This is a genomic window from Mucilaginibacter gilvus (assembly GCF_004054195.1).
GTDB lineage: Bacteria > Bacteroidota > Bacteroidia > Sphingobacteriales > Sphingobacteriaceae > Mucilaginibacter > Mucilaginibacter gilvus.
This window is the reverse complement of record NZ_SBIW01000030.1, coordinates 57,672-115,342: the sequence shown is the minus strand read 5'-3', so window position 1 is coordinate 115,342 and position 57,671 is coordinate 57,672. Positions and strand designations below refer to the sequence as shown.

Sequence of the window (57,671 nt, the reverse complement as noted above, 5' to 3'; positions counted from 1 at the left end):
GAAGAGGCGCAGCGCGAAATTCTTAATATCCTCACCAAAGCAAACGCCAAAACGGTTATCAAATCCAAATCGATGGTGACGGAAGAAATTCACCTGAATGCTTTTTTGGAGAGTAATAACATCGAATCGGTAGAGAGCGATTTGGGTGAATACATTGTACAATTGCTGGGCCAGCGGCCATACCATATTGTTACGCCGGCCATGCACCTGTCTAAGGAAGATATAGCCAAACTCTTTCACGAACGTTTTGGCACACCAGCCGATGCCACGCCAGAGCAACTTACCCAAAAAGCCCGCGAATTGCTTCGCGAAAAATACCTGAAAGCCGATGTAGGTATCACTGGGGCCAATTTTTTGATAGCCGATACCGGGAGCATAGCCATCAGCGAGAACGAAGGAAACGCCAGGTTAACCACCACCTTCCCCAAAATACAGATCAGCATTGTTGGGATAGAGAAAATTATCCCGTCAATTGCCGACCTCGACCTGTTTTGGCCCATGCTATCTACCCATGGCACGGGGCAAAATCTTACAGTATACAATACTATTTTAAGCGGCCCGCGCCAGCCCGGCGAAACCGATGGACCCGAAGAAATGTATGTAATATTACTGGATAACGGCCGCACCAACCTTTTGGCGCAAAAAGAACAGCGCCAGGGCCTGTACTGCATCCGCTGCGGGGCATGTTTAAATGTTTGCCCGGTTTATAAAAATATTGGCGGCCACACTTACGAAACCGCTTACACCGGCCCCATCGGTTCGGTTATTACGCCGCACATGCGTGGGATGGAAGATTTTAAGCATTTGAGTTATGCATCAAGTTTATGCGGGGCCTGCACCAGCGTTTGCCCGGTAAAAATTGATATCCATAAAATGCTGCTGCTTAACCGCCGCGACGCGGTGAATGAGGGCCTCGTTCCTAAGAAAGAGAAATGGGGATGGGCGCTCTGGAAAAAGGGAATGCTTAAACGCGGCCTTACCGATTTTTTTGGCGGCAATATGAAGAACACCCTCCTTCGCTTTTTCTTTAAAAATTCCTGGGGGCACTTTAAAGATATGCCCGAGGTTGCTGAAAAGTCTTTCAGCAAGCAATGGGCGGAACGGAGCCAAACTCCAAAACACGAAGAAGATTAATGCGTAAAGTTATACTGAACGTTGCGGTAAGCCTGGATGGACTTATTGAAGGCCCCAATGGGGAATACGACTGGTGCTTTGACGACGAAGATTACGGCCTCACCCCTTTTTTTCTTAGCATCGACGCTATATTTATCGGACGCAAAAGTTATGATATGATTCGTGCGCAACCCAATATGTTCCCCGGTAAAAAAATGTATGTTTTCTCGGATACACTGGTGCCTCGCGAAGATGAAGACGTAGAGGTTATCGGCACTGCAAACTTTGAGCACGCTGTTGAAGGCATTATAAACGAGGCTGGCAAAAGCATTTGGCTGTTCGGCGGTGCCAGCCTGGTTTCGGCATTTTTAGATAAACGATGGATAACCGAACTGCACTTATCTGTGCATCCCATTATTTTAGGTGCCGGCAAACCCTTGTTTGAAAGTATAACAGAGAAGGTAGATTTGCAATTTATTAGCCAGCAGGTTTATAATAGTGGCCTTATCCAACTCCACTACGCCCTGAAACCAAAATTTGATATGGAAATGCTGAAGCTATTGTAAAGGACCATCAATCCACTTACCTCTCACTACTCACCACTCATTACTCACCACTCCCTACTCACCAAATTAGTGCTTATCCCCGAAACCAAATTCTTTATACGTATTTGGCAATTCGTCCTGGTTACTAAAAGCGAAGGAATAAGTGGCAAACCAGGTCTCAAAATCGGCATCGTTAGTTTTCGACGCTTCGATATGCACGCAGCGCAGCATGTAGATCCCGTCGCGGCTCGGGCTGAAATATATTTGCCCGGTAGCGTCGGTAGCCAGCAATTGCGGGTGTACATTGCCCGATGCGGTTTTAATATACAATAACACATTGCTGTTTTTTAAAGGCTTACCCATAAAATAAACAACCGCGGTAATATCGTCGCCATAGCTTTTTTTGTATGGGTTTTGTTTCAGCACAATCTCCAGGTCGTTACCTAAAATTTTGCTGAACGCGTTGCCGCCACCGCCATCAACGTTAACCAGCGTTTTTAAATAGTAACGATATTTCTCTACCAGGTTTAGGCGACTGTCGTCCTTAATTTTTTCGGCCAAATTATCGTAGCCTTGTTTGGTAAGGTAAGCCACAAAATCCTCGTGCGGTAACTCGATGATGTCATCCTTGGTGTTCATTTCAACCATTACCATTCCGCTGCCGTTTACGGTGTACTTTAATACCGGGGTGGCGCTATCTTTAGCCACCTTAAGCAGGTCGGTTAATTTGGAGCCTTCGTATATGCTAAATTTGGCTGTCTTTTTGGAGTTGAACCTGTCCTCGCCGTCCTTCGTCAGGTTTTCGCCCGTGAGGAGGTGTACATTCAGCTGATCTCCTTTATGCAGGTAAAAGCTCTCCGGCAGTAAAAAACTATCAGGAGCAAAGGCGGTTAGACCAATTATGGCGAACAAAAAAAATAAAATGGCGTAAAAGTGCTTCATAGCAAAAAGATGGATTGCGTAAACATACAAAGTTTTAAAAACTTCTTAGCTTTACAGGAATGATTTTCGACCGTAAACATATCGATAATGACGGTTTAATAACGTTCTACAAGAAATTATTATTGCCGAGGCTGGTTGAAGAAAAAATGCTGATCCTGTTAAGGCAGGGGAGAATCGGCAAATGGTTTTCTGGTATTGGGCAAGAAGCAATTGCTATAGGCAGTACCCTGGCTATGGAAGCCGATGAGTACATCTTACCCATGCATCGTAACCTGGGCGTTTTTACCGCCCGTAATATCCCCATCTCCCGTTTAATGGCGCAATGGCAGGGCAAGCTCTCCGGCTTTACCCGCGGGCGCGACCGCTCTTTCCATTTTGGCACGCAGGATTATAAGATCATCGGGATGATATCGCACCTGGGCCCGCAAATGGCACTGGCCGATGGTATTGCACTGGCCGATAAATTAAGCGCCCGCAAAAAAGTAACCTTGGTATATACCGGTGAAGGCGCCACCAGCGAAGGCGATTTCCACGAGGCTATTAATATAGCCGCCGTTTGGGATCTACCGGTAATTTTCCTGATAGAAAACAACGGCTACGGCCTTTCTACCCCGGTTAATGAGCAGTATCGCTGCGAATCGTTATCAGACAGGGCCATTGGTTACGGTATTGAAGGGCGCAAGGTTGATGGCAACAATATCCTCGAAGTATACCATACCATTAACGAGCTGGCAAAAGACATGCGCCAGCGCCCCCGCCCGGTTCTGTTAGAGTGTATGACCTTCAGGATGCGCGGGCACGAGGAAGCATCAGGCACCAAATATGTTCCGCAGGAACTGTTCGCCGAATGGCAGAAGAAAGACCCGCTGGATAATTTTGAAAAATATTTACTGGATGAACAGGTGCTTCGCCCGGAATGGGTGCCTTATTTACGAAATGAATTTACCAAGCTGATAGATGCCGAGATAGAAAAGGTTTTCAGCGAGCCGGATATTATTCCGCATATCCAAACCGAGGTAGATAGCATGTACCGGTTGTACAGTGTGCCTAAACAACCTCCGTACGAAGTTTTATCAAACAAGCGCTACATAGATGCCATAAGCGATGGATTGAAGCAGGCTATGCGCAAACACAGTAACCTGGTGATCATGGGCCAGGACATTGCCGAGTACGGCGGTGCTTTTAAAATAACACAGGGCTTTGTGGAAGAATTTGGCAAGGAACGCGTCCGCAACACGCCGATATGCGAATCGGGTATTGTAGGTACGGCTATGGGACTGGCCTTAAACGGCTATAAGGCCGTTGTAGAAATGCAGTTTGCCGATTTTGTAACCTGCGGCTTTAACCAGATCATAAACAACCTGGCCAAAACCTATTACCGCTGGGGCCAGGCAATTGATGTGGTGATACGTATGCCGGCAGGCGGCGGTACGGGTGCCGGACCGTTTCATTCGCAAACCAATGAGGCCTGGTTTACCAAAACACCGGGACTTAAAGTGGTTTACCCGGCTTTCCCCGACGATGCCAAAGGTTTGCTGATGGCAGCCGTTGACGACCCCAACCCCGTAATGTTTTTTGAGCACAAAGCTTTGTACCGTAGTATCAGCGGCAACGTGCCCGATGATGATTATTATGTAGAAATAGGAAAGGCTAACATCGTTCGCCCGGGCACCAAGGCCAGTATAATAACTTATGGAATGGGGGTACACTGGGCTATAGAATACGCTGAAAAGCACCCCGAACACTCCATAGAGATCCTCGACCTGCGCAGTTTACAACCCTGGGATAAAGACGCTGTTAAAAAAACGGTGACTAAAACATCCAAGGTGATGATACTGCATGAAGATACGCTAACCAGTGGTTTCGGCGGAGAACTGGCAGCCTACATTGGCGAACATTGCTTTAAATACCTCGATGCCCCTGTAATGCGCTGCGCCAGTTTAGATACCGCTATTCCTATGAACAAAGCGCTGGAAGACCAGTTCCTGGCCAAAGCAAGGCTGGAAGAATGTATGGATGTGTTGTTGAAATTTTAGGAAATAATTTTTTTACCATCACGTCATTGCGAGGTACGAAGCAATCTACCGATATGCAATGCCGATATGCAATGCCGATATGCAAAGTTTGGAGATTTCTTCGTACCTCGCAATGACGCGTGGGGAACCGATGAACTCTTTACCCCTCCAACAATTCCACCTCCGCTACCGGGCTAAACAAATAAACCCTTCTACTGCTCACCTCTACGCATTTATAGCGCTTGCGCAATTTCTCTTCCTTACGGAAAACCCGGCCGTCTTTTAGTTTGAACAGGGATTTTATAGGCAGCTTTTCTACCGTATGTACCGATTCTTTCACCGGATCGTATTTGCGGAGGGAGCGAAACAGGGTAAGGTCCGAACAACTGGAGGCTGCCGGGTTATTTAAATAGTTAGTAATCGCCTGTTTAATATCCGGCGGAAAAACATCCTTCTCGAAGAAAGGCTGCATCATTTTCTTAAAGTTCGCCTTCCATTCGCTGCCATGGGGTTTTGCTTTTTGCTTATGCTCGTTCCAGGTATGCAGGTGGGCAAACTCGTGTACGGTGGTTACCAGGAACGCATATGGGTTCAGATCGAAATTAACGGAGATGCGATGGCCTTTACCATCGTAGGGAGCGCGGTAGTCGCCAAATTTGGTGCCGCGATTACGCGAAATTTTAAACTCGCATTTAAAGTAATCTATCCAGCGGCCAATTAAGGGTGCCGCCTCCGGCGGAAGATATCTTTCTAAAACTTTTACTTTATCCAATTTTTACCTCTAACCCAAAGATAGAGTTAAAAGCAGAAAGTTAAAAGTTGAAAAGACCAAGCCAACGCAACCAATTACTTTAAACCTTATACTTTTTACTTTACACTTACTTAAGCAAATGATATACAAGGAACGCTGCTCCATAAGCCAGCGCGGTCATATAGGCAAATTGCGCCGCGGGCCAGCGCCAGTCTTTAGTTTCGCGGTAAACAACGGCCACGGTACTGGCGCACTGCATGGCGAATGCGTAGAACATCATTAGTGAGAAGGCCACTGCCAGTGTAAATACCGGGCTGCCGTCGGGATTTTTAGCGTTACGCATTTTTTGTTGCACCGAATCTATGCGGTCGGCATCGCCATCTACGCTGTAAATGGTGGCCATGGTACCTACAAATACCTCGCGGGCGGCAAAGGATGTTATTAACGCGATGCCAATTTTCCAATCGAAACCCAGCGGCCTTATCGCTGGCTCTATAGCATGGCCTAAAACGCCCGCGTAGGAGTTTTCCAGTTTTTCGGTAGAGATCACGCGGGCAAGGCTATCAGGCTTCATGCTTCGCGCGTATTGCGGCGCATTATATTTTTGTTCGATGTTCTTAAACCTGTCGCCAGGGCCGTAAGAAGACAGCACCCAAAGAATAATGGATACTGCGATGATCACCTTCCCCGCCTCCAACACAAAGGTCTTAGCCCGTTCGTACATCGAGAATAAAACATTATTCCACCTTGGCATCCGGTACACGGGCAACTCCATAATAAAGTAACCGCGTTCGCGGGATTTTAAAATGAACTTCATCACCCACGCCACTATCACTGCCGATATTAGGCTGAGCACATACATGCCGGTAAGCGCCAGTCCCTGTAGGTTAAAGATCCACCAAATGTTCCGGCTGGGCACCACCAGGGCAATGAGCAATGTATAAACAGGCAGGCGGGCCGAACAAGCCACCAATGGGGTAACCATAATAGTGATCATTCGGTCCTTCCAGTTCTCGATGGTGCGGGTACTCATGATTGATGGTACCGCGCAGGCAAAACCACCTATCAACGGTACAACCGATTTTCCGTTAAGCCCCACCTTACGCATGATCTTGTCCATCATAAACGTAACGCGGGCCATATAGCCGGTATCTTCCAGTATGGATATAAATGCGAACAGTATAGCTATCTGCGGGATGAAAACCAGCACGCCGCTGAGGCCGGCAACTACGCCATCTATCAGCAGGTCGGTTAAAGGTCCGGCTGGTAAAATATCCCTTAAGCCCCCTTGTATCAGCACAAAAAGTTCTTCGATAAGCGACATAGGATACGCCGACCACGCAAATATCGACTGAAACATAAACAGCAAGATCCCCATGAAAATAACAAACCCAAAAACGCGATGGGTGAGGATCTTATCTATCTTGTTACTATGGCTTTCGTCTTGGGCGGTTACCGGCGTTTTTACCGTATCGTATAAAACATCGTTAATGTAATTGTACCGGGCAATGGTTTCGGTGGCCTGCGCCTTCTGCGAATGGAAAGAATGCTCCTTTTCCAGCTCTTCTATCCTATCACTTTGGGCGGGCGTTAAAAATTTTAAAGTTTCGTGCTGGTGCGCCAGTTGCAGGGCAAAGTATGGGTTTTCCGTATCTATTTCGCCGCAAATGGCATCGATCAATTCCGGCGCAATAGCCTTCACATCAATACTGCTCTCCTGCAGCGCGAACTTATTTGCAAACGAAATGGCCGCCTTTAAATTGGCAATGCCCTCCAGCTTTCTCGCCGAAATGGGGATTACGGGTACGCCTAACTTTTTTGCAAGCTGGTCTATATCTATAATAACCCCACCTTTTTTGGCAAGGTCTATCATGTTGAGGGCAATGATTACCGGGATTTTCAGATCGGCAACCTGGGTATAGAGTAAAAGGTTTCGTTTGAGATTGGTAGCATCGAGTATAACAACTACCAGGTCGGGTGTTAGGTCGCCATTCTTTTCGGCCAGTACCGAAAACACGATAGATTCATCTCGGCTTTTAGGGTATAAACTATACGTTCCGGGAAGGTCTACTATTTCGGCGCTGCGGCCATCGGGTAGCTGGGAATAGCCAAGCTTTTTATCAACCGTAACACCCGGAAAATTTCCTATTTTTTGGTTTAAGCCGGTTAACGCGTTAAAAAGTGTCGATTTACCGGTATTGGGATTGCCTACAAGCGCTACTCTGATATCAGCTTTCAATGCCTACAAGGTACTACTGCAAAATAATGGTTGATGCTTCAAATTTGCGCAGGCTTAACTGGTAGCCGGATACATGAATGGCGATAGGATCGCCAAGCGGCGCTATGCGCGATACCCTAACCTCTTCGCCGGGCAGGCAACCCATTTCCATCAGCTTAACAGACATTTCCAGGTCAGTAAATTCTTTTACTATTCCGATTTCTCCTATTTCAAGCTGTGAAAGTGTCATTTGCATTTATTTATGACACAAATATATGGTTATTTATACTAAATCCAAATAAGATTAGCGTGATTTTTTATGAAAATGTTGCCGCATTGTAAACTTTAACGGGCGTTTTCTTCATTCCGAAATGCGGGCAGTTGCAATCCTTTTTAAAAAGGCCGCAAGAAGAAAGAATAACGGCGCCAACAACCGCTATAACAACACACCTAAATACTTTCATGATTCAACGCGTTAGATGTAACCAAAACACCAAATATCCCCATACACGCTCCAACAGTATCGGCAAATAAATCGGCCATATCGCCGCTGCGCCAGGTAAAAATGTACATTTGCAGCACTTCTATCAGCGCCCCATAGCTAATTAAAACAATGGTGTTCTTAATAGCTATTTCACTGCGAACTTGGCGCGTTTTAAATTTCCGGATGCTACCGTAGCAGTATAACACAGCAAGCACAAAAAACAATCCGCAGTGCGTTAACTTATCAAACCCAGGGAAGAACAGGCGCGACGAACCAACGCTACCCATAGGTATACTGCATATCACCAAAATAAATAAGGCCCACAAAATAGCGGGCCGGTATGGTTTAATGCGTGCTCCCATTAGGCGCCAATAACGCTTTTATAATCGTCTGCAGTTAATAGGGTTTCGGCATCAGCGACATTTGTTAAACTTATCTTTACCATCCAGCCATCGCCATACGGGTCGGTATTTACCAGTTCTGGTTGGCTATCCAGCAAGGGATTTATTTCTAAAATTTTCCCATCGAGCGGCATAAACAGGTCCGATACCGTTTTTACGGCTTCAACTGTACCAAAAACTTCTTCTTTGGCAACATCCTGGCCTACGGTGTTGATATCTACATAAACAATATCACCCAATTCACCTTGTGCAAACTCGGTGATACCAATTGTAGCTATGTCGCCTTCAACGCGTATCCACTCGTGATCTTTTGTATATTTTAATTCGGCAGGGAAATTCATGTCTGTTTAATTTATGTGTTCAAAAATAATAAAACTTTAAGGTATAACAATGCCCGGCATAATTTTAAACAAGGCAATGAAGTTTCATTTAAAACCAAACACAGCAAACTATGTTAACTATAAAAACAAAAAAATAACCTACAAGATGAAAAAGATTAGTTTAGCAGCAATGATAGCGCTTGCAGCACTATCGTTCCAGGCATGTAACAACGCCGCAAAAGACAGCAAAGAAACAGCCGACAGCGTAAACGCTGTTAAAGACACCACTACCAACGGCAGCACTGGTATTGCAGTTGCTGAAATGGATGCCAAATTTGCAACTGATGCAGCAAGTGCCGGTATGGCAGAAGTTGCGGCAGGCAAAATGGCTGCTGAAAAAGCAACGAACCCGCAGGTAAAAGAATTTGCCAGCATGATGGTAATGGATCACACTAAAGCCAATGAGGAATTAATGGCAATAGCCAAAACAAAAAATATTACACTGCCTACTGCACCTGATGAAGATCACCAGAAAATGGCAGCCGATTTGGGAAAAAAGTCGGGCAAAGAGTTTGATAAAGCTTACGTAGATGCCATGGTAGACGGGCACAAAAAAGTAGCCTCGATGCTGGAAGATGCCTCAAAAAACTGCAAGGACATGGAGCTAATGGCTTTTGCCACCAAAACCCTGCCTACTGTACAGGCTCACTTAGCCAAGATAGAAGCGATACAAAAGGCTATGAAATAAGCTTTGCTTAATCTTTTGAAAGGGACAGGCCATTGGCCCGTCCCTTTTTTTGTGCTGTTGGTTTTGCATAAGGCAGCTCAATTGAATACTTTAGGAGATAAAATTCTCCTGAATGAAAAAGCACCTTCCTTTCCTCTTATTGTTTCTTTTTTGCTGCTCGTTTGTAAAAGCCCAAAGCATCCAGTCCAAAACACAGGGACTTACCAAATACAGCGGTTATTTTAATTTTTATTGGGACGAGAAAGCGGGCAAGATCTATTTGGAGATAGATAAACTGAACCAGGAATTTTTGTACGTAAACTCGCTGCCCGCGGGTGTAGGCTCCAACGACCTTGGGCTCGACCGCGGCCAGATAGGTGATAGCCGCATTGTAAAATTCATTAAAATTGGGCCGAAAGTTTTGCTGATACAGCCTAACTACAACTTCAGGGCGGTGAGTAATAATGCCGATGAGCGAAAATCGGTAGCGGAAGCCTTTGCGCAATCGGCCATTTGGGGTACTACGACTATTGCCGATGATGGCGATAAAGTTTTGATAGACCTTACACCTTTCCTGCTGCGCGATAACCATCACCTGGCAGAAAAGCTGAACAGCAACGACCAGGGCAGTTTTAGTACCGATGAAAGCCGAAGCGCCGTGTTTTTGCCCAATACAAAAAGCTTCCCGGATAACACGGAGTTCGAGGCGATCATCACCTTAGCGGGCAAAGCCAGCGGGGCCGAGCTCAGCTCCGTTACGCCGGATGCAAATGCAGTAACCGTACGGATGCACCAATCGTTCATCAAACTGCCCGACGAGAAGTACAAGCCCCGCAAATTTGATACCCGCTCGGGATATTTCGGCATTGAGTATATGGATTTCGCTACCCCTATTGGCGACCCAATCGTAAAAAGATTGTTAAGCAGGCATCGTTTAGAAAAGAAAGACCCATCGGCCGCCATGAGCGAACCAGTTAAACCTATTGTTTACTATGTAGACCGCGGCGCACCAGAGCCTGTTCGCAGTGCCCTGATAGAAGGTGCCGGCTGGTGGAACCAGGCCTTTGAAGCGGCGGGCTATAAAAATGCTTTTATTGTAAAATTACTGCCCGAGGATGCCGACCCGATGGACGTACGTTATAATATTATCCAATGGATCCACCGATCTACGCGGGGCTGGTCGTACGGCGCCTCTATCAACGACCCGCGTACCGGAGAAATTATTAAAGGGCAGGTATCTTTAGGTTCGCTGCGCGACAGGCAGGATTTTTTGATAGCCGAAGGATTGATACAACCCTACGAAGACGGTAAGCCCGTAAGCGATAAAATGTTGCAACTGGCTTTAGCACGGCTGCGCCAACTGGCGGCACATGAGGTTGGGCATACGCTGGGCCTGCAGCACAATTTTACCGCAAGTGTGAACGACAGAGCATCGGTGATGGATTATCCGCCACCGGTAGTTAGCCTGAATACCGATGGCACCATTGATATAAGCAAAGCCTACAAAACCGAGATAGGCGGTTATGATAAACGCGCCATCTTTTACGGCTACCAGGATTTTGCAAAGGGAACTAACGAGGATGAAGCCCTAAAAGGCATCATCTCCGAAACCATTAAACAAGGGTACTTATACATTTCTGACGAGGATGCCCGCCCCGCCGGCAGCGCGCATCCGCAGGCACATCTTTGGGATAGCGGTAACAATGCCGCCGATGAACTGAACAGGTTGATGATCTTGCGCAAACAGGTACTGGATAACTTCTCTGCAAAGGCCATCCGCCAGGATGCACCTATGGCTACGCTGGAAGAAGTGTTGGTGCCTATGTACCTCATCCACCGTTACCAAACCGAGGCGGCATCAAAAATGCTGGGCGGCTTATATTATAGCTTCGCGCTTAAAAACGACGGGCAAACCATCACCAAATTTGTGCCCCCCGCAGAGCAGTGGAAAGCTTTTGATGCCCTGATGGGAACAATAACACCGGAAGCCCTGGCATTGCCCGAAAAATTAATAGCGATGATCCCCCCGCGCCCTACTGGTTATCCCCGCACCCGGGAAACATTTAAATCGCGTACCGGCGTAACGTTCGACCCGATGGCTGCTGCCGAATCAGCGGCGGGCACCACCTTATCATTTATGCTGCACCCTGAGCGGGCCGCAAGACTGATAGAATACCAATCGCGCGATAACACGCAGCCCGGCTTACTCCCTGTGCTGAATAAATTAGTAGCCAAAACCTGGAAAGCCCCGCAGCCTATAGGATACAAGGGCGAATTGCAAAGGCTGATAAATAATTTAACACTGAAACAAATACTACAGTTAGCCGCGAACACCAATGCCGCCGAAAATGTCCGCAGCATTGCGTTGCTCCAAATAGACGACCTTAAAAAATGGATGCAAAGCGTTTTGCCAATGGCCACCGATAGCCGCAAAGCAAATTTGCTGTTCGGCTTATCGCAGATTAGCCAGTTTGAGAAAACACCGGATAAATTCCAGCCGGCAAAACCATTGGTGATGCCAGATGGCTCGCCCATTGGCGCGGATGAGGATATGAGCCATTAATAATTAAACAAAAGCAGCTATCTTGCGGCGGCTTAAACACAAATAACATGGCAGCAACAATAGTAACCGGGTTAATGGCCTATGGCATGTCGGGCAGAATATTCCATGCACCCTTCATCCATACCAACCCCAATTTCACCTTAAAAGGAATTGTAGAGCGCAATCAAAAAAACGCGTCTGCGATTTACCCGGATATAATTAGCTATAACAGCATTGACGAATTGCTGAACGACGCGGAGGTAGAACTGATCATTGTAAATACGCCCAGCAACCTGCATCTGGAACACGCCATAAAGGCTTTGCGGGCAGGTAAGCACGTACTGGTAGAAAAACCCGCCGCTGCAACTGCGGCCCAGGTAAAAGAGCTATTTGATGTTGGCCGCGAAACGGGCAAACATATCATGATCTATCAAAACCGCCGGTACGATAGCGGCTTTTTATCCACCAAAGCTGTTATCGAAAGTGGTCGGCTGGGTACTTTGCAGGAAGTTATCTTTCGGATGGACCGCTATAAGGCGCAACTTGGTGTAAAGGCATTTAAAGAAACAAAAGACACCCCGGCTAACGGCCTGGTTTACGATCTTGGCCCGCACCTGATAGATAATGTTATCGCGCTGTTTGGCCGTCCATTATCTTTCCATAAAACTACCGGCATGTATCGCGAGGGCTCTGAAGTGCCGGATTATTTCCACTTTCACCTGACGTATCCAAACCAGTTGAATGTTTATTTAACCGCAGGCCTGTTGATGGCAGAAGAACAACCGGGATTTGTGGTGAACGGTACCTTAGGTAGTTTTATAAAGGCCCGAACCGATGTACAGGAAGCCCAACTGGATAAAGGCATGATGCCAAACGACGAGGCTTACGGACTTGAACCCGAAGGCAGCGAAGGCAAACTGGTAACAATTGGTGTAGATAATAAAAAAACAACCGAGGCTATTGCTTCCGACAAAGGTGATTATATGCAAATATTTGATGCCGTTTATCATACCGTGCGTAATAATGCGTTATTCCCTATAACAGAAGAACATATTGCCTGGCAGTTGGAACTCCTGGAAGCTTAATAAAATTAACCCCCTGTTTCGCTTAAATATAAAATGAAGAAATTACTATTCGCCATTACCCTGCTCATAGCGGCAGGATGCTCAAAAGCCCAGCCCCCGGTAATTGCGCCCTACAAAATGCTTAAACTGGATAACACCTGGACCACCCCTGCCGACCTGAAAAAGAACAAGCCGGTGATGCTGATCTACTTTGCGCCGGATTGCAGCCATTGCCAAAAGCTTATTTATGACATGAAACCGGTGATGAAAAGCTTTAAAGATATCCAGGTAGTGATGATCACCTTTACCGATATCCGCATGGTAAAAACCTTTAATGATGATTTTGGCCTGTCAGCTTATAAAAATTTCACCTTAGGCACCGAGGGATATACCTACGCCGTACAAAAATATTATCAGCTAAAAACCACGCCATACATTGCCATTTATGCCAAAGATGGCCACTTGGTACAGGCATACGAGAAAGTGCCAAAGATCACGGATTTGGTGGCGGCTGTTAAGAAAACGTAAAGGAGTGGAAAATCAAAGTCGAAAGTTTAAGGTAGCAAAAAAGCCACCGCTGCGATTGCGATAAGGGTTAACATAACTTAACACAATTTCAATCTACAAATTTCAAATAACTGATAATCAATAATTTAAAAACAATCAGGGTTAACATATTTTCACCATAATAGTGTCACCATGACCCAGGTGCAAGGTAGCCATCATGTGAACCAAACATTAAGTTGAAGTGCAATTCCGCTCTGCCAAGTGGCCACAAGCCAGGACGCTTTTGGCAGCGAAAAGGAGTAGAAAAAACCTATTAAAACAAAAATCCCCGGTTACTAAGTAGCCGGGGATTTTCGTTTATTGGATATCTTAGAAATTACTCGCCGCCGGTATGGTCGTGCGCGTGTTCTTCTCTGAATAGTTTCGCGCTGAAGAAATCGTTGTTCATGCGCGCTATGTTCGTTAGAGTGATCTCTTTAGGGCATTCTGCTTCGCAGGCACCAGTGTTGGTACAGTTACCAAAGCCTTCTTCGTCCATTTGGGCAACCATGGCTTGCACGCGGCTGTAACGCTCTGGCTGGCCTTGTGGCAATAAACCTAACTGGGTAATTTTTGCAGATACAAACAGCATAGCAGATGCATTTTTACATGCTGCCACGCAAGCACCGCAACCAATACAGGTAGCCGAGTTGAAAGCCTCATCAGCAACAACTTTAGGGATCAGGATAGCGTTAGCATCCTGCGCGCCACCGGTATTAACCGAAATAAAACCGCCTGCCTGTTGGATCCTGTCGAACGCAGAACGATCTGTACCCAGGTCTTTTATCACCGGGAACGCTGCCGAACGCCATGGCTCGATAGTAATGGTTTCGCCATCACTAAAAGTACGCATGTGCAGCTGGCAGGTGGTAATGGCTTTTTTAGGCCCATGTGGGTGACCGTTAATATATAAAGAGCATGACCCGCAGATACCTTCGCGGCAATCGTGGTCAAAATAAATTGGCTCATCATTCTTTTTGGTAAGGCTTTCGTTCACCACATCCAGCATTTCCAGGAACGACATATCCTCAGAAATACCTTCTGCCTTATAGGTAACAAATTTACCTGCCGTTTGTGAATTTTTTTGGCGCCATACTTTCAGCGTCAGATTCATGTTTCCAGTACTCATCTTTTTATTGAGTTTTGGTATCAGATGATTGGTATCAAGTAGTTAGTATCAAGTAGCAAGACAAAAATCTAACTACTTGATACTAACTACTTGATACTTATCCCTGCTACTATTTATAACTTCTCTGTGATAACTTAACATTTTCGAAGATCAGTTCTTCTTTATGAAGTTCTTCTTCCTGATCTTCACCTTTAAATTCCCATGCCGATACGAACGCGAAATTTTCGTCGTCGCGCAAGGCTTCGCCCTCCGGTGTTTGCGATTCTAACCGGAAGTGGCCACCGCATGATTCACGGCGTGCCAAAGCATCCGTCACCATCAGTTCGCCCAGTTCTATAAAGTCGGCAACGCGACCGGCTCTTTCGAGGGCCGCATTTACTTCGTCGTTCTCGCCGGTTACTATGGCATTTTTCCAGAAATCAGCCTTCAAAGCTTTTATCAACCCTTTCGCGTGGGTCAGTCCTTCTTCGGTACGTGCCATCCCGCAATATTCCCACATAATATGGCCAAGCTCGCGGTGGTATTCCACAACTGTTTTGTTGCCTTTTAATGCAAGCAGTTTGTTGTTGTAGGCAATAACCTCCTGTTTTGTTTTTTCGAATGCCGGGTGGTTTTTATCTACCGGTTTTGGGCCGATAGTAGCCAGATAATCGCCGAGGGTGTAAGGGATAACAAAGTAACCGTCAGATAGACCTTGCATCAGTGCAGATGCACCAAGACGGTTTGCACCGTGATCGCTAAAGTTACACTCGCCCATGGCATAAAGGCCCGGTACGTTTGTGCTTAAGTTATAATCAACCCAAAGGCCGCCCATGGTATAGTGTACCGCCGGGTAAATGCGCATAGGTTGCTTGTAAGGGTTTTCGTCGGTAATTTGATAGTACATATCAAACAGGTTACCATATTTTGCCCTTACGGTATCTTCGCCTAAGCGTTGGATAGCCTCGGCAAAATCGAGGTATACGGCTAAGCCAGTTGTACCAACACCGCGGCCCTCGTCGCTCATTTCTTTGGCGTTACGTGAGGCCACGTCGCGCGGAACAAGGTTACCAAACGATGGGTATTTTCTTTCGAGGAAGTAATCTCTTTCGTCTTCTTTTACCTGTGCTGCAGTAATCTCCTTCTTCTGGAGCTTGTTAGCAACCTCCACAGTTTTTGGTGCCCAAACACGGCCATCGTTACGCAACGATTCCGACATCAGCGTAAGCTTGCTCTGGTGATCGCCGGTAACCGGGATACAGGTTGGGTGAATTTGGGTATAACAAGGGTTGGCAAAGAATGCACCACGTTTGTGCGCGCGCCATGCTGCGGTTACATTTGAACCGATTGCGTTGGTAGACAGGTAAAACACGTTGCCATAACCACCTGTTGCTAATAAAACCGCGTGACCTGCATGTGTTTCTATCTCGCCGGTTTTTAGGTTACGGGTAACAATACCTTTCGCCTGTCCGTCAATAGTAACCACATCCAGCATTTCGGTGCGGGTGTACATTTTCACCTTACCTAAATGGATCTGGCGGTTCAGTGCCGAGTAGGCGCCTAACAATAGCTGTTGTCCTGTTTGGCCACGTGCGTAAAATGTACGCGATACCTGCGAACCACCGAAAGACCGGTTATCAAGCAAGCCGCCATATTCGCGGGCAAATGGTACGCCCTGTGCAACGCACTGGTCGATGATATTTACCGATACTTCTGCCAGGCGGTACACGTTACCTTCACGGGCACGATAGTCACCGCCTTTAATGGTATCGTAAAACAACCGGTAAACGCTGTCGCCGTCGTTCTGATAGTTTTTTGCTGCGTTGATACCACCCTGTGCCGCAATAGAGTGCGCACGGCGCGGGCTATCCTGGAAACAAAACGATTTAACGTTGTAACCAAGCTCGGCCAATGATGCAGCAGCAGATGCGCCGGCTAAACCGGTACCTACAATTATAACATCGTATTTACGCTTGTTAGCGGGGTTAACCAGCTTTAAGTTAAATTTATGCTTGCTCCATTTTTCGGCCAGCGGGCCCTGCGGAATTTTAGCATCTAAACTCATTCTTTTCTAATTTTTTATTTAGTGAGTGGTTGATTTAGTGAATGGTGAGTGGTTGGCTCCGTCTAATCAACCTGTTCTAACTTATCAACTACTTATTTAAACTCAAGTAAAAATAATATATTGGCATCAGGGCGAATCCTATCGGGATAATAACCCCGAAGAACCATGTACCGAAGAAGTAAACTATCGGCTGGTACTTACGGTGCACCCATCCCAGCGTGCGGAACGCGCTCTGGAAACCATGCAGCAAGTGGAACGCTACCGCGGCAATTGCAATTACGTAGAATGCAACATACCATAGTTTGCTAAAGCTCTCCTGCACACGGGCGTGAATATCTTTCACCCTTACAATTTCTACATTGTTTTCTGTAGAGATAGATCTTTCAAAATCGGCAACTTGCGGAACGTATTCGCCAACAGTAGTTACATTGGTTGCCAGGTCGGTACGGTACTCTTTAAATTTAAGTACGTTATCATACTTGTAGCTAAACCAAAAATCGCTCATGTGGATCACAATGAACAACAACAGGATAGAACCTAAAAGCCCCATGTTTTTTGACGACCATGACGCGTCAGATTTTGGCTGTACGGCGTAACCTACAGGCCTTGCACTACGGTTTTTAAGGGTCAATACCAAAGCATACACCGCATGCACAATAATGCTGATGTAAAGGATGTACGCGATAACTTCGATAGGAGGAAAATGCGTTAAGAAATTTGCGTAGCTGTTAAATGCAAAACCCTGGTCGTGTTTAAAAAGCAACAAGTTGCCGCCCAGGTGAACAATTAAAAAAGTACACAAAAACAAGCCAGTTAAAGCCATAATCAGCTTCTTTCCCAGTGATGAGTTAAAGGTTTGTTTGAATTCGCTCATTATTGATTCAGATTTATTTAGGCAAAAGTATTTATTAAAAGCCAAAAGATATAAATGGTTTCGGCTTTAGATAGGGATTATCATTATTTAGAAACAATCTAAAAGAATAAAACCGAAATGGGTCTGTTTGTGTTCCATTGGTAATGTACAGTAAGTTATGTTCACGGTGTTCACGCTCACACCGTGAACACCGTGAACATTTATAAAAAACTCATAATCAGTTGTTTAAAAATTAATGGGTGGTGTCAATATTGTGTCACCGCCAATATTGTTGCTGTTAACTATTTTCGCGAGTCACAGTTACCTGCTGAATGCTGCCACAAGGCGCTACAGAACGGGCCAACCTACCGCCATTACAATTCCGCAATATTCTAATGGATTCAACCGCAGAAACTACACACCTCCCACTTTTTCAAAAATCTTTATGGAAACCGCTTTACATCTGCATCCTACCTGCAAAACCAGCCAATTATGAAACTACTTTCTTTACCTATCCTCGTTCTGTTGCTGTTCATACAAACGGCAACCGCCCAATCTCCCCAGCTTACTGTTGATGGCAAAAGCAATAACGGCGTAACACTACAAAACTTAAAAATTGATGTGGCCATTTATGGCAATATCAGTCGCACCACCTGGCAAATGACGTTCCACAATTCCACCAACCGGATATTGGAAGGCACGCTGCTATTCCCGCTGAAAGATGGCGTGAGCGTAAGCAGGTACGCCCTGGATATTAACGGCAAAATGCGCGAAGCTGTACCTGTGGACCGTGGCAAAGGCACAGTAGTTTTTGAATCTATAGAGCGCCGCCGGGTAGACCCGGGTTTGTTAGAGAAGGTAGCCGGCAATACTTTCCGCACGCGCATCTACCCTATTAATCCAAACAGCACCCGTACCGTTATTATCGGTTACGAAGAAGAGATCCCTATGGCGGCAAACGGCAGCTTGAAGTTCACGCTGCCGCTTAACTTACAGGATACCGTAAAAACATTCGCGCTTACAGCATCAGTTGTGCAAAGTGCCACAGCCCCGGTTGCCGATGATACCAGTGCTTATGAACTAAAATTCGACAAGCATCAAAACACTTATTCATCATCTATAGAAAAAACGAACTACACACCCGGCCACTCCCTGTCGTTCTATATCCCCAAACCAAAAGATGTTGCTGAGGTGATGATACAGGCGCAGGGCAATAAATACTATTGGTTTATTAATACCGCCATCCCGGCACAAACCACCAACAAGCTATTGCCGCATAGCATTGGTTTACTTTGGGATGCATCGCTCAGCGCAGCTAACCGCGATGTAAAAAAAGAGCTTGCCCTTCTGGATGCTTATTTTAAAAAGCTGAACAATGCCCAGGTAAACCTCATCGCTTTCAGCAACGTTGTTTTAAAAAACAAATCCTACACCATTACCAACGGCAACTGGGATGCCCTTAAAACCGACCTGGAACATACCACTTATGATGGCGCAACAAATTTAGCCAGGCTCGACCTCAACAAATACCCTGCTGATGAATATTTATTGATGAGCGACGGGCACCAAACCTTTGGCGAAGGGCAAATAAAATTAAACGGCAAGCCGGTTTACTGCATCAACTCATCCGCAGCGGCAGATTACAGCAATCTGAAACTAATAACCCAAAAAACGAACGGCGAGTTGATAGACCTGACCAGGGATGATGTAGCCAAAGCGATGAGCACCCTCACCATTCAGCCACTACGCTTTTTAGGCATTAAAGCGGGCAGCACCGTGGAGGATAATTATCCATCGCTGCCTGTTACAGTGAGCGGCGCATTCTCTTTAGCGGGTATTACTAAAAACCCTAACCAAACCATCACCCTGCAATATGGCTACGGCAACAGAGTAAGTGTAGAAAAACAGGTTACGCTCGATCTGCAGGCAAACGCCGTGGATAACGTGGATGTGGCCAAACTATGGGCGCAGAAAAAGATAACTGAACTGGATATTAATTATGATGATAACCGCCAGGAGATAGAATCATTGGGCAAACGGTTTGGCATTGTTACCCGCAACACCTCGCTTATTGTGTTGGAAACCATAAACGACTACATACAATATGGCATTGAACCACCGACGGAGTTAAGGGCGCAATACGATGCCATTATGAAGCAAAGGAGAAACAATGATGATGAGCCGAAGGCGGCCGATGCAAATCTTATTGGGGCAGAAAATATGCTGCAAACCCTCACCGAATGGTGGAATACAGATTTTACACCGAAACCCACTCCAAAACCGGCAAAACAGGTTGTTAAGCCGCGCGCTGTTGCAAGCAATCCGGTAGCGCCACAACCAGTGAGGCACGTCCTGAGCAATGGCTTAAATGGGAATAACCGCCTGATAACCGGCAGGGTTTTAGATAAAGCAACCGGGGAGCCCATTGTGGGGGCTACCGTAACTGCAAGGGGAACAACTATAGGTACCCAAACCAACTTAAGCGGTAACTTTAGCATAGGCCTGCCCGCAGGTACGGCCTTACAGATATCCTATATTGGGTATACCAGCTGGCAAAGTACACCTCATGTAAACGGCCTGGTTAATGTTAGCCTGGCGGCATCTTCTGCCAATTTGAATGAGGTTGTGGTTCTTGGTTATGGCTCGGTTAGGCGACGGGATGTTACTGGTTCGGTATCGACCATTAATGCTACAACATACAAAGCGAATGCAGGGAATGATAAGGAATCGGAGCCGCGAATGGTAGGAAACATTGCCCCGAACGCAAATGCAGATGTCCGCGTAGAAACCACAGCTGCCACAACAATAGTCACAGAGAAAAATATTGACAGACCGATCACTGGAATGGCATATGGCCTATCAGGACGAGTTGCCGGCCTGGCGGTGCAATCGCCAAATGTTGCAATTGACCAAACATTGGCAGGGCAGGCTTCCGGGGTTACCGTAGTAACGCAAGGTGCGCCGGGTAGTAATACGAACGTATCTGTCAGAGGCACTTCCGCGATAGGCGCGGCTAAACCCTTATATGTAATAGATGGTGTACAGGGTGGTAGTTTAGAAGGATTAAACCCAAATGATATCCAATCTATTGATGTATTAAAAGATGCCGGAGCAACCGCTATCTATGGTAGTAGTGGTAGTAACGGCGTTATTGTAGTAACCACCAAAAAAGGCGCGGCGGCAAAACCTGTGGTACCGGCTCCCGATTCTGTTGCCAACCCTACGCCCCAACCAGAAGGCATCACCATCGCCTACAAAGCACCGGATGCCGACTACCTGAAAACCATCCAAAAAGCAGGCAAAGCAGGTCAGTACCAAAAATACCTGGAGTTGCGTACCGCCTTCGCCGCTAACCCGGTTTACTATTTTGATGTGGCCGATTATTTCATAAAAACAGGCGACAAAGAATTAGGCCTGCGGATACTAAGCAACCTGGCCGAAATGGGGCTGGATAGCTACGAGCTATACAAAATGCTCGGCTACAAATTAAAACAGCTTGGCGATTATGAAGCCGCGCTCTTCGTATTCAAAAAGATAACCGAATTGCGCCCGCTTGATCCGCAAAGCTTCCGCGATTATGGGCAGGCATTGGACGACGCAGGCAAACACCAGCAAGCCTTGGATGTGCTTTATAAAGCCATGGTAACCAGTTACACCAGGGATGCCGAAAACCTTTATGATGGGATTGAAGAGATCTTCCTGCCGGAGATAAACAGGATAATAGCCTTGAACAAAGGCAAGGTAAACGTTTCGGGCATTTCAAAAAAGGTGATCAAATCGCTCCCGGCAGATATCCGCATTGTGATGGACTGGAATATGAACAATACCGATATTGACCTGTGGGTAACCGACCCCAACGGTGAAAAATGCCTTTACAGTCACAACCGCACTCAATTGGGTGGCCGCATATCTGACGACATGACCCAGGGTTTTGGCCCAGAGCAGTTCCTGTTGAAGAAAGCCATCAAAGGCACTTATAAAATTGAGATAAACTATTATGGCGATACCCAGGCTACCATTGCAGGGCCTACTACTGTAATGGCCGAATTGTTTACTCACTATGGCAGTCCGCAGGAGAAAAAAGAACTGATCGTACTGCAAATGCAAAAAGATGCTAAAGGCGCGGTATACATAGGCGACCTTGATTTTAAGTAAGTGTTGATTTACCGGGGCGGTAGCAATGCCGCTCCGGTTTTTTATAGCAAACAATTTTTGGCGGTCAATTTTTTTCGTTTATTTAGGGCTACTAAACCATCCGCATGAAAATACTTTACACAGCGTCGCTCCTACTGTTATTCGCATCTTGTAAACAAGCCCCCAAATTAGATATAAGCATTAAGGCCGATGGTGTTGCCAACGGCGTTGTATTATTGAAACAGGCCAATGAACTTACTTTTAATGAGCCGCTTAAAAACGGTGAGCTTACTAAAAGTACTCAATTGCAAGCACCCGGCTACTACAGCCTCAGCGTAATTGATAACAACAAGCCCATCACCTCCAAAATAGCTTACGATATTTACCTGGAGAACGGGAGCTACACCATCCAAACCAACCCGGCCAAGCCTGCGGATTACCCTGCCATTACCACAACATCGGCACCGCAAAAAGAACTTAACGAGTACTATCAATTGCTGGACAAGTATACCGGAGCCATGGATCGTAAAATAGATTCGTTAACCCGCTACCTGCAATCAAACACTGTGGCGGCTTTGTCAAAACAAGACCGTGCCGCGTTGTACACCAGCACCCGCGAGGTACAAAAAGCGCGCCGCCTGTTAGATTTGAAAGTGCTTAAAGAATACACCGACAAATACCCCAAAGCTAAAATTGGCGCACATATTATTGTGCAGGTGTACTACCCCGAATACGCAGAGGCATACAACGAGCTTTTTCAAAAGCTGCCGGATGATGTGAAGTTGAGCGATGATGGCTTAAAGATCCGCAACAAACTGGGCAATATGCTTAGCCAGGTTGCCGGTGCAGACGCCCCGGATATTGCCGGCACAACGCCCGATGGCAAACCTTTCAACAAAAAAGCCATCGACAAAAAGATCACCCTTGTAGAGTTTTGGAAACCAAGCAACGAAACCAGCGACCTGATCCATAAGCAACTGGTAAAAGGCATCATCCTCACCCCTGCCGATCAAAAAAACTTTGGTGTGGTAACGGTTGCTTTAGATGATAAAAAAGACGTTTGGCTAAAAGCTATTAAAAACGACAATAAGCCATGGCAGCAATTACAGGATGGCGATGCATCGACAAATGTGACGAAATGGGAAATAAATACACTACCAACATTTATGCTGGTTGATAAGAACTGGAAGACGATCAAATCAAACGTACCCTTCGGCGAGATAGATACCGAGGTGCATGAATATTTGAAGACGCATTAACTGATAGCGATCACTTTATCTTTCAGCACGCCAAAAATACTGTCATTCTTTTGGCTGCGGATGGCAACCTTGCCGGTAAACCTGCCAAAGGAGGGTAATATGGCCTGATTTTTACCAAACGCAAAACAAGGCAGGGTAATACTCTGCCTGCCCCGGCCCACCAAATTAACCCCAGGGTGGATATGTCCGCATAGCACGTAGCCTCCTTCGGCTCTTACGGCAGGGTCGGCGAGGGGGTGGTGCAGCATCAGGAAGGGGCCAACAGTTAATTCTTCCGTCAGTACTATATCTAATGCCAGGTAATGTTTATCGTGAATTATATCGTGGTTACCTTTTACCAGGATGATCTGCAGCTTGGGGAACTGTTTGCGCCACATTACAAACCAATCCCAATCGGCGTTCAGGTCGCTGTGGAACAGGTCGCCCAGGAAAATTATTTTTTCGGGGCGATGTTCGGCAATGAGGTCTGATAGCATGGCCAGGTCATCCTGCTCCATATCGCGCGGAATAGCTATTCCCGCCTTGCGGAAATGCCCAACCTTACCCAAATGTACATCGGCAGCAATCAGGGCTTTCTCCTGTTGCCAGTAAATAGCCTTCTGCGGAAGCAATAAAAGATCCTGGTCTAAAAAATTAAAAGGGGTACCCGCACTCATCGTCATATCGGTGGCAAAGATACACCTCACCCAAACCCTCTCCAAAGGAGAGGGAGCAAAAGCAAAAATATTTTTCTTACCACCTTCTCCTTTGGCGAGGGCCGGAATGGAGTTAAACAAAGGAACCCGGCTCATCGCCGGGTTCCTTTATTAAAATAAATACTTTAAATTACTGTATTTCGAAAACGTTGCTGAAGCTGCCACCGTTTGGATAGTAGCCGGTGATGATCAGTCTGCCGTTTTTAAGGTTGGTGATCACGTTGTCCATATCATTAACACTGTTGATGGGTTGCTTGTTGATAGACGTAATAACCGACCCTACCGGGATCTCGGTATCATCAAATATCCCGCCTGCACGCACCTGGGTTACCAGCACACCGGAGTTTACATGGAACTTGGTTTTTTGTGCCTGGCTTAACGGCTGGAAGCCTGCGCCCAGCTTGTTAAACAATTCCGACGCTGATTTAGAAAGCGCTGCAGATTTAGCAACCGGGGCTTCCGCTTTAAGCGTTACATCAAAATTCTTTTCGCTGCCGTTACGCAGTACGGTTATTTTGATGTTATCGCCTGGTTGTAAACGGGCTACACGCTCCTGCAGGTCAGATGACTCGTAAACGGTGTTACCTTCTACTTTGGTAATGATATCACCTGGCTGGATGCCGGCTTTCTCGGCGCCGCCACCTTCAACTAAAGAGTTTACGTAAAGGCCGTTTGTTTTGTCGGTTTTTAAGCCTTGCGCGGCTTCGGGGTCGCTCAGGTCAGCAAAGCTGATACCGATGTACCCGCGTTTAACCGAACCGAATTTTTTGATATCGTTTAATACCTTTTTAGCCAAATTCACAGGGATGGCAAAGCCATAACCTTCGTATGAGCCGGTATGCGAAGCGATAGCCGCGTTGATCCCGATCAGCTCGCCGGCAGTGTTTACCAATGCGCCACCGCTGTTACCAGGGTTAATAGCCGCATCTGTTTGGATGAACGATTCGATCCCCTTACGAAGGGTTGGGTTTTGTTGCGTAACCGGGCCAAACGGATTCTGGTCCTGGTCTTCATCATCATCCTTACCAATAATATTAATGCTACGCCCTTTCGCGCTGACAATACCCGCGGTAACAGTTGATGTTAATTTAAAAGGGTTACCCACTGCCAGCACCCACTCGCCAACGCGAACGGCATCAGAGTTACCCAATTTTACAATGGGCAGGTTGGTAGCGTTAATTTTTATTAAAGCAAGGTCGGTATTAGGGTCGGTACCGATCACTTTCGCCTCAAACTGGCGGTGATCGTTGGTAACGATAGTAATCTTCTCGGCTTTTGCCACCACGTGGTTGTTGGTAACAATATAGCCATCAGGAGAGATAATTACACCCGAACCCGATGCCATTTGCGGGCCTTGCGGCCTCGTGCGCTGGCCAAACATCTGGCCAAACATTTGTTCAAACTGATCCTGGTTACCGCCGCTTTTTGCAGCGTAAGTAGTGCGGATATAAACAACCGCCGGGGTAACCTCTGCTGCAGCCTGTGTAAAATCTGCCGTACCGGCCGATGATACCACGGGCGCGGCTGAACGGTTGCTGGCAAAATAAACCTTTTGCTTGTCTTCGAAACTCATGCCCTGGTCGTACTTGTTTTCGGCAAACTTATACACGCCTAAGGCTAAGGCACCGCCCGCGAAGGCGGTCAATAGTGTTAAACCAAACTTTTTCATATTTTTCTTCAATTCTCTTTTATGTTTACGATATGATCTATCGGCATTCAAATTTAATACCATATAGACGACATAAACAATGATAAGTTATGTGCAATTTTGTTAAAAATTGTTAAATTAACATTAACACGCGCAAACATTTGTTATGGCATGTTAGTCTTATCAAAGCAAAGGCCATCTTTTTAATAAATTTCAAGTGAATATAAAGTTTTATAAGTACCAGGGTGCGGGCAACGATTTTATTTTGATAGACAATCGCGAAAGCATTGTTAATCAACCAACTAAAGAGGCTGTTACCAAGCTTTGCGACCGCCGTTTCGGTATTGGCGGCGACGGATTAATGCTGTTGGAGAACCTGGAAGGCTACGATTTTAAAATGGTTTACTACAATGCCGACGGTAACGAAGGCAGCATGTGCGGTAATGGCGGGCGCTGCATTGTAGCCTTTGCCAAACACCTGGGCATCATTTACGATACGACAAATTTTCTGGCTACGGATGGCCCGCATCATGCCAAAATTTCAGAAGAAGGCACCTGGGTAAGCCTGCAGATGATTGATGTGGCCGACGTTAGCAAAGACGGCGACGCCTACGTGCTGGACACCGGCTCGCCCCACTACGTTAAAATCGCTACAGACCTCGCCATAAAAGATGTTTATAACGAAGGTTACGCTATCCGTAACAACGCCACCTATAAAGCCAAAGGCATCAACGTAAACTTTGCCGAAAAAACCGGCGAGGGCTACTTTGTGCGCACCTTTGAGCGCGGCGTAGAGAACGAAACTTACGCTTGCGGCACGGGTGTTACCGCGGTGGCACTGGCCATGGCCAAACACAACAGGCAATTCGGTACCATCAGCACACCCATAAAAGTTTTAGGAGGCGACCTCAATATCCGCTTTGATAACGACGGCGAAAAATTCAGCAATATCTTTTTAGAAGGCCCTGCAGAGTTGGTATTTGATGGGGAGATAGAGGTTTAATTTCTATATTTACCCTATCAAAACCTAACCATGCAAAACCTCAAACTGCTTATTATTTGCGTTTTACTAACCGGCAGCTTTTCCGCACGGGCACAAAATGTAAAACCTGCCTTTGCAAGCTTTTTATACATCACCTACGATTATGATGAGGCTACTAAAAAAGCCGATATTAGGGAAATAATGGAAATTAGCAGCAATGGCTTGCTTCATTTACTTGATAAATTGCCAAATGGCATTATTGAGACCAACTATCCCCTTGCCGATACTTCCATAGCCAAACTCAACAAGTTTTTTAACGGCAAAAAGCCACTAAAAAGCTACATGGTGACCGATCATATCGATCCCCGGTTTCATCGCGCCAATCCGCTGGAATACATCAGTTACACCGACCTGAAAGGAAACACCTATCCCTTTACGTTAGTAAATGAATTTATGGCGCAGGGCTTCCGGGATGCAGTTAACCAGCTGTGGAAGATGCCATCAAAAATAGCTTACAAAGGCAGAACCCTTAATACGCCAGCCTTGCTTAAGCAAATTTTAGATACCCAGAAGAAGGCCGGCTATGTACCAAAAATTGAAGACCCGCCACCCATGATGTAGCACCGCAAACGTTACTTAATCTTTGGCTTGCCACATTTGTTAATAAAAATTTCGCTAAAGATTTTAGTTTGCTATAAATTCTGTTTACGTTTGAATTTTTTGTTGATGTAGCTTTCATTAATTTTTTATCAGAAATTGATGTTACGCGTAGACAGCAGCAAACCTTGCCAAATAATTTATGCCATTGCCCGGCACGATTACCTGTCGTACGTGATAGAGCCGCATATTGTGCAGCTTAACCCCAACGGAGAATTTTCTTTTACCCACCAGCGCCTTTTCAGCAATACCGCGGTAGAGTTCAGTCACTGTATTGATGATACCGACCGCAGGCTCATCAAGATACTGGAGGATATGGAGCAGGGGAACATCATTAAAAAGTTCTATAAAAAACCTATCCGCCCGTTTGAATATTTCGCCAAGGTTTTTAACGATCAGCTTTTCGACGTTATCCGCCCCAAAATAGAAAAGAAGATCGTGGAAGCATTGGCCTTACTTGGCGTGGGCAATAAGCAAATGTACCTGATGAGCAAGGAGGGTTACCCAGCCGGGCGCAAAGTGCATATTGCAGATGAGCCGGCTTCGGTACTGTTCCATTTCCGCAGGAACGAAGAGGAGATCCGCTATTTCCCTACCATTAAATACCAGGGGATGCGCATCGAATTTATGTTTAAGGATGCCGAAGTGATTTGCAACCATCCCGCATGGATGCTGCTGGATGATACGCTATACTACTTTGATAAAGAGATAGAGGGTAAAAAACTACAGCCGTTTTTAAATAAAAGGTTTATTTCCATCCCAAAATCGTCGGAGCAATCGTATTTCGAAAAATTTGTTGCCCCGCTGATAGAGAAGCACAATGTATACGCCGAAGGTTTTACGATCAATACGGAAAAATACGACGCTACGGCTTTCCTGAAACCGATATATGTAGAGGGCGGCACATCGCAACTACAGCTTTATTTTAAATACGCCGGGTACATTTTCCCGTATGGAGATGGCAGGCACGTTTCGGTACGCATGGAACGCACCGGCGACGACTACCTGTTTCACCGCATCAAGCGCTCGGTTACCTGGGAGAAAGGCAAGCTGGCGCAACTGGAGGCAATGGGTTTAAAAACCACATCATCCTTGTTTCAGAATTTAGAAGTGGCACATGATGACGATGATACCGACAGGGCCTTCCCTGTTTTTGAATGGCTTAACCATCACCACGACGAACTGATAGAAAAAGGTTTTGAGCTGGAACAGCCCGACGGGCAAAAGCGCTACGTTTTCGGCACCACTAAAATAGACCTGGAGATAAAAGAAAGTAACGATTGGTTTGATATTAATGCAGTAGTGTGCTTCGGCCCGTACCGCATCCCATTCATCCAGCTTAAGAATCACATCCTCAACCATAAAAAAGAATTTATACTGCCATCGGGCGAGATAGCGGTAATCCCCGAGCAATGGTTTTCGCAATATGGCAACCTGCTGCACTTTAGCGAGGGGGGCGACGGCCTAAAATTACGCCGCCATCATATTGGTTTGGTGAACGACCTGGAAGGCGAAATGGCCGAGACAGCCATGAGCCGTAAGCTGCAAAAACTCACCAATTACGAAGAAACCGAGGATGTACCAATGCCGGTAAACTTTGCAGGCAGCCTGCGCCCCTACCAAAAGGCCGGTTACAACTGGTTCCACTTTTTAAAGGAATACCATTTTGGCGGCTGTTTGGCAGATGATATGGGTCTGGGTAAAACCATCCAAACGCTGGCCCTGCTGCAAAAACATAAGGAAGATACCGAAGCGGCGGGCAGCAAAGCCACCTCGCTGGTGATTATGCCTACCTCGCTGATATACAACTGGCTTAACGAAGCTAAAAAATTCGCGCCGCAGTTGAGGCTGATGGTGCATACCGGGGCGTTCCGTTATAAATCGGCAGATGTGTTTGCCAATTACGATGTAGTGATCACTACCTACGGCATCAGCCGGATAGATATAGAGATGTTTAAGGCGTACTACTTCGATTACGTGATATTGGATGAAAGCCAGAACATCAAAAACCCATCGTCCAAATCGTTCCAATCGGTAAGGCAACTAAAATCGCGTTTCAAGTTGATATTGAGCGGTACGCCGGTAGAGAATTCGGTTAATGATCTATGGACGCAGATGAGCTTCATCAATCCCGGGTTATTGGGTGCGCAGATCTATTTTCAGAATGAATTTGTAACACCGATTGAGAAAAAGAAGGACGAGGAAAAAGCCCGCAAGCTGCAGGCCATCATCAAGCCGTTTGTACTACGCCGCACCAAGGAGCAGGTAGCAACCGAACTCCCGCCAAAAACCGAAAACTTGTTCTATTGCCAGATGAGCGAGGAACAGGCGGAAGTTTACGACAAGGTAAAATCTGAATACCGCAACGAATTGCTCCGCAGTATTGAGGATGGCACTTACGCCAAAACGCAGATACAGGTATTACAGGGCCTGATAAAATTGCGCCAGATTGCCAACCACCCTTTAATGATAGATAAGGAGTACGAGGGCGATTCGGGCAAGTTTGAGAATGTGGTGCATACCCTTGCCAACGTATTGGATGGCGGGCATAAAGTGCTGATATTTTCCCAGTTTGTAAAGCAGTTGAACATCTACCGCGAACATTTCGACCAGAATAATATTCCCTACGTTTACCTGGACGGCAGCACCCAAAACCGTGGCGATGTAGTAAAGCAATTCCAGGAAGATGTAAAAACAAGGGTGTTCCTCATCTCTATAAAAGCGGGTGGCGTAGGCTTAAATCTTACCGAAGCCGATTACGTTTTCATCCTCGACCCATGGTGGAACCCGGCCGTAGAGCAACAAGCTATAGACCGTACCCACCGCATCGGCCAAACCAAAAACGTGTTCATTTATAAATTCATCACCAAAGATACCGTAGAGGAAAAGATCCTGGCCCTGCAACAACGCAAGCTCAGCGTAGCCCGCTCGCTCATCACAACGGAAGAAAGCTTTATTAAATCGCTTTCGGCCGAGGATATTAAGGAGATATTGGGGTAAGGCAAACTTAGCTGTGCCGGAGAGGACAACGGCACAATGAAGCCTCCCCTGCGGCGGTGTCCCCACCGCCGCCTCACACCCAAACAAAACCGTCAACTATTTTGTATATGCATTGCCATATTCATTCGGCTTAACCCGAATATTTGACCATGAGCCCATCGCTTGCTTTTGCTTTTTGTAAACTTGCAGAAAATTTACTTGTTGACAGCTACCACTAAAAAAATTCTTTCCTACCTGCTTAAAGCCACTATACTGGTTTTGGCCTTCTATTTTATTTATCATAAATTTTTAAAGAAGAATACCGACCTCAAACAATTCGAAGACCTGATAACCCGCATCAGTCGCCAGCAGGTAGTTATTACCTTATCTGCTGTTGTGCTTTTAATGCTGGTTAACTGGTTGCTGGAGAGTTTTAAATGGCAATATCTCTCCAAACGCTTAGCCAATATTTCGGTATGGGTAGCCATTGAAGCCGTTTTTTGCGGGCTTACCTGGGCCATCTTCACCCCCAACCGTATCGGCGAATTTGGCGGCAGGGTAATGTTTCTGCCAAACCGTAAACGTATCCATGGGGTATTTGCCATGGCCGTAGGTGCATTCGCACAGAATGTGATCACCAATGTTGCCGGGGTTTTAGCCTCGCTTTGGTTTATCTATAGCTTTTTAAACTTAAACACCTGGCTATTTTTGTGTATAACCGTTTTATCACTTGCGTTTTTAGTGTTGCTGCTGGTAGTTTACTTCAACATTAAATGGCTGGTAAGCTTGCTGGATAAGATCAGGTTCCTCAAAAAATATCACCGCTTTTTTGATATCATGGGCCGGTACGAAAGCCACGAACTAACGGTGGTTATCGGCTATAGCCTGGCACGCTTTGTAGTGTTCTCTGTTCAGTATTATTTGGTGATACACCTGCTGTTACCCACCCTGCCCCTGCTGCCAATGATGCTTACCGTTGTGGTGTTTGTTTTTATTCAATCGGCACTCCCCTCACTGGATCTGCTGGATATAGGCGTGCGCAGCTTTACCGCCATGCACCTGTTTTTATATATTACCAACCAGCAAATAGCTATTATTGCGGCGGTATCGTCTATCTGGCTTATTAATCTTATTATCCCGGCCATTATGGGGTCGGTATTTGTACTTAAACTAAAATTCTTTGATCGCACATAGTATTATTTCCCTGTTCTTAACCGGTCTTTACCTGCTGGTGCTTGCTTACCTCATAAAAGGATGGGCCGCACTCAGGCGCCCAAAAACCGATGGCGCAAGCCTTACCACAAAAGTAACTATCCTTATCGCCGCGCGGGATGAAGAAGAACGCATCCGGTACACCATAGAAGATATCATTGCGCAGGATTATCCCCGGCATTTAGTAGAAGTGATTATTGTAGACGATCATTCCACCGATAACACTGCCGATATTATTCGCAGCTATGCCACAGATGGCATTATACTAATGCAGCTCCGGGAAGACAAACCGCTGAACTCTTATAAAAAGAAAGCCATTGCCGAAGCCATTGCCCGCTCCACCGGCGAACTGATGGTAGCAACCGATGCGGATTGCCGCATGGGGAAAAACTGGCTCAGAGCGGTTGTAAGCTACTACGAAACCCATAACCCGGTGATGATATCCTCCCCGGTAACCTATTTTGAGGAGAAGACCTTATTTGAATTGCTGCAAACCCTTGAGTTTTCTTACCTCATCGGTATCGGCGCGGCTTTTATTGGCAATGGCAGGGCATCTACATGTAACGGCGCTAATTTGGCTTACCGTAAAGATGTTTTTTACGAAGTAGGCGGCTTTAAAGGTATCGACGACCTGGCATCGGGCGATGACGAATTGCTGTTGCAAAAAGTAGCCGTTAAATACCCCGAGCGCATTGGCTTTTTAAAGAATAGCGAAGCTATTGTTTACACCCATGCCAAGCATACCCTGCAGCAGTTTTTACAGCAGCGACGCCGCTGGGCATCAAAATCTACCAAGTATAAAGACAAATGGATAGTGGCGCTGGCGGTATGTATCTGGCTGTTCAATTTATCGCTGCTGGTGAACGCCGGGCTGGGCTTTTACAACATTTTCTTCCTCAAACTCTTTCTCGTTCAGTTTCTTTTGAAATATATTTTTGAGGTGGCTTTCCTGTTGCCGATAGCTGCCTTTTTCAAGCGGACCAACCTTGTGGGATTGCTTATCATCCTCATTCCCATACACATTATCTATTTTGTTTACGTCGGCCTTATCGGCAATACCCGCAAATACTCCTGGAAGGGGCGCACCGTGCGATAATTTTCTTATTAATTAAAAGCAGAAAAAGCAAACAAATCCTGTTTAGATGGAATTATTCATTATTTTAGGCTGCCTATTATAATAATGCAACACACCCAGGATAGTTCAGGCGAAGACGAACTGATCAGGCTGCTCTTAAAACGGCAGTCGGAGTTGAATGCTTTGCTGGAAATTACGCGGGCGATCAACAAAAACGCTTCCACGCCCGATCTGATCAAAATGCTGGAGGTTATCCTGCAAAACTATCTGCAAATAGGCAAATTCCGTTTCCTTATCGCTAAAGACAAAGTTTACAGCTGCATTTCTAAATATGGCGGGGCTTTAGAGTCGGCTACTGTACTTAATGGTACATGGGCGCATTTAAGTAAAATAAAGTCACCATCGGTATTAACCGGCCACAATAATCCGGTGTTGAATGGGTATGATTACTTTATCCCCATTTACCACAAAAATAAGGCGCTGGCTTATGCGCTCATTGGCGAGTTCCACACCTCGGGCGAGATGTTGAATAACGACCTGACGTTTATTCAAACGCTTATCAACGTAATTGTAGTGGCACTGGAGAACAAAAAGCTTTTCCGCGAACGCCTGCAGGCCGAACGTTTTCAACGAGAAATGGAGTTGGCCGTTGAAGTTCAAAACATGCTGATCCCGCTACGGGTGTATAAAGAAGTTGGTGTAGAGGTTGGTGCTAAATACCTGCCGCATCAAAACATCGGCGGCGATTATTATGATTTTTTCCGCCTTAACGAGGATGAATTTTTATGGTGCATTGCAGATGTATCGGGCAAGGGGATTTCCGCCGCGCTGCTGATGGCGAATTTCCAGGCGAGCCTGCAAGGCTTGGCGGCCATTGAGGACGACCTCACCACAATAGTAGAACGGCTAAACAAGCTGGTTATTCATAATACCAAAGGGGAGCGGTTTATCACCCTGTTTTTAGCCCGCTTTAATCAGAAAACACGCAAGCTTAATTATATCAACGCCGGTCATAATCCCACTATTTTATATTGCGATGGTGAGGCGTTCCCGCTAAAATTGGGTACTACCATGATTGGTGCTTTTGATGAGCTGCCGTTTTTAAACGAAGGCGAAATAGATATTGACCCTAATACCCTTTTCTTTAATTATACCGACGGGTTAATGGATCATGAGCTGCAGAACTACAAGAACTGGAGCGAAGAAAAGCTGCTGGAATTTGTAATCAACAACGGTGATATGACGCCGGATAATTTTAATGAGGCCATGATGAACCATATTAACACCGTAATAAAGGGCAAACCTATTGATGATATCACCTTGCTTACGGTGAGGATATCGTAAGGAGAGCCTCACCTAAATCCTCTCCAAAGGAGAGGACTTTAAAAGAAATTTGAAATTCAGAACCCTCTCCTTTGGAGAGGACAGGGTGAGGCCACGAACACTTCTACCCAAACAATAACCCAAACACTTCCTCAATCCTGCCTACCACCTTTACATCAATGGTATAGCGCGAAAGGTCGAGCCGGTTTTTATCTTTTGCGCCGGAGGGCATATTGTACTTGGAGATAAAGATCTGTTCGAAGCCCAGCTTCTGCGCTTCAGCGATGCGTTGCTCTACGCGGTTTACTGCACGGATCTCCCCGGAGAGGCCTATTTCACCTGCAAAGCATGTTTTTGCCGGGATGGGGATATCCTCATGCGAGGAGATGATAGCCGCAGCAAGACCAAGATCGATAGCAGGGTCTTCTACGCGTATGCCTCCCGTGATATTGAGGAACACATCTTTTGCACCAAGGCGGAAACCACAGCGCTTTTCCAGCACGGCCAGCAGCATGCTCATGCGTTTGGTATCAAAGCCTGTTGCCGTACGCTGTGGCGTACCGTAGGGCGATGTGCTTACCAATGCCTGGGTTTCTATCAGCATGGGGCGCATGCCCTCTAAGGTGGCAGATATGGTGATGCCGCTTAGCGGTTCATCGCGTTGCGATAATAGGATCTCGGATGGGTTGGATACTTCGCGTAAACCCTCACCCAGCATTTCGTAAATACCCAGCTCAGATGCCGAACCGAAACGATTTTTGATGGTTCGCAAAATGCGGTATACGTGGTGGCGGTCGCCTTCAAACTGTAAAACGGTATCAACCATGTGCTCCAGTATTTTGGGGCCGGCTATCATGCCATCTTTGGTAATGTGCCCTATCAAAAACACAGGGGTAGACGTTTCTTTAGCAAAGCGCAGCAATTCTGCAGTACACTCGCGCACTTGCGAAACGCTCCCCGGAGTAGATTCCACATGCGCTGAATGCAATGTTTGGATAGAATCGATCACCACCAGGTCTGGCTGTAATTCTTCTATTTGTTTGAAAATGTTTTGGGTGGAGGTTTCGGTCAGGATGTAGCAAGAGTCCCCAGCCCCCCGACCCCCTGAAGGGGGAGCAGAAGTACCATGCAAATCAAAAGCTCCCCCTTCAGGGGGCGGGGGGGGCTGGGCTGTGAGCCTTTCCGCCCGCATTTTTATCTGGTGGTCGCTTTCCTCGCCGGATACATACAGCACTTTGATGCCCGGCATGTTCAGGGCCAGTTGGAGCATTAAGGTAGATTTCCCTATGCCAGGCTCACCGCCAATTAATACCAACGAACCAGCTACAATACCGCCGCCCAATACGCGGTTAAATTCTTTATCCGGCGTAAGCAGGCGATGTTCTTCTTTAAAAGTAATATCGGCAACCTGCACCGGTTTATTTGCCCGCACAGAGGATCCCGGGCTGGCTTTCCAAGTGGGTACCGAAGCGTTGGCTTTTTCCAAAACCTCCTCCACCATGGTATTCCACGACTGGCAGGCCGGGCATTTACCCAGCCATTTTGGTGATTCGTAGCCACAGCTCTGGCAGAAATATGCGATCTTAGTTTTAGCCATAATTTTCAGATGTGCAGATTACAGAAGTGCAAATATGCAGATAAATTGCTAATTAAAATAGCAATTTATGGCTAATAGGATATTAATACCATCATAACCCGCAAAACAAAACTTTGTCATTATCAATAATAATTAATTCCTTTTCAATTGAAGGGTTATAATTTTCAGGTGTAAGCACTACTCGTTTATTTAATGCGGTTGAGATGGTGCTTAGATATTGCATCAGATTTATGTGATCATCAATCGTGTTAATCTCTTTTGGCGTAATATCGTTTTCAATTTCTTCGTCAGTAAAAAAATATGTCTTGACTACTATATTACCTATAAAGATTGTCGCGTCTAAGCAGGTGTCCGTTTTCCCGTCCCAATAATCATATACTCTGTAAATGTCAATCTTGCCGGTCTGTATGTCACTCCCTCCTTCAGAGAAAGACGTTTTATATGTTTTATTGACAACATCAGCCCATAATTTCCAGTCCTCTTTCGTGGTATTACGTATAGTAATATCACGAAAAGAACCGTCACAATAGTAGATGTTCTCTTTCAGAAATTTCCAATCTTCCATTTAACTTTTTTTAGTGACGGTTAAAGATATGAACATAAAAATGTGCAGACGGTTTATTAACATCTGCACATCTGTAATCTGCACGGATTTATTTGCCTGATTGTTAGTTAAACGAATCGGGAGCATTATTAAATAATTTTAGATTAGTTATCTATCTTTAATCCATGTTTGGATTAAATAAGAAAAATAGCGCGCTTAAAGAACGTTCATTTTCGATAGCCGGAATTGGCACATTCAATTACCCCATGCAGTCTGAGGAAAGATTTTGGTTTGCTAATGTTGATTCTATTGGCCCTAACAAGATCGAATTAAGCATTAGAACATCTAATGATGAAGAGCCAACACAAAACCAAGTAGACTTAATAAGAGGGTTGCCTACAGAATATGAGTATTACATCACGTTGTTGTATGCTTATCTGGAAGAAAGTTATCCCGAACTTTCTTCGGAAAATTTCGAACAAATATTCCCTCTCGCGACTATTGAATTGGGAGCAAATGAGTGCGAATGGCTATTTACACTCGAACCTAATTTCGATGTTCCAAGGCAATACGATCGCTTCAAATATTTCACTATTATTGATAAAGCGATTATAAGAGCAACCGGCGTGTAAAACAAAAAAGAGCAGATGCTTTTTAAAACATCTGCTCTTTTCTATTCATTTGCACATCTGCAAATCCGCGCATCTAATTATAGCTTTATCTCTTCGTCTTTACCAGAGAAAAAGTGAAACTCGGTTAACTGGTAAGCCGGGTTGGTTTTCACCTTTATCCACTGGTTATATTTAAAGTACCATTTCATCTGGCGGTTAAATATCCCCTTTTTAATGTAGGCCTCAATGTACGGGTGTACGCAGAGGGTGATGTTTTTCTCATTCTGCTCTTCCAGTATGAAGTTGAAGTTGTTCTCAATATCATCAAGCAGCAACACCGTTGGGCGGATGGTGCCAGTACCGTTACAGGCAGGGCATATCTCGCTGGTAACAATGTTCATTTCGGGCCTTACACGCTGGCGGGTGATCTGTATCAATCCAAACTTGCTCGGCGGCAAAATGGTGTGCTTTGCACGGTCATCGGCCATTTGAGCTTTCAGGTAATCAAAAAGCTCTTTACGGTTGGTTGGCTTGTGCATGTCAATAAAATCGACAACCACTATACCACCCATATCGCGCAGGCGCAACTGGCGGGCAATTTCTTTTGCCGCTTCCTTGTTTACCTGGTAGGCGTTCTCTTCCTGGTTCTCTTTATTAGCAGTACGGTTCCCGCTGTTCACATCAATAACGTGTAAAGCTTCGGTATGCTCAATTACCAGGTAAGCGCCACCGGCAAGATTAACGGTTTTACCAAAAGCGCCTTTTATCTGCTTATCAATACCATGATGCTCAAACAAAGGCTCCTTGTGTTTATGCAGGCGCACAATACCCTCCATCTCAGGCGAGATCTCGTGTATGTAAGAGCGGATCTCTTCATACATCCCCTGGTCGTTGGTGTAAATGTGCTGAAAATCCGGGTTCAAAATATCCCTCAGGATAGTTGATGTTCTGCCGATCTCCCCCAAAACCTTCCTGGATGGTTCGGTACCGTGGAGCTTGGTTACAAAGACTTCCCATTTGGATATTAAATCCAGCAGGTCTTTTTGCAACTCGTCCACACCCTTCCCTTCAGATACGGTGCGTATAATTACGCCGAAATGTTTTGGTTTGATACTCTCAACAACTTTACGCAAGCGATTCCGCTCGGTATTGCTCTTTATCTTTTTAGAGATGGAGATCACCTCAGAAAAAGGCACCAATACAACATAGCGGCCTGCAATAGACAGGTCGCTGCTTAACCTCGGGCCCTTTGTTGAGATGGGCTCCTTAGCAATTTGTACGGGCACAAGCACTCCCTTTGATAAAACATCAGAGATCTTTCCCCCTTTGTTTATATCAGCTTCGAGCTTAAAGTTATCTAAAAGCTTTGATTGGTATCCCCCGCTACGTACTTGTTTGGTAAGCTTAAGCAGGCTTTGTACCTGCGGCCCCAAATCAAGATAATGCAAAAAGGCATCCTTCTCGTATCCTACATCCACAAAAGCAGCATTAAGGCTGGGCATAATTTTTTTAATGCGGCCTAAATACAAATCTCCAACAGTATAATTATTGGTATTTTGCTCTTTGTGGAGCTCTACAAGTTGTTTATCCTGTAATAATGCAATAGTAGCCCCGTTGGGGGATGAATCGATAATTAATTCTTTTATCAATTGCTACTCCATTTCTTAAAACGGCACCGTAAGGCACCGCCGGGTGGAAAAAAACTAAACATAAATAGCCCCCTTATAAGGGGGCTTAAGCTATTTACAATAGCCTATTTTTTCTTATGTCTGTTTTTTCTTAAACGCTTTTTGCGTTTATGGGTAGCCATTTTATGTCTTTTACGTTTTTTACCGCTTGGCATGATAATAATTTTTAAGTGTGGTTATTTTTTTAATTCCTTTATAAACTCGTCTATCCGGCTACTCTCTGCAGGGTCGCCTATTAGTTGTTTGCATTTTTCATAAGCTGCAATCGCTTCTTGTTTTTGGCCCAGTTGCTTATAACTTTCAGCAAGGTAAAAGTAGGGCTCAAGCTCTTCTTTTATGGCTATCATGGTTTTAAACCTGCCAACCGCTTTGTCGTACTGCCCGCTCTTCATGGCAAACATGCCTAAGTTGAGCAGCGCCGAATGGTTCTTAGGGTCAAGCTTTACTACCTCGAGCAATAAAGCTATACCTTGCATTGGCATACCGCCACCGTTTACATAGGCAACGCCTAATCCGGTTTTGGCCTCCAGATCGGCCGGCTTTAACTTAGTAGCGTTTAAAAACGCTTCTGAAGCCTTAGCGCTTAATGCAATCTGCTCGTTAGCATCCTGCGAGCGTTTGGTGGCTTCGTTAAAACGATTACCGGTATTTACCCAATCATCAAACGCGTTTGTTTGCCGGGCTATTTCCTGGTAATAAAACGCTGCCGGCGCAGGCTGCACGTTTGCATCCCATAAGGCTGCCAAACTGCGCTGTACCGATGGCTTTGCAGCAAACGTTGCCGATTGCAACTGCCCTTCCAGCGCTTCAACCTGCTTTAACTGCTCTGCATCCAAACTTTGTTTTGCCAGTGCCGATACCGAAGCTTCGGTTAATTCAGCAGTTGGTTTAGCATTAGCATCAACCGCAGTAGTAGCGGGTTTGGCTGCAACCTCTTTAGATTTTACCAAACCTTTTACAGGTTGCAAGTACAAATAGCCCATAGTAACAATTACTATTGCACAAACGGCTATCTGTTTTCTATTCATTGCTTATTATTTGCTTACTTTATCAGTGGTTTTGTTACCTGTACGTACTTTCTCTACAAAAGTTTTAGCTGGTTTAAAGCTTGGTACAAAATGCTCGGGGATAATAATGGCAGTGTTTTTTGAAATGTTACGCGCGGTTTTCTTAGCTCTCTTTTTAACTACAAAACTTCCGAATCCTCTTACGTAAACATTCTCGCCGCCTACCATTGAGCTTTTCACTACTTTGAAAAACGCTTCAACGGTTTCCTGCACGTCAACTTTCTCGATACCTGTTTTAGAAGAGATTTCAGCTATAATTTCTGCCTTGGTCATATCCTGTTTTCTTTATTTAAAATGTATAAATACTTAACTGTTTTGGGGTTGCAAAAGTATCGCTTTAAAATTAAAGATTAAAATAATTAACACATTTTTTTTACAGACCGCCAAAAACAGCATTTACGAGCTTAAATTATGATACTGAGATGGATAAAGTATCTTTGCTTTCGATGAATATTTCGGGAGAATTGATAAGCTGGTATGAGGGAAACAAGCGCGATCTGCCATGGCGCAGCACCACCGATGCTTATATTATATGGCTATCGGAAATTATATTGCAGCAAACCCGTGTAGAGCAGGGAATGCCATATTTTTACCGCTTTGCGGAGAAGTACCCTACAGTTAAGCACTTTGCGGCGGCCCCCGAGGACGATATTTTAAAGCTATGGCAGGGCTTAGGCTACTATTCGCGGGGGCGCAACATGCTAAAAACAGCGCAGTTGGTACAGGCGCAATATAATGGCCAATTCCCCACAGCTTACGAGCAGCTTATTACACTAAAAGGCATAGGCGAATATACAGCCGCTGCCATATCATCCTTCTCGGCAAACGAGGCCAGGGCCGTAGTAGATGGCAATGTGTACCGTGTGCTGGCGCGTTATTTTGGTATTGATGAGCCTATCAACTCCCCAAAAGGCAAAAAACTATTTCAGCAACTGGCAGATGAGGTGCTGGATAACCAGCGCCCCGCCCTGCACAACCAGGCCATGATGGAATTTGGCGCTATGCTATGCAAGCCTAAAAACCCGGCCTGTGGCATTTGCCCTGTGCGTTTAGGATGCGCCGCATTTAAAACCAATGCCACTATGTATTTGCCGGTAAAACTCAAGACGGTAAAGATCAGGAAAAGATATTTTAACTATATGTTAATAATGGACGATCAAAAGCTGCTGATGAGCAAGCGCGACGAAAGTGATATATGGGCCAATATGTACGAACTGCCGATGATAGAAACCGAGGCGCTAATTGAGCCGGTACAACTATTTCAGCGCAGCAACGTAAAAGAAGTTCTTGGGAATAACATAGCGATCAGGAATACCACGGAGGTAGTAAAACACGTACTTACACACCAGCATTTGTTCATCCAATTTATTGTTTTAGACGGACAGCCCGAAAAATTACAATCCAACTGGTTTTACACCGGGTTGCAAAATTTAGAGAATTTAGCTATGCCTCAGCGAATTTTTATATTTATAAAAAAATTTTTTAATTTCTAAATAATTCTCCGTTAATTTATGGCATGTCTGGAATTAATAAAGTAATACTTGTTGGTCATTTAGGAAAGGACCCTGAAGTAAGGCATTTGGAGGGTGGCGTAGCCGTGGCCAGCTTTCCGTTAGCTACCTCAGAAACGTTTAATAAAGACGGCCGAAAAGTAGAACAAACCGAATGGCACAATATTGTAATGTGGCGCGGGCTGGCAGATGTAGCCGCTAAATTTTTACAGAAGGGGAAATTAGTTTACATTGAAGGCAAATTACGCACCCGTTCCTTTGAAGATAAAGAAGGCATTAAGAAATATACTACCGAGGTAGTTGCCGAGAACTTTACCATGCTTGGCCGCAAAACAGATTTTGAGACCGGTGATAACCAACCACGCAATGGCGTGAAACCAAATAATGATAATGAAGGCATCCGCATAAGCGATACCGACGACCTGCCTTTTTAAATAATTATAAAATATAAAAGCAAAAAGCCTACGGTGTTCACCGTAGGCTTTTTGCTTTTATAAGAAACCGGCTGGCTATTACACCCCGGTATTTTCTGCCGGGAAATTCAGATAAAAGGTTGTGCCTACGCCAATGTTGGTTTCGAACCATATTTTTCCGCTGGCGTTTTCTATGGAGTTTTTTACAAATGCAAGCCCCAGGCCTGTGCCCGAGCTTTTGGTGGTAAAGTTTGGCTCGAAAATTTTATCGCGCATGTTCTCGGGGATCCCGTTGCCATTATCTTTTATAGTTAGCAACACGTTTTTGCTGGTTACCAAAGAGTTTATCTCTATCAGGCAGTCGCGCTCTTGCGGGGTAGCCTCTATGGCGTTTTTTAGCAGGTTATTAAAGCAGCGCAGGAGTTGGTCGCGGTCGGCGGCTACAAAAAATGGCGTGGTGGGCGGCATCATTAAAATTTGCACGTTATCCATCTGCTTAAAAATAATAACAGCCTGCCCCAGCATCTCAAACAGGTTAATGCTTTCAATACGGGTATCGGGCATTTTAGCGAATGCCGAAAACTCCGAAGCGATGTTAGAGAGGCTTTCTATCTGCTCTACAAACGATTTACTAAAGCGCTCAAACTTCTGGTCAAACTTAGGGTCCTTATCCTTCCACGATTTATCAAGCAACTGCAAACCCAACTTTAAAGGCGTAAGGGGGTTCTTAATTTCGTGGGCTACCTGCTTGGCCATTTCGCGCCAGGCGGTCTCCCGTTCAGATTGGGCAAGTTTGTGCGCGCTGTTCTCCAGCGCGGCTATCATATTGTTATACTCTTTTACCAGGGCGCCTATCTCATCGTCGCGCTCCCATTTAATAGGTTCGTTCTTTTTACCGTAAATGGTTTTACTTAAATTATACTGGATAAAGTTTAGCGGCGCGGTTATCTGCCTGGCAATAATTACTGCAAACAGGCCAATAGCTATAAAAACCAGCGCGTAAACGTTTATCATGATGTTTAGCAAAGAGCCAATGCGCTCGGTATAATCGGCCTCATTGGCAAAATAGGGCAACTGCAGGTAAGCGATAATCTCGTACCTCGAGTTCCTCAATGGCGCGTAAGCCGCTTTATAGGTAAGTTTTGATATGCGTTCTTCGTTTACAAACTCCGATTTTTGCTCATCGGTTAAAGCAATGAACGCCCTTCCGTTCATGCGGGGCGCAAGCAGGCCATAATCGTAAATTTTTGGCTGGGTGGATATCAGGCGAACGCCATTCAGATCGTACAGGGTTAAATCGGAGGTGTAATTGTCCGCAAGTTTGTCAAAGGCAACACGGCCCTCCTCGGTGATATTGCCAACATACTCGTTTATAGGCCCGGCCTCCAAAATGCCGGCTATCTGCATAATTTTTGCGCGGATACTTTTATCCTGCTGGCTTTGATATTGGGTACTTATAGATACAAACGTGATTATCCCCACCAATACCAACGTTATTACCACGGCAAATATCATTGAAAACTGGATGCGGGTTTTATAAAGTACCCTGTCAAAGTTGATTTTAAAGTTCCAGTTGATCCGGTTGTTATTGATGTTGAAGATCTTAACCTTTATCCAAAGCAGCCTAACCAGTAAAACTAAGGAGGCAAATGCCAGTATCACCACAAAAAAGAAAGTTAAAGCGGTTATAATAGCCGCTACGGCATTTTCCTCCTTAGTTACCACAATCAGGTTCCGGTTGCTTGGTTTATACAGCAAGTGGCTATATTTGGTAAACTTGTCAAACCAACCTATGCGGCTACCGGTGTTTACCTGCATGGTGTACTTTTTTAGCTTACCTTTAAATTCCTTATTGTTTACGCTGTACACATAGTTGCCGCTTTGGCCTATCAGCATATCGTCGGCATAAAAAGCGTAGGAGTAATCTTTAAATTCCTGTTCGGGTTTATCGCTTTTATCAATAAGCAATTCGGGGAAGGTGCCTGTTGCCAAAAGTGGCCGGGCCTTTAGTTCGATAACGATGGTACCCAGGCTGGTGTCATTATCTATAACCGGTAGTATGGCAAAGTAACTTTGAAAGCCGAACGACTCATTCTCGCGGTAAAAATAATCCGACACTTTAAAAGAGCTGTATTGCACCATATCCTTAAAAATATCCAGCGAGTAGTCCTGATCTGCCGATATCGGCTGGTTTTGCATGTCAAACTCGTGGATCTTAAACTCGTACTTAGACAAGTACCTGTCGAAATACAGCTTTTGCAGACGGGCGGTTAAATAATCGTTGGTGTGCGAGCCGCTTTTAAAATATTGAATAATAGCTGGTTCCTTTATTATCTGTTTTTCTATTTGTTTAAACAGCGTATCGGCAGTTACATCATCAGGCACTTCCAGCCGTTGAATGAGCACCCGCCGCGTCGACTCTTCTTTTGCCCCCTCGAACCGGTAGAGTTTTAAGGATGAAATAACTGCGCAGATTAAAACAATGAGCAGGAACGACCCTGCGTTAAACTTCCGGTCGTTATACAGATAGCTGTACCCGCGCGATAAAATCAATACCGCCCATAGCAGATAAAACAGGCTAAACTCTACGTACCAAGTTACAAATGCCGTTGTTATAACAATACCTAAACCAAATACTAAAGCCTGTTTTTCAATAGGGAAGCTTAGTTTAAAGCAGATGGTTAAAATAACCTCGGTAAGCAAAACAAATACTAAAAAACTAAAACAGAGCATTAAAAGGCCTATTAGGCTATATACCGATAGGTTAAGCACGTTGTTTACATCAAAGCTGATCTTAGAGTTGATTACCAAGCCATAAAATAAGTGCAGTAAACTTGTTGATGTCACCAGCAAGGTAACAAAGCATAATGCGTATATGAGGTAACCAAGCGCTTTGCCAGGTACGTGTTTTAGTAATTTGGTGCGGAGGGTATATAAATATGATACAAGCCAGCAAATAGCCAGGATATTGATGCAAAGATCGCCGAGGGAGGGGTAAACATAGCTGGAGCCATACAGTTGCGGGCTAAAGAGCTTTAGGGGCTGGGTGAAATTTGGCCAGCCATAATGCAAATTAACAAACCTGAATGCTACTATAAAAATAACCAGGGCCAGTAACGACAGGTAAACCATGCCCCGGTTGGCCAGGTAAGTAACCATAACGTGTACAAAAACACAAAGGCTTAGTATAGCCAATATCCACACGGATAGTTCGAAATAAAAAAACCGGTTGTTAACACCGCCATTTACCAGTTTTACCGAAAACAGGTAGGTGTTTTGGATATCGTGTACGGCGTAAACACCCTTATCGGTAAAATCAGCTATATCGATATTGGTATCGTCTGTAAGGTCGGTAGCGAAAGTATTTTGGAGATACTTGTTCTGAAACTCGTACGCATTTTTTACAGGGATAAAAAACAGTGCCGAGAAATCCCCCTCGGACTTTTTAATAACCTCGTAATAGCCATTACTCGACCGGATAAACGAACACCCGTCCTTAATCCTGGCCGCGTTATCAGGAATTATTTTGGCCCCGCTCCAAAAATTGATACGCCCGTTTTTTAAGGTAACGAGCCAGATATTTCTTTTAAGGGTATAATCGTTTATAAAGGCAAGTGCCGCGCTGTGTTTTAACGGGATGCTTTTTATTTGGTTAAAAGCGTCCTTATCGTTTAATATATCATAAACATAGCCTTCCTTGTTATGGAGGCTATTCTCTAACACCCGGGCTGTTTGTGCTAAATTATTTGCAGGCGAGTAAGTGTTCTCAACAATTATTGCTGTAATCAGTAAGCTGGCGAACAAGAGCGCCAGCAAAGCACGTATTTTTCCGGCGGTAGTCAAATGTTTTTAAAGCTAATCAAATCGTCACAAACAAAACTACATAAGGGGCATTTAGTTTCGTTTGTAAATTTTATAATACAGCCGCCGCCGTGGGCACATTTTTATCTACTTTTTTAACAAGGCCCTGCAATACTTTACCCGGCCCAACTTCGGTAAATGATGTTGCACCATCGCGTAGCATTTGTTCTACGGTTTGGGTCCAGCGCACCGGGCCGGTTAGCTGGGCAATCAGATTTTGTTTTATCTCCTCCACATCTGTATGCGGCTTGGCATCAATGTTTTGGTACACCGGGCAAACCGGTGTTTTAAATTGAGTTTGTAAAATGGCGTCCTGCAGTTCAACCCTTGCGGCCTCCATCAGCGGCGAGTGGAAAGCACCACCCACGTTTAATTTTAGCGCACGCTTGGCACCCGCGGCCAGCATTTTTTCGCAGGCGGCATCAATACCGGCAATACTGCCCGATATTACCAATTGCCCGGGGCAGTTATAATTTGCAGGGACAACCACATCGCTTACCTGGTGACAAATATCTTCAACCGTAAAATCATCCAGTGCCAAAATAGCGGCCATGGTACCGGGTTGTATCTCGCAGGCTTTTTGCATAGCGTTGGCACGGGCAGCCACCAAACGCAAACCATCCTCAAATGATAAGGCACCGGTTGCAACCAGGCTGGAAAATTCGCCAAGTGAGTGGCCCGCTACCATCTCCGGCTCAAAATCGGCCATTCTTTTAGCCATAATAACCGAATGTAAAAATATGGCCGGCTGGGTAACGTTGGTTTGTTTAAGGTCCTCCTCGGTACCATCAAACATTACATCGGTAATGCGGAAACCCAAAATATCGTTTGCTTTTTCAAACAGTTCTTTTGCTTGTTCGCTTTGCTCGTACAGGTCCTTACCCATACCCGGAAATTGGGCGCCCTGCCCAGGGAAAATGTATGCTTTCATCTTGATTTCGAATGTTCGATTTCGGATTTATTCTTGGTTCTTGGCTCTTGATTCTTGTCTCGGCTTAACTTAATTTCGATGAAATTAAGTTTAAAAACTCTGTCCTTGTTTTTTCTTTTAAAAACTCACCGGTAAAGGCTGAGGTTGTAGTTACCGAGTTTTGCTTTTGCACCCCACGCATACTCATGCACAGGTGGCGGCATTCTATTACCACGCCTACGCCAATTGGGTTTAAGGTTTCCTGGATGCAGTCACGGATCTCGTTGGTAAGGCGTTCCTGCACCTGCAGGCGGCGGGCAAATACATCCACTATACGCGGTATTTTGCTCAGGCCCACCACGTATCCGTTTGGTATATAAGCTATGTAGGCTTTACCAAAAAACGGCAGCATGTGGTGCTCGCACATCGAATACACTTCAATATCTTTTACAATCACCATCTGGCTGTAATCTTCCTTAAACATGGCCGAGTTCAGGATCTCTTTCGCGTCCAGATCATACCCATGTGTAAGGTAAAGCATGGCTTTCGCCATCCGTTCGGGAGTTTTTAATAAACCATCGCGCGCCGGGTCTTCGCCTATGTGCTTTAATACATCCAGGTAATTATCCGACAGGTTTTTTATCAGCTCCGGGTTGTAGCGGTCAACCTTTTGGTAGCCGTTTATCCCCGCATCCCTGTCGGGAATGTTATTTTCGTTATCCATTATTCAGGTTTATCCGCCAAAGTACTCGGCAGAGTTATTTTCGGTTTCGTACAATCTCACCGAATGTAAAAACACACCCGGGTAAGCCTCTATCGGGGCCTTCAACTGGTTAAATATCTCAATGGTAAGCAACTCGGTTGATGCCATCTTGCCCTTCATAAAATCAACATCCAGGTTAAGGTTTTTATGATCGAGTTTATCAATAACATACTCGTTTATGATCTCCTTAAGCTCTTTAAGGTCGATCAGGTAGCCGGTTGCGTGGGTAATTTCGCCTTTTACCGTTACAAACAGGTTGTAATTGTGGCCATGCCAGTTAGGGTTGGCGCATTTGCCAAACACTTCGGCGTTTTTCTCTGCGCTCCATTCCTCACGGTACATCCTGTGTGCCGCATTAAAATGTTCTTTGCGCGTAATATGTATCATCATAGCAATTAATGGTGCAAATATACAAAACAAAAATAGCCGAGTTGTTTTATCTTAGTGCTCGAAATTAAATTTGAAATATGCGGATTTTGTTTGTGGCAGCAACCGGGATGGAAGTTGGCGGGTTTATTTTAGATTTTGGCTTTCGTATTTCCGATTCGGAAAAGAAGAACATCTTTAAAACCAGCAGTTCGGCAACAGATGCCTCCAACTCCCTCCTGATAACGGGTGTGGGCATGGTAGCCACCTCTTTTGCCTTAGGTAAAGAACTGGCTACCAACCAGTACGACCTCGCTATAAATCTGGGTATAGCGGGTAGTTTTGACCGGAGCATCGCCCTGGGCGAAGTGGTGGAAGTGGTAGATGACGCACTATCTGAACTCGGCGCAGAGGATGCCGAGTCGTTTTTACCCATCAGCCTGATGGGCCTGGGCGAAAGCACTTTTAAGTCCTCCGAAACTATCGCGAATCTTTTTAAAGGCTCCAAAGCTGCCGCTAAGTATAAAAATCTGAAACAGGTGAGGTCGATAACCGTCAATACTGTACACGGAGAGGATGAATCCATTGAAAAAATTATAGGCCGCTTAAACCCTCAGTTGGAAAGCATGGAAGGGGCCGCCTTTTTTTACGCCTGCCGCCAGGCGGGAGTGCCTTGTTTGCAGATCAGGGCAGTGTCAAATTACGTGGAAAAACGCAACCGTGACAACTGGCGCATAGGGCTGGCTGTAAAAAATCTGGATACCTTTGCCATAGATCTGCTGAACACGTTTGGCCCCCCAACCCCCTGAAGGGGGAGCAGGAGGATAAACAATCTATTAACTATTACAAAAATTCCCCCTTCAGGGGGTTAGGGGGCTATATGAAACTTACAATCGGCTTTTCGCCTTGCCCAAATGATACTTTTATTTTTGATGCGCTTATCCATCATAAAATTGACACCGAAGGGTTGGATTTTAAGGTATTTTACGATGATGTGGAAACGCTGAACCAAAAAGCCTTCCGCGGCGAACTGGATATTACTAAACTAAGCTACCACGCTTTTGCTTACGCGGCAGATAAATATATATTGCTGGATGCAGGGAGTGCGCTGGGGTTTGGGGTGGGCCCTCTTTTGATTTCGAATGTAGAATTTTCGATTTCGGATGTAGCGCAAAATGCTTCCCTAAAAATTGGTATCCCGGGGAAATACACCACTGCGAATTTTTTGTTGAGCCTTGCCTTCCCTAACGCTACCAATAAACAAGAATTAGTTTTCTCGGATATTGAAAACGCTGTTTTAGATGGCCGGGTGGATATTGGCCTCATTATTCACGAAAACCGTTTTACCTACCAGGATAAAGGCCTGCATAAAATTATAGACCTTGGCGATTACTGGGAAAAACGCACCGGCTGTGCTATCCCATTGGGCGGCATCGTTGCCAATCGCAATTTACCGTTAGATGTTCAGCATAAAATAAACCGGGTGTTGAAACGTTCGGTAGATTTTGCGTTTGCCAATCCAAAATCGGGGCTGGAGTATATCCGCTCGCATGCGCAGGAAATGAGCGAGGAAGTAATGTACAAACACATCAACCTGTATGTAAATAAGTTCTCTGTCGATTTAGGCACGGAGGGTAAAAAAGCGGTTAAGCTTTTATTTGATACCGCGTTGGATAAAGGTATTATCCCATCGATAAGTGAGAATTTGTTTTTGAACGGGTAAGATGCGTCTCAATCTGTCATCTGAGCGATAGGAAAGATCTAAAAGCGAACATGCTTATCGAACTTGAATAATGGTAAATGGTGCGACAAGCTCACCATGGCAAAAAAATCTGTCAGTCTGAGCTTGTCGAAGACATCGACGTAAAGCTTCCTGAACTTGTACGGCAGTAAATGGTTCGACAAGCTCACCATGGCAAAAAATCTGTCAGTCTGAGCTTGTCGAAGACATCGACGTAAAGCTTACTGAGAACTACAAAGTCTTCTCTGCCAGCAGATCATCCGTCAACTTTTCAAACTCGCTTATAAACTCGGTATAGTAATGGCCTGTACCAGGGCCGCTAAAGCCAGTATGGATCTTACGCACATCGCCAGTTTTATCAATAATAATAGTAGTAGGGAAGCCCACCACCCTGGTAAGCATGGGCAGGCTTTGGGCGGTTTCTACCTTATTACTGGTGTACCCGGTTATTAATAGTGGATATGGGATACTAAACCGATCTTTTATTTGTGCAACCGTTTTTTGCGATTTGGCAAAATCGGTAGTACGCTCGTAAGCCAGGCCTATTACCTCAACCCCTTTATTGTGGTATTTTTTATAGTAGTTTACCATGTAGGCGGTTTCGTCCATACAGTTAGGGCACCACGAACCCATGATCTGGATGATCACCACCTTATTTTTAAAGCGCTCATCTTCCAATGAGACCGGTTTGCCGGTTAAGTCTTTAAAATTAAACGCCAGCTTTTTATAGCCGGGCTTTAAAGCCGCCAATGAGTATGCATCGGGCAGTTTGGCGTTCTCATCCCGTACGGCTGTCCACACATCCGTACCCGTTAAACCCGAAAAGAAGTTACCATCCCTCAACGTGTTATCTTCAGCAATTTTCGCGGTGAATAAAAAGGAGTGCCCGCCATCAAAGCAGCTAAGGTAAAGCTGGTCGCCGGAAACGGTGCCTTCTAAAAAGCGGTAATCGCCGGTGGTGGTTAAAAAGGTACCGGTAACCTTTGCGCCGGTTTGTTTAAACTCGCCCACCGTGGTATCCTTATCGGCAACCTCTTTACCAAATACAGCCGACCAGCGACCGCTTACATTATGTTTTGGTTTTTCGGCGTCTTTAAAAAAGCGGTAGGTAGTATTGGCGGTGGCAGTGAACTCCTGGGCAACGTCACGTACGCCAAGGTGCTTAATATAATGACCCTGCAAGGTTTGTCCAGTCTGTTTGAGTCGGAACTCCGAGTCGAACAATGGCATTTTAATGAATACCGAATCGCCGCTGCCGGTTACATCGGGCACTTTTAAATGCTCAGTGCTGTTGATAACGGCCAGTTCCTGCTTGCCGCTGCCGCTTACTGCAAAATTGAAAGGGATCTCATTTCCGGTCGCGGTTTTTAATGTTCCCCGCCAGATACCTGTTGCCAGTTTTGTTTGTGCCGAAGCTATGTGAGAGAGCGAAGCGAATACTGCCGCGCTAAAAAGAATTTTCTTGATCATAAAAAAGTCGACTAACTCTATATACTTTGTCAAAAGTAATAAAAGCGGTCAACTATTTCAAAACTTCACGGGAAATGACAATGCGCTGAATTTCTGATGTACCCTCGTATATCTGGGTTATTTTGGCATCGCGCATCAGGCGCTCTACATGGTATTCTTTTACAAACCCGTACCCACCGTGGATCTGCACGGCCTCAATAGTAGTGCGCATGGCGGTTTCAGATGCAAATAGTTTAGCCATTGATGCCGCCTGCGCGTAGGGGAGTTTGTTATCCTTCAACCAGGCCGCGCGGTAACATAATAAGCGTGCTGCTTCAATCTCGGTTGCCATATCGGCGAGTTTAAATTGGATGGCCTGCAGGTCGCCCAGTGTTTTGCCGAAGGCTTTGCGTTCTTTAGCATACTGTACGGAAAGCTCGTACGCGCCCGATGCAATACCCAAGGCTTGCGACGCTATACCTATGCGCCCGCCTTCTAAAGTGGCCATAGCAAACTTAAATCCGAAGCCATCTTCGCCAATGCGGTTCTCCTTAGGTATTTTCACATCTGTAAACATCAGTGAATGTGTATCCGATCCACGGATGCCAAGTTTATTCTCCTTTGGCCCCACGGTGAAACCTTCCAGCCCCTTTTCAACAATCAGCGCGTTAATGCCCCGGTGCTTTTTAGCGGCGTCCGTTTGGGCCATTACTATATAGGTAGATGCCGTGCTGCCGTTAGTGATCCAGTTTTTGGTACCGTTCAACAGGTAATAGTCGCCCATATCAATAGCGGTGGTGCGCTGCGAGGTAGCATCAGAACCAGCCTCGGGTTCGCTTAGGCAGAATGCGCCAATTACCTGGCCTTGTGCCAAAGGCACTAAATATTTTTGCTTCTGTTCTTCGTTGCCATATTTTTCTAACCCATAACATACCAGCGAGTTATTTACCGATACCACCACCGATGCCGATGCATCCACCTTGGATAGCTCTTCCATCACAATACTGTACGATATCGCATCCATCCCGCTGCCGCCATACTCCGGCGAAACCATCATGCCCAAAAAACCCAGCTCGCCCAGTTTTTTTATTTGTTCTGCGGGAAATTTTTGGTACTCGTCGCGCTCTATTACACCGGGTTTTAGCTCGGTTTGTGCAAAATCGCGCGCCGCCTGGCGTATCATTAAATGTTCTTCGGTAAGGTTAAATTGCATGTTATAATGGAAAGTCTAAAAGTAAAGTATTATGCACGCATAGCAAAATTTATCGCACAAAAAAAGAGAGCCTTTTGGAAGCTCCCTTTTCCCCTAATTAATTTAAACTATTGATTAAACCCAAAAAAAAGAACAATTCATCTCAACTTGGGCTACTGAGAATTCAAGTAAGCCTGAACATCGAAAAACGTTTTTACATAGGTAGATGTATTTATGTTTTTATAAGGATGATGCAGGACCATTTACTTTTCAACAAAATTAAAGCCATATTTTTTACTGCTTTAAGACGATTGTTTAAACGCCAATTTACATTTCCAGAGTTTTAAAAACCGTCTAATTGACACAATAGATCACTTTATTTACTGATTATAAACACTTTAAATAAAAAAAATGTTTCAAACTTAAAATATCGGCACCAAAACGCTTACAACTTTTGTGTTTAAAAATTTGTAAAATAATTTTTACAAAGGTTGTCCAACCGCAACTAATTAGAAATTAATTTAACTTGTATATTTATCCGGAATAAAAATTCTGTTTTACCATACACCTCCTGTATTTTTTTACATACAACTGCTAAAAAATGGACAAAAAAACAAACATCCGCATTATTACAACTTTGGCGACCGCGGCATTGCTGCTGGGCGCCTGCAAAAACTCCGGAGACGATAAGTCAAAGCTTTACGCCGAGAACGACCGCGTGTTTAAAAATATAGATGCCACCGCTAAACCCGGCGACGATTTCTTTTTGTATGCCAGTGGTAAGTGGTTAAAAGAAAACCCCATCCCCGCTGCATATTCGGCATGGGGCATTGGTAATGTGGTGCAAGACGATTTACGCGAAAAACTGAAAAAAATTAACGAGGATGCCTTAAAAGCCAATGCCGAAAAAGGCAGCAACACCCAAAAGATAGGCGATTTCTATTTCAGCGGGATGGATACCGTTAATATTGAAAAACAAGGAATTGCCCCGCTTAAAGAAGAACTGGAACGGATAGACCGCATCAGCGATGTAAAATCGCTGGTAGCGGAGTTTGCTCATCTGGGCACTATTGGTGTACCAAACCCCATTGGTACTTACGTTGGACAGGATGATAAAAACAGCAGCAAAATGATGCTGCAGCTTTACCAAACAGGCATAGGCCTGCCCAACCGCGATTATTATTTTAACAGCGATAAGCATAGCGTTGAGATCCGTACCGATTACCAGCAAAAACATTTGCCTATACTATTTAAGCTGATGGGCATGGGCCCGGCAGAAGTTAGCGGCGCTACCGCGAAAACTTACCTGATAGAAAAAGCACTTGCCGATAGCTCCCGTAAGCTGGAAGACCTGCGCGACCCATACCACAACTATAACAAAATGACGGTTGCCGGCTTAGGGAAAATTGCACCACTGGTAGACTGGAAAGCAACTTTTGAGCAATTGGGTTACAAAAATGTAGATACCGTAATTGTTGGCCAGCCCGAGTATTACCGCGCCGTTAACAAGGCGCTTACTGCCTTTACCCTTGCCGATTGGAAAAGCTACCTCAAAAAAAACCTGGTGAGCGATGCAAGCCCGTATCTGAGCAAGGCTTTTGACGAAGAGAACTTCCGCTTTTTTGGAACGCAACTATACGGGCGCAAGGAGCAATTGCCGCGCTGGAAACGTGTTTTAGATACCGAGAACGGCCTCATGGGCGAAGTGCTTGGGCAAATATTTGTGAAAGAATACTTCCCGGAAGAAGCTAAGGCGCGTTACGTAAAATTGGTAGAAGATATGCGCGCTACCTTTAAAGAGCATATTGAAAAGCTGGATTGGATGAGCCCTGCCACCAAAGAAAAAGCTTATGAGAAACTGGCCAAAGTAATGCCTAAAGTTGGCTACCCCGATAAGTGGAAGGATTATTCTTCGCTAACTGTCGACCGTTCTTCTTACGCCATGAACGTAATGCGCGGCAGCATATTTCAGCATAATGAGAACGCCGAAAAGTTGGGCAAACCGGTTGACCGTACCGAATGGGGTATGACACCACAAACCTACAACGCCTACTATAACCCATCAAACAACGAAATTGTATTGCCTGCTGCCATATTTATGATCCCCGGCGCTAAAGATGCCAATATTGACGATGCGGTGGTTTACGGCTATGCGGCGGCATCAACCATTGGCCACGAAATGACCCATGGTTTTGACGACCAGGGCCGCCAGTACGATGCACAAGGCAACCTAAAAGCCTGGTGGACCCCGCAAGATTCGGCAAAATTTGCGCAACGCGCGCAAATGCTGATAGAGCAATTCAACAATTATAAAGTTGGCGACCAGCATGTAAATGGTAAAGCAACCCTGGGCGAAAACATTGCCGATTTGGGTGGTATTGTTATTGGTTTGGATGCCTTCAAAAAGACTGAACAATATAAAGAAGGTAAAACGATAAACGGCTTAACCCCAGTGCAGCGTTACTTTATGGGCTATGCCCTCGGATGGCTTGGGCATGACAGGCCCGAATCATTAGCGAGCCAGTTGCTAAGCGATGTGCATTCGCCAGGGTTTATGCGCGTAAATGGGCCATTTACCGATGTGCCCGAGTTTTACGAAGCCTTCGGCATAAAAAAAGGCGATAAAATGTGGCTGGATCCGGCTAAACGGGTGAAGATATGGTAAACTTTTTTTAACCATAGAGAAGGCGGAGTTTTACGCAGGAGGGCTGTATCTTATTGGTTTTGATACAGCCTCTTTGCTTTTTTTGGCTGCCCGTAAATCGCCAAAAAATCATTTAGTGTTCACGCTCACACACGTGAACACCGTGAACATTTATAAGCGCCTAATAATCATAGACTTACAAATTACATAATGGTGACAATATTGTGTCACCACCAATATCGTTGCTATTAACTATTTTCGCCGATTAAAAGACACTAAAGCCCAAAAGAAGATATTAGCCCACCAGGTGTGCTTTGCCTTTTAGGCAAACCGGCTTTGGTACAGCCGCTCTGTGCTTTCCGTAGTGGCGCAATAAATAACCCCACATAAAATTTACATCCTGTAATACATTTGCTTGTTTATATTTACGCCATGCAAATTGTACACCTGCTACAGGATTGGTGGCAGCATCAAACCTGGCTCGAAATTACCGGCGTTATCACCGGGCTTATTTGCGTTTACCTGGCGGCTAAAAACAACATCTGGAACTGGCCTATAGCCATGATCAGCGTCACCATTTACATTTTCATCTTTTTTGAAACGCATTTGTTTGCCGATATGGGCCTGCAGGTTTATTTTTTTGTGGTGAACCTGTATGGCTGGTATTACTGGGCCAATAAACCCGCTTCCGAAAAAAAGACCCCGGTTGCGCGGATCACCCGGGTAGAATTATTGATATCTGCAGGAGCAATTGTTGTATTCACCTATATTTTAGGCACAATTTTAAAGTACACCACAGCGTCGTTCCCCTACCTGGATAGTTTTTGTACGGCATGCAGCCTGGTTGCACAGGTATTTTTGGCACGAAAGGTTATAGAGAACTGGTTGATATGGATCTTTGTAGATGTGATATACGTTGGCGTTTACTTGTATAAAGACCTCCATCTTACCGCGGTGATGTATGCCATATACGTTGGCATTGCTATAATGGGGTATGTGGATTGGCGAAAGAATTGGAATGAGGCCGCCCCCCAGCCCCCTGAAGGGGAAGCAGAAGTTAAACTGTAAAGAATGAACAAATCTGAAATCGAACATCCCAATTCCGAAATCATAAAAATAGCTGTAGTTGGCCCCGAATCTACCGGCAAATCTACCATGTCGGCATTTTTGGCGCTGCATTTTAATACTGTTTGGGTGCCCGAGTATGCCCGCGGTTATTGCGAAAAACTTACCGCCCCCCCTACCTGGCAAGATGAGATAAACATGTTCACCGGGCAATTGGCGCTGGAGGAGGAGTTTGTACCGCAGGCAAACAAGCTCCTTATCTGCGATACTACCTTTATTACGGTGAAGATCTGGAGCGACCATACCTTTGGCGAATCGCCAAAGGAGGTGCTTGATGAATTACCAAAACATCCGTACGATCTGTATTTATTGCTAAATATCGATCTTCCCTGGGAAGAAGACCCTCTGCGCGATTTCCCGAACATGCGCGAACACTTTATGGCTGTTTGGTACCTGGAGCTGGATGCGCTGAAAGCGAATTACGTGTTGATATCCGGCACCGGCGACAACAGGTATGAAAATGCTGTAGCGGCTGTGAACACCTTCCTTAGCCGAAAATAATTTCGCCCTAAACGCATTATTCAGCTATATATTTCATCATCTGCAAAAAAAAACCGCAGTTTAAACAAATAAAATTCTTACTACATGCAACGTTGTTAGATGGCCTGCGTCATTTAACTTGAAACCTCACAAAATTAATTGGAAGCTGTATTTGTAGATAAACATTATCAACTGGTAGTTGAGTGTAAGCAGGGAAGCAAAAAAGCCTGTTACGAGTTATACAAACTATATTCTAAAGCGATGTTAAACATCGCCTTTAGGATAGTGGGCAACGTTGGCGAGGCGGAAGATGTTTTGCAGGAAGCCTTTACCGATGCTTTTAAAAGGATGAAGGATTTTAGGCAGGAAACAACCTTTGGGCTTTGGCTTAAACAAATTGTAGTACACCGCTCCATTAACCTGCTGCGCAAACGAAAACTGGACCTGGTGGAGATAGAAGACGGGCACCTGGATAACGTTGCAGACGAAGAGCCCTGGGACGATGATGATGTACAACACAAAGTGGCCCGGGTAAAAGACGCCATGAAAGAGTTACCGGATGGCTACCGTGTGGTACTATCGCTTTACTTGTTAGAGGGGTACGACCACGAAGAGATTGGCCAGGTACTGGGGATAACCGAAAACACATCGCGAACCCAGTTTTTAAGAGCGAAAAGGAAATTGAACGAGATATTAATTAGAAAAGGAATAACCAAATGAGCAAGCGTTTAGAAGATTTTATGGCCGAAAACAGGGAAGAATTTGATGACCTGCAACCCCGCGCCGATATCTGGAATAACATCTCAACAGAACTGGATGCCTGGGAGGCTGAGCAGCTGCCAAAAAAGCGCGAAGCAAAAACATTCTCCCTTGGCTTTGTGCTAAGGGTAGCCGCCATGATCATCGTGGTTATGGGCATCGGGTTCGGTATATATATACAAAGCCAAAAAACAAACGGCGACGTTGACCTCGCCGCCATTAACCCTACCTATGCCAAACAGCAGGTGCAATACGCGTCGCTCATTGAAACCAAAAAGATAGAATTAAAACAAGTAGCAAAATTCGACCCACAGCTTTACAACGAGTTTAACAACGAGTTGATAAAAATGCAGGCCAATTATAAAAAACTGAGTACAGATTTGGCCACCAGCCCCAACCAGGAACGTGTTTTACGTGCAATGATCCGGAACTTGCAAATACAAACCGAGGTGCTTAATCAACAATTAAGTGTAATACAACAATTCAATCAAAGCAAAAAGGAACAGCAAAATGGAACTAAAGATATTTAACCATAGGGTGTTTGCATTAATTGCAAGCATTGCTATCAGCACCGCTGCATTTGCACAGGCAAAACCGGTAAGCCCCCAAACAACAGAAGCCCAAACCGAGCAACTGGACGATAAAGCCTTTCAAAAGCAAATGACCGATCTGCAAAAGCAGATGGGCAAGCTGCAAAAGCAAATGAACAAACTGCGCATAGATAAAAGCACGCAGAAGATGGTTATCGCCTCTAAAAAGTTTAACAAAGAATTTAAAATGAAATTTAAAGACTTTGGGGCAGATTTTGGAAAAAGCTTCGGCAAAGACTTCGGTAAAGATTTTGCGGGCAGCTTTAAGGATATGGTGCCCGATATGAGCAACACTTTCAGCAACATCAAAAATTTCAATATCAATTTAAATTCGGATAGTGCTGAGTACAAGCAAAAGGTTGCCAGCGGCGATATCGTCGAAAAAGTAAAAAATTACAGTAAAAGCTACAGCGTGAATGTTAACGACATGCTGCAGATAAGCAACAGCTTTGGTAAGATAACCGTAAACACCTGGAACAAGAACGAGTTTAAGGTTGACGTACAGATGAAATTCGGTTCGGACGATGCCGATGCTGTAAACGACATGATCAATGGCTCGAGCATCGACGACAGTAAGGTTGGTTCAACAATATCATTCAAAACTAACCTGTACCATAACGGCTCGAACAGACGCAACGACCACCAAAGTATCCAAATTAATTACACAGTGTACATGCCCGCCGGTAACCCTATCGATATTAA

At 45.2% G+C, this 57,671-nt stretch carries 48 protein-coding genes (2 of these 48 cut by a window edge); 26 read left to right on the top strand and 22 right to left on the bottom strand.

The annotated features are described in order from the left end of the window. Both EPL05_RS23295 and EPL05_RS23290 read left to right on the top strand, forming a co-directional pair. Positions 1–1,134, top strand: the 3' portion of a protein-coding gene (locus EPL05_RS23295) for a LutB/LldF family L-lactate oxidation iron-sulfur protein (RefSeq protein WP_128536389.1). It extends 264 nt beyond the left edge of the window; only the last 1,134 of its 1,398 coding nucleotides appear in the window; its start codon lies beyond the left edge, outside the window; it ends in the stop codon at positions 1,132–1,134. Beyond that, positions 1,134–1,679, top strand: coding sequence for a dihydrofolate reductase family protein (locus EPL05_RS23290; protein WP_128536388.1), 546 nt, complete (start codon positions 1,134–1,136; stop codon positions 1,677–1,679). The genes EPL05_RS23295 and EPL05_RS23290 overlap by 1 nt, the downstream gene beginning before the upstream one ends. Positions 1,680–1,745: 66 nt before the next feature. Here the strand turns inward: EPL05_RS23290 and EPL05_RS23285 are convergent, their stop codons facing one another. Further along, positions 1,746–2,600: a DUF4198 domain-containing protein gene (locus EPL05_RS23285; protein ID WP_128536387.1), complete on the bottom strand. Its 855-nt coding sequence runs from the start codon at positions 2,598–2,600 to the stop codon at positions 1,746–1,748. Positions 2,601–2,659: 59 nt separating this feature from the next. Here EPL05_RS23285 and EPL05_RS23280 point away from each other — a divergent pair, with 59 nt between their 5' ends. Further along, the gene (locus EPL05_RS23280; protein ID WP_128536386.1) at positions 2,660–4,636 is read left to right on the top strand and encodes an alpha-ketoacid dehydrogenase subunit alpha/beta; all 1,977 of its coding nucleotides are present in this window, start codon (positions 2,660–2,662) and stop codon (positions 4,634–4,636) included. A 139-nt stretch (positions 4,637–4,775) separates the two neighbouring features. Here the strand turns inward: EPL05_RS23280 and EPL05_RS23275 are convergent, their stop codons facing one another. The 5 genes from EPL05_RS23275 to gcvH form a co-directional block, all read right to left on the bottom strand. Further along, positions 4,776–5,387, bottom strand: a complete 612-nt coding sequence (locus tag EPL05_RS23275) for a SprT-like domain-containing protein (protein ID WP_128536385.1) — start codon at positions 5,385–5,387, stop codon at positions 4,776–4,778. A gap of 106 nt (positions 5,388–5,493) precedes the next feature. After that, positions 5,494–7,605 (bottom strand): ferrous iron transport protein B, encoded by a 2,112-nt coding sequence (gene feoB / locus EPL05_RS23270; protein WP_128536384.1) that lies wholly within the window; start codon positions 7,603–7,605, stop codon positions 5,494–5,496. A gap of 13 nt (positions 7,606–7,618) precedes the next feature. Next, positions 7,619–7,834, bottom strand: coding sequence for a FeoA family protein (locus EPL05_RS23265; RefSeq protein WP_128536383.1), 216 nt, complete (start codon positions 7,832–7,834; stop codon positions 7,619–7,621). Positions 7,835–8,034: 200 nt separating this feature from the next. After that, positions 8,035–8,430, bottom strand: a complete 396-nt coding sequence (locus EPL05_RS23260) for a VanZ family protein (protein ID WP_128536382.1) — start codon at positions 8,428–8,430, stop codon at positions 8,035–8,037. Continuing rightward, positions 8,430–8,810, bottom strand: coding sequence for a glycine cleavage system protein GcvH (gene gcvH / locus EPL05_RS23255; RefSeq protein ID WP_128536381.1), 381 nt, complete (start codon positions 8,808–8,810; stop codon positions 8,430–8,432). Before gcvH ends, EPL05_RS23260 begins: the two co-directional genes overlap by 1 nt. A 145-nt stretch (positions 8,811–8,955) precedes the next feature. Between gcvH and EPL05_RS23250 the strand changes: the two genes are divergently transcribed. From EPL05_RS23250 to EPL05_RS23235, 4 genes are all read left to right on the top strand, one after another. After that, a complete protein-coding gene (locus tag EPL05_RS23250; RefSeq protein ID WP_128536380.1) occupies positions 8,956–9,537 on the top strand; it encodes a DUF4142 domain-containing protein in 582 nt (193 codons plus the stop codon). A gap of 112 nt (positions 9,538–9,649) precedes the next feature. Beyond that, the gene (locus EPL05_RS23245) at positions 9,650–12,079 is read left to right on the top strand and encodes a zinc-dependent metalloprotease (protein WP_128536379.1); all 2,430 of its coding nucleotides are present in this window, start codon (positions 9,650–9,652) and stop codon (positions 12,077–12,079) included. 47 nt (positions 12,080–12,126) lie between these two features. Beyond that, the gene (locus EPL05_RS23240) at positions 12,127–13,143 is read left to right on the top strand and encodes a Gfo/Idh/MocA family oxidoreductase (protein WP_128536378.1); all 1,017 of its coding nucleotides are present in this window, start codon (positions 12,127–12,129) and stop codon (positions 13,141–13,143) included. 33 nt (positions 13,144–13,176) lie between these two features. Next, positions 13,177–13,650 carry a TlpA family protein disulfide reductase gene (locus EPL05_RS23235; RefSeq protein ID WP_128536377.1) on the top strand — a complete coding sequence of 158 codons (474 nt, stop codon included), beginning with the start codon at positions 13,177–13,179 and terminating at the stop codon, positions 13,648–13,650. 355 nt (positions 13,651–14,005) lie between these two features. On the opposite strand, the gene EPL05_RS23230 is transcribed toward EPL05_RS23235, so the two are convergent. From EPL05_RS23230 to EPL05_RS23220, 3 genes are all read right to left on the bottom strand, one after another. Further along, positions 14,006–14,797: a succinate dehydrogenase/fumarate reductase iron-sulfur subunit gene (locus tag EPL05_RS23230; protein ID WP_128536376.1), complete on the bottom strand. Its 792-nt coding sequence runs from the start codon at positions 14,795–14,797 to the stop codon at positions 14,006–14,008. Positions 14,798–14,906: 109 nt separating this feature from the next. Beyond that, a complete protein-coding gene (locus tag EPL05_RS23225) occupies positions 14,907–16,841 on the bottom strand; it encodes a fumarate reductase/succinate dehydrogenase flavoprotein subunit (RefSeq protein ID WP_128536375.1) in 1,935 nt (644 codons plus the stop codon). Positions 16,842–16,929: 88 nt separating this feature from the next. After that, positions 16,930–17,715 (bottom strand): succinate dehydrogenase cytochrome b subunit, encoded by a 786-nt coding sequence (locus EPL05_RS23220; RefSeq protein ID WP_128536374.1) that lies wholly within the window; start codon positions 17,713–17,715, stop codon positions 16,930–16,932. 471 nt (positions 17,716–18,186) lie between these two features. Between EPL05_RS23220 and EPL05_RS23215 the strand changes: the two genes are divergently transcribed. Next, a complete protein-coding gene (locus EPL05_RS23215; RefSeq protein ID WP_128536373.1) occupies positions 18,187–21,849 on the top strand; it encodes a VIT domain-containing protein in 3,663 nt (1,220 codons plus the stop codon). 104 nt (positions 21,850–21,953) lie between these two features. Then, positions 21,954–23,087: a TlpA family protein disulfide reductase gene (locus tag EPL05_RS23210; RefSeq protein WP_128536372.1), complete on the top strand. Its 1,134-nt coding sequence runs from the start codon at positions 21,954–21,956 to the stop codon at positions 23,085–23,087. On the opposite strand, the gene pdeM is transcribed toward EPL05_RS23210, so the two are convergent. Both pdeM and EPL05_RS23200 read right to left on the bottom strand, forming a co-directional pair. After that, positions 23,084–23,878 carry a ligase-associated DNA damage response endonuclease PdeM gene (gene pdeM, locus EPL05_RS23205; RefSeq protein WP_243837368.1) on the bottom strand — a complete coding sequence of 265 codons (795 nt, stop codon included), beginning with the start codon at positions 23,876–23,878 and terminating at the stop codon, positions 23,084–23,086. The genes EPL05_RS23210 and pdeM overlap by 4 nt on opposite strands. Before the next feature lie 34 nt (positions 23,879–23,912). Next, positions 23,913–25,451, bottom strand: coding sequence for a Do family serine endopeptidase (locus EPL05_RS23200; protein ID WP_208394823.1), 1,539 nt, complete (start codon positions 25,449–25,451; stop codon positions 23,913–23,915). Between the two features lie 196 nt (positions 25,452–25,647). Here EPL05_RS23200 and dapF point away from each other — a divergent pair, with 196 nt between their 5' ends. From dapF to EPL05_RS23170, 6 genes are all read left to right on the top strand, one after another. After that, entirely contained in the window at positions 25,648–26,433 is a 786-nt protein-coding gene (gene dapF, locus EPL05_RS23195) for a diaminopimelate epimerase (protein WP_128536370.1), read from the top strand. Between the two features lie 30 nt (positions 26,434–26,463). Beyond that, on the top strand, positions 26,464–27,033 hold the full coding sequence (locus EPL05_RS23190) for a hypothetical protein (RefSeq protein WP_128536369.1): 570 nt from the start codon (positions 26,464–26,466) through the stop codon (positions 27,031–27,033). Between the two features lie 138 nt (positions 27,034–27,171). Then, the gene (locus tag EPL05_RS23185) at positions 27,172–30,069 is read left to right on the top strand and encodes a DEAD/DEAH box helicase (protein ID WP_128536368.1); all 2,898 of its coding nucleotides are present in this window, start codon (positions 27,172–27,174) and stop codon (positions 30,067–30,069) included. A 201-nt stretch (positions 30,070–30,270) separates the two neighbouring features. After that, a complete protein-coding gene (locus EPL05_RS23180; protein WP_128536400.1) occupies positions 30,271–31,242 on the top strand; it encodes a lysylphosphatidylglycerol synthase domain-containing protein in 972 nt (323 codons plus the stop codon). Continuing rightward, complete coding sequence (locus EPL05_RS23175) at positions 31,229–32,356, top strand: glycosyltransferase family 2 protein (RefSeq protein ID WP_128536367.1); 1,128 nt, start codon at positions 31,229–31,231, stop codon at positions 32,354–32,356. Before EPL05_RS23180 ends, EPL05_RS23175 begins: the two co-directional genes overlap by 14 nt. An 84-nt stretch (positions 32,357–32,440) precedes the next feature. Next, the gene (locus tag EPL05_RS23170) at positions 32,441–33,679 is read left to right on the top strand and encodes a PP2C family protein-serine/threonine phosphatase (RefSeq protein ID WP_128536366.1); all 1,239 of its coding nucleotides are present in this window, start codon (positions 32,441–32,443) and stop codon (positions 33,677–33,679) included. A gap of 103 nt (positions 33,680–33,782) precedes the next feature. Here the strand turns inward: EPL05_RS23170 and radA are convergent, their stop codons facing one another. After that, complete coding sequence (radA, locus tag EPL05_RS23165) at positions 33,783–35,255, bottom strand: DNA repair protein RadA (protein ID WP_128536365.1); 1,473 nt, start codon at positions 35,253–35,255, stop codon at positions 33,783–33,785. A 91-nt stretch (positions 35,256–35,346) separates the two neighbouring features. Next, positions 35,347–35,820 carry a hypothetical protein gene (locus EPL05_RS23160; protein WP_128536364.1) on the bottom strand — a complete coding sequence of 158 codons (474 nt, stop codon included), beginning with the start codon at positions 35,818–35,820 and terminating at the stop codon, positions 35,347–35,349. 164 nt (positions 35,821–35,984) lie between these two features. Between EPL05_RS23160 and EPL05_RS23155 the strand changes: the two genes are divergently transcribed. Beyond that, positions 35,985–36,431, top strand: coding sequence for a hypothetical protein (locus EPL05_RS23155; protein ID WP_128536363.1), 447 nt, complete (start codon positions 35,985–35,987; stop codon positions 36,429–36,431). Positions 36,432–36,508: 77 nt separating this feature from the next. Here EPL05_RS23155 and EPL05_RS23150 read toward each other — a convergent pair whose 3' ends face one another. The 3 genes from EPL05_RS23150 to EPL05_RS23140 all read right to left on the bottom strand — a co-directional run bounded on the left by EPL05_RS23150 (position 36,509) and on the right by EPL05_RS23140 (position 39,438). Then, positions 36,509–38,059, bottom strand: a complete 1,551-nt coding sequence (locus tag EPL05_RS23150; RefSeq protein WP_128536362.1) for an Rne/Rng family ribonuclease — start codon at positions 38,057–38,059, stop codon at positions 36,509–36,511. A 215-nt stretch (positions 38,060–38,274) separates the two neighbouring features. Next, positions 38,275–39,126: a tetratricopeptide repeat protein gene (locus tag EPL05_RS23145; RefSeq protein ID WP_128536361.1), complete on the bottom strand. Its 852-nt coding sequence runs from the start codon at positions 39,124–39,126 to the stop codon at positions 38,275–38,277. Positions 39,127–39,132: 6 nt separating this feature from the next. Then, positions 39,133–39,438: an HU family DNA-binding protein gene (locus EPL05_RS23140; protein WP_128536360.1), complete on the bottom strand. Its 306-nt coding sequence runs from the start codon at positions 39,436–39,438 to the stop codon at positions 39,133–39,135. 149 nt (positions 39,439–39,587) lie between these two features. On the opposite strand from EPL05_RS23140, the gene mutY reads away from it, so the two are divergent. Together mutY and EPL05_RS23130 are read left to right on the top strand one after the other, a co-directional pair. Next, positions 39,588–40,658, top strand: a complete 1,071-nt coding sequence (gene mutY, locus EPL05_RS23135; protein ID WP_243837366.1) for an A/G-specific adenine glycosylase — start codon at positions 39,588–39,590, stop codon at positions 40,656–40,658. Positions 40,659–40,681: 23 nt separating this feature from the next. Continuing rightward, positions 40,682–41,110 carry a single-stranded DNA-binding protein gene (locus tag EPL05_RS23130; protein ID WP_243837365.1) on the top strand — a complete coding sequence of 143 codons (429 nt, stop codon included), beginning with the start codon at positions 40,682–40,684 and terminating at the stop codon, positions 41,108–41,110. 78 nt (positions 41,111–41,188) lie between these two features. Here EPL05_RS23130 and EPL05_RS23125 read toward each other — a convergent pair whose 3' ends face one another. From EPL05_RS23125 to EPL05_RS23110, 4 genes are all read right to left on the bottom strand, one after another. Next, positions 41,189–44,932 (bottom strand): ATP-binding protein, encoded by a 3,744-nt coding sequence (locus EPL05_RS23125; RefSeq protein WP_128536359.1) that lies wholly within the window; start codon positions 44,930–44,932, stop codon positions 41,189–41,191. Positions 44,933–45,002: 70 nt separating this feature from the next. After that, positions 45,003–45,881, bottom strand: a complete 879-nt coding sequence (gene fabD, locus EPL05_RS23120; protein ID WP_128536358.1) for an ACP S-malonyltransferase — start codon at positions 45,879–45,881, stop codon at positions 45,003–45,005. Between the two features lie 64 nt (positions 45,882–45,945). Beyond that, a complete protein-coding gene (gene folE, locus EPL05_RS23115) occupies positions 45,946–46,584 on the bottom strand; it encodes a GTP cyclohydrolase I FolE (protein WP_128536357.1) in 639 nt (212 codons plus the stop codon). A gap of 9 nt (positions 46,585–46,593) precedes the next feature. Next, positions 46,594–47,010, bottom strand: a complete 417-nt coding sequence (locus EPL05_RS23110; protein WP_128536398.1) for a 6-pyruvoyl trahydropterin synthase family protein — start codon at positions 47,008–47,010, stop codon at positions 46,594–46,596. Between the two features lie 80 nt (positions 47,011–47,090). Between EPL05_RS23110 and mqnB the strand changes: the two genes are divergently transcribed. Beyond that, complete coding sequence (gene mqnB, locus EPL05_RS23105; RefSeq protein WP_128536356.1) at positions 47,091–47,798, top strand: futalosine hydrolase; 708 nt, start codon at positions 47,091–47,093, stop codon at positions 47,796–47,798. 71 nt (positions 47,799–47,869) lie between these two features. Continuing rightward, entirely contained in the window at positions 47,870–48,712 is an 843-nt protein-coding gene (locus EPL05_RS23100; RefSeq protein WP_128536355.1) for a menaquinone biosynthesis family protein, read from the top strand. A 249-nt stretch (positions 48,713–48,961) separates the two neighbouring features. On the opposite strand, the gene EPL05_RS23095 is transcribed toward EPL05_RS23100, so the two are convergent. Next, complete coding sequence (locus EPL05_RS23095; RefSeq protein ID WP_128536354.1) at positions 48,962–50,200, bottom strand: peroxiredoxin family protein; 1,239 nt, start codon at positions 50,198–50,200, stop codon at positions 48,962–48,964. Positions 50,201–50,252: 52 nt separating this feature from the next. After that, on the bottom strand, positions 50,253–51,392 hold the full coding sequence (locus EPL05_RS23090) for an acyl-CoA dehydrogenase (protein WP_128536353.1): 1,140 nt from the start codon (positions 51,390–51,392) through the stop codon (positions 50,253–50,255). 580 nt (positions 51,393–51,972) lie between these two features. Between EPL05_RS23090 and EPL05_RS23085 the strand changes: the two genes are divergently transcribed. The 6 genes from EPL05_RS23085 to EPL05_RS23060 all read left to right on the top strand — a co-directional run. Continuing rightward, the gene (locus tag EPL05_RS23085; RefSeq protein ID WP_128536352.1) at positions 51,973–54,036 is read left to right on the top strand and encodes a M13 family metallopeptidase; all 2,064 of its coding nucleotides are present in this window, start codon (positions 51,973–51,975) and stop codon (positions 54,034–54,036) included. Positions 54,037–54,447: 411 nt separating this feature from the next. Continuing rightward, positions 54,448–55,083: a nicotinamide riboside transporter PnuC gene (gene pnuC / locus EPL05_RS23080; RefSeq protein ID WP_166727799.1), complete on the top strand. Its 636-nt coding sequence runs from the start codon at positions 54,448–54,450 to the stop codon at positions 55,081–55,083. A gap of 3 nt (positions 55,084–55,086) precedes the next feature. Next, on the top strand, positions 55,087–55,641 hold the full coding sequence (locus EPL05_RS23075; RefSeq protein ID WP_128536351.1) for an AAA family ATPase: 555 nt from the start codon (positions 55,087–55,089) through the stop codon (positions 55,639–55,641). A gap of 138 nt (positions 55,642–55,779) precedes the next feature. After that, the gene (locus EPL05_RS23070) at positions 55,780–56,340 is read left to right on the top strand and encodes an RNA polymerase sigma factor (RefSeq protein WP_128536350.1); all 561 of its coding nucleotides are present in this window, start codon (positions 55,780–55,782) and stop codon (positions 56,338–56,340) included. Then, positions 56,337–56,909: a hypothetical protein gene (locus EPL05_RS23065; protein WP_128536349.1), complete on the top strand. Its 573-nt coding sequence runs from the start codon at positions 56,337–56,339 to the stop codon at positions 56,907–56,909. The genes EPL05_RS23070 and EPL05_RS23065 overlap by 4 nt, the downstream gene beginning before the upstream one ends. Then, positions 56,890–57,671, top strand: partial view of a hypothetical protein gene (locus EPL05_RS23060; protein WP_128536348.1) — the 5' portion only. 583 nt of this gene lie beyond the right edge of the window; only the first 782 of its 1,365 coding nucleotides appear in the window; its start codon is at positions 56,890–56,892; its stop codon lies beyond the right edge, outside the window. The genes EPL05_RS23065 and EPL05_RS23060 overlap by 20 nt, the downstream gene beginning before the upstream one ends.

Bases quoted from the DNA above. Each gene is read 5' to 3' on its own strand.
- fabD (WP_128536358.1), bottom strand. From the start codon at position 45,881: ATGAAAGCATACATTTTCCCTGGGCAGGGCGCCCAATTTCCGGGTATG.
- gcvH (WP_128536381.1), bottom strand. From the start codon at position 8,810: ATGAATTTCCCTGCCGAATTAAAATATACAAAAGATCACGAGTGGATA.
- EPL05_RS23290 (WP_128536388.1), top strand. From the start codon at position 1,134: ATGCGTAAAGTTATACTGAACGTTGCGGTAAGCCTGGATGGACTTATT.
- pdeM (WP_243837368.1), bottom strand. From the start codon at position 23,878: ATGAGCCGGGTTCCTTTGTTTAACTCCATTCCGGCCCTCGCCAAAGGA.
- EPL05_RS23245 (WP_128536379.1), top strand. From the start codon at position 9,650: ATGAAAAAGCACCTTCCTTTCCTCTTATTGTTTCTTTTTTGCTGCTCG.
- EPL05_RS23220 (WP_128536374.1), bottom strand. From the start codon at position 17,715: ATGAGCGAATTCAAACAAACCTTTAACTCATCACTGGGAAAGAAGCTG.
- EPL05_RS23140 (WP_128536360.1), bottom strand. From the start codon at position 39,438: ATGACCAAGGCAGAAATTATAGCTGAAATCTCTTCTAAAACAGGTATC.
- EPL05_RS23130 (WP_243837365.1), top strand. From the start codon at position 40,682: ATGTCTGGAATTAATAAAGTAATACTTGTTGGTCATTTAGGAAAGGAC.
- EPL05_RS23265 (WP_128536383.1), bottom strand. From the start codon at position 7,834: ATGACACTTTCACAGCTTGAAATAGGAGAAATCGGAATAGTAAAAGAA.
- EPL05_RS23235 (WP_128536377.1), top strand. From the start codon at position 13,177: ATGAAGAAATTACTATTCGCCATTACCCTGCTCATAGCGGCAGGATGC.
- EPL05_RS23285 (WP_128536387.1), bottom strand. From the start codon at position 2,600: ATGAAGCACTTTTACGCCATTTTATTTTTTTTGTTCGCCATAATTGGT.
- EPL05_RS23225 (WP_128536375.1), bottom strand. From the start codon at position 16,841: ATGAGTTTAGATGCTAAAATTCCGCAGGGCCCGCTGGCCGAAAAATGG.
- EPL05_RS23185 (WP_128536368.1), top strand. From the start codon at position 27,172: ATGTTACGCGTAGACAGCAGCAAACCTTGCCAAATAATTTATGCCATT.
- EPL05_RS23155 (WP_128536363.1), top strand. From the start codon at position 35,985: ATGTTTGGATTAAATAAGAAAAATAGCGCGCTTAAAGAACGTTCATTT.
- mqnB (WP_128536356.1), top strand. From the start codon at position 47,091: ATGCGGATTTTGTTTGTGGCAGCAACCGGGATGGAAGTTGGCGGGTTT.
- EPL05_RS23250 (WP_128536380.1), top strand. From the start codon at position 8,956: ATGAAAAAGATTAGTTTAGCAGCAATGATAGCGCTTGCAGCACTATCG.
- EPL05_RS23090 (WP_128536353.1), bottom strand. From the start codon at position 51,392: ATGCAATTTAACCTTACCGAAGAACATTTAATGATACGCCAGGCGGCG.
- EPL05_RS23230 (WP_128536376.1), bottom strand. From the start codon at position 14,797: ATGAGTACTGGAAACATGAATCTGACGCTGAAAGTATGGCGCCAAAAA.
- EPL05_RS23210 (WP_128536372.1), top strand. From the start codon at position 21,954: ATGAAAATACTTTACACAGCGTCGCTCCTACTGTTATTCGCATCTTGT.
- EPL05_RS23160 (WP_128536364.1), bottom strand. From the start codon at position 35,820: ATGGAAGATTGGAAATTTCTGAAAGAGAACATCTACTATTGTGACGGT.
- EPL05_RS23100 (WP_128536355.1), top strand. From the start codon at position 47,870: ATGAAACTTACAATCGGCTTTTCGCCTTGCCCAAATGATACTTTTATT.
- EPL05_RS23085 (WP_128536352.1), top strand. From the start codon at position 51,973: ATGGACAAAAAAACAAACATCCGCATTATTACAACTTTGGCGACCGCG.
- EPL05_RS23260 (WP_128536382.1), bottom strand. From the start codon at position 8,430: ATGGGAGCACGCATTAAACCATACCGGCCCGCTATTTTGTGGGCCTTA.
- mutY (WP_243837366.1), top strand. From the start codon at position 39,588: ATGGATAAAGTATCTTTGCTTTCGATGAATATTTCGGGAGAATTGATA.
- EPL05_RS23280 (WP_128536386.1), top strand. From the start codon at position 2,660: ATGATTTTCGACCGTAAACATATCGATAATGACGGTTTAATAACGTTC.
- EPL05_RS23215 (WP_128536373.1), top strand. From the start codon at position 18,187: ATGAAACTACTTTCTTTACCTATCCTCGTTCTGTTGCTGTTCATACAA.
- EPL05_RS23240 (WP_128536378.1), top strand. From the start codon at position 12,127: ATGGCAGCAACAATAGTAACCGGGTTAATGGCCTATGGCATGTCGGGC.
- folE (WP_128536357.1), bottom strand. From the start codon at position 46,584: ATGGATAACGAAAATAACATTCCCGACAGGGATGCGGGGATAAACGGC.
- EPL05_RS23200 (WP_208394823.1), bottom strand. From the start codon at position 25,451: ATGAAAAAGTTTGGTTTAACACTATTGACCGCCTTCGCGGGCGGTGCC.
- EPL05_RS23110 (WP_128536398.1), bottom strand. From the start codon at position 47,010: ATGATACATATTACGCGCAAAGAACATTTTAATGCGGCACACAGGATG.
- EPL05_RS23170 (WP_128536366.1), top strand. From the start codon at position 32,441: ATGCAACACACCCAGGATAGTTCAGGCGAAGACGAACTGATCAGGCTG.
- EPL05_RS23065 (WP_128536349.1), top strand. From the start codon at position 56,337: ATGAGCAAGCGTTTAGAAGATTTTATGGCCGAAAACAGGGAAGAATTT.
- pnuC (WP_166727799.1), top strand. From the start codon at position 54,448: ATGCAAATTGTACACCTGCTACAGGATTGGTGGCAGCATCAAACCTGG.
- EPL05_RS23095 (WP_128536354.1), bottom strand. From the start codon at position 50,200: ATGATCAAGAAAATTCTTTTTAGCGCGGCAGTATTCGCTTCGCTCTCT.
- radA (WP_128536365.1), bottom strand. From the start codon at position 35,255: ATGGCTAAAACTAAGATCGCATATTTCTGCCAGAGCTGTGGCTACGAA.
- EPL05_RS23190 (WP_128536369.1), top strand. From the start codon at position 26,464: ATGCAAAACCTCAAACTGCTTATTATTTGCGTTTTACTAACCGGCAGC.
- EPL05_RS23145 (WP_128536361.1), bottom strand. From the start codon at position 39,126: ATGAATAGAAAACAGATAGCCGTTTGTGCAATAGTAATTGTTACTATG.
- EPL05_RS23075 (WP_128536351.1), top strand. From the start codon at position 55,087: ATGAACAAATCTGAAATCGAACATCCCAATTCCGAAATCATAAAAATA.